The organism is Streptomyces sp. NPDC025793 (assembly GCF_055558375.1).
Genome location: NZ_JBVHMR010000006.1, coordinates 238,258 through 293,062 on the forward strand (window position 1 = coordinate 238,258; position 54,805 = coordinate 293,062).

Sequence of the window (54,805 nt, forward strand, 5' to 3'; positions counted from 1 at the left end):
GCCTGGGGCTGCGGATTCGGCTGTGGCCCGCACACCGACGATCCGTACGGGCACGTGATGGGTGAGCGATGGGTTTCACGCTTGAGGGACCGGTTCTGGACGGCACGCTCGTGCGTCTGGAGCCGCTGGAGCACCGCCACGCGGCGGACCTGGCCGTGGCGGCGGAGGACGACCGCAGCTCCTACCGGTTCACGTGGGTGCCCACGGCCGACGAGGTCGAGGGGTACGTCGACGCCCAACTCGCCCGCGCCGCCGCCGGAAAACTGGCCCCGTACGCACAGGTGGACCGGGCGTCGGGGCGGGCGATCGGGACCACGGCCTACTGGGACCCGCGGTTGCTGCCGACGAGCGGTGAACTGTACGCGATCGAGGTCGGGTTCACCTGGCTCGCGGGGTCGGCCCAGGGGACGGGCGTGAACACCGAGGCGAAGTACCTGTTGTTCCGGCACGCGTTCGAGAACTGGGGAGTGGCGCGGGTCGACCTGAAGACGGATGCGCGCAACGCTCGGTCGAGGGCCGCGATCGAGAGGGTGGGTGCCCAGTTCGAGGGTGTGCTGCGCAACTCGTCCCCGTCCTGGGTGGCGGGTGAGGAGGGTCGGCTCCGTGACTCCGCGATCTTCTCGATCACCGCGGAGGAGTGGCCGGACTGCCGCACGCGGCTCGAACAGCGCATGACGCGAGGCTCCCGGCGCGGGCGACCGGGGGGCGATCTGCCGTCCCCCGCCTGACCCGGCAGACGACCTCGGCGGCCGCGCTCAGAAGCAGGCGGGCACGCGGGGCGCGTACGGAGCCCACGGTCGGGGCGTCGACGACCGGGTTCCTCTGCCTCCGGGTTCCTCAGCATCCGGGTTGCGCTCCGAGCGGCGTGCCGAGCACTCGCCCCGGGTTCGGCGAGGTGTCCGGCGGCAGGCGGGTGCCACGGGACGCTGCCCACCCCCTGGTCGGCGAGCAGTCCGCACCTGGGCGAACTGCCAGGCCCACATGGTCGAGGCGCCCAGGTGCGGGCCTTGCTGGTCAGCCGACCTGCGCATGGGCCATGCTGGCCCTTGCCAGCCCCCCGCTCATGCGCAGGAGTCGCCCCCATGTCCAAGCCCCGCTTCGCCGTCCTCGGTGCCGGCAGCATCGGCTGTCACCTGGGCGGTCACCTCGTCGCCGCCGGGCATGACGTGGCACTCGTCGGCCGGCCCGGCGCCATGGATGTGCTGCGCGAGCGGGGCCTCACCCTGAGCACCTCCGTAAGGCCGCCCGTCCACCTCCCGCCGGACCGGCTGGTGTTGGCCACCGGCCCCGAGGCGACAGCCGACGCCGACTACGTGCTGGTCACGGTGAAGACCGCCGGTACCGAGGCCGCCGCCGAGGACATCGCCCCCCATCTCGCCCCGGGCGCCGTCGTGGTCAGCTTCCAGAACGGGCTGCACAACCCCGCCACCCTGCGCGCCGCGCTCCCCGGTCACACCGTGCTGGCCGGGATGGTGCCGTACAACGTGGTGCGGTCCGAGCCGGGCACCGTGCACCAGGGCATGCCGGGCCGTCTCATGACCGAGCCCGACGACACGCTCTTCGGCGCCTTCCGCGAGGCCGGCCTGGCGATCGAGGCCCGCACCGACATGTCCGAAGTGCAGCACGCCAAGCTGCTGTTGAACCTCAACAACGCGATCAACGCCCTGTCCGGACTGCCGCTGCGCGACCAGCTCGGCCAACGCGCGTACCGCCGCTGCCTCGCCCTGTGCCAGCGCGAGGCCCTTGCCGCGTACCGCGCCGCCGGGGTCGCTCCGGCCCGCCTCGGCCCCACCGGGCCCGCCGTCACCCCGTACGTGCTGGGACTGCCCGACGCCCTCTTCCGCAGGGTCGCGGCGGCGTCCCTCCGGATCGACGCCCATGCCCGTTCCTCGATGTGGGAGGACCTCCAGCGCGGCCGGCGCACGGAGATCGACTCCTTGCAGGGCGAGATCGTCGCCCTCGCCGCCGCCCACGGACTGAGCGCCCCCGCGAACGCGCGGCTGAGGGTCCTGGTGCACGAGGCGGAGTCCGCACCGCGCACCTGGACGGGGCCGCAGCTGTACGCCGAGCTGTGTGCGGCGCGCTGATCCGCCGGGATACCGGCGAGCGCCGTCGGAGGCCAGGAACGCGACCGCGTCGGCGCTGTCCGGGGGCCGGCCGGTCCGGCTCAGGGCGGTCAGGCCGATGGTGCGCTCCATCGGCCGGTCCGGCTCAGGGCGGTCAGGCCGATGGTGCGCTCCAGGTTCGCCGGGTCGGTCGACGGCACGATGGCCTGCAACCGGGCGCTGCGCACCACGGTGGCCACGCACCAGGGGCCCCTCGCCGCGTACGTGGCCCGCCTGGGTCCGTCCGCGTGTTTCCCAGGAACGGCTTCTGGACGGCGGGCCGGGGTGGCAGCCCGGATCAGCGGGTGAACACCGCGGGGCGGGCCACGCTCAACCGGCCTGACCGGTACTGCTGCTGAAGGCCGCGTACGCCTCGCCGGTACGGCGTCCGCCGGGCACGGTCCGCGGGGTCACACGCCGAGGGTGTCCAGGATCGACTCCATGGCCAGGACCCCGCCGAGACCGAGTACCGAGAGCACGGTCGTGTAGGTGGTGCGGGCCTTGATCGCGTCGATCACGGACAGGTTGAAGTACTCCTTGAACATCCAGAAGCCGGGGTCGTTGACGTGCGAGAAGGCGATCGAGCCACAGGAGATGGCGAGCACCATGATCTCGGGGTGGACTCCGCTGCCGGCGAGCAGCGGCAGTGCCACGCCCGAGGCGGTGACGACGGCGACGGTGGCCGAGCCGAGGGCCACGCGGAGGATGGCCGCGATGAGCCAGGCGAGGATGATCGGCGACAGGGACCAGCCGCCGGTGGCGTTCTTGATGGAGTCCGAGATCCCGCCTTCCACGAGAACCTGCTTGAACGCGCCGCCCGCGCCGATCACGAGCAGGATCATCGCCATCGCTTGTGCGGCCGACCGGCACGAAGCGCTGACCTCGTCCAGGCTGCGGCCGATCCGCGGGCCGAACGCCCACATCGCGACCGCCAGGGTGAGCAGCAGGGCGATGGGGGCCGATCCGATGAACGCCACGAAGTGCAGCACCGGCCCCGACCCGGAGTCGGCCAGTCCGGTCACGGCGGCTCCGGCGATGAGTACCACGGGCAGCAGGGCCACCGACAGCGACCAGCCCATGCCCGGCATCTCCTCCTCGGTGAAGACACGGTCACTGACCAGGCCGGCGGGTATGGCGGGGTTCATCCTCCGGACGAACGGCAGGCGCGGCCACACCAGGGCGACCAGCGAACCCCGCGACCTTCGCCTCACCGAGCACCGGCCCGCTCGGCCACGTCGTCGAGGGCCGGGTGCGGATGCTCCTCGCCCAGCCCCGGCACCCGCCGCTTCCGGTCGACGTCGACCGGAAGCGGCTCGAGACCGCCCGCGTCGCCCTGCACGTGGTCACCCTGGACGACGACGGCGCGCGGCTCGACGGGCTCGAAGCGACACATCGGGGCCTGGTGGTCGCCGGTTTCGGCGTCGGTCACGTGCCGGACGTGCTGGCACCACGGCTCGGCGCGCTCGCCGCACACCTGCCGGTCGTCCTGACCTCGCGCACCGGGAGCGGTTCGATGCTGCGGCACACCTACGAGGCTCCCGGCTCGGAGACCGACCTGCGCCGGCGCGGGCTGATCGACGGCGGCTTCCTCGACCCGTACAAGGCCCGGGTGCTGCTCCGGCTGCTGCTGGCGGCCGGGGCCGGGCGCGACGAGATCGCCGAGGCCTTCGACCTGCGGGGCTGAGTCACCGTCCCGTCTCCGGCACACCCGGGCCGCGCAGGCTCTCGGCCGTCTGCACGACGGTGGTCTCGACGGGGCGGGGGCGCCAGCCGAGCTCCTCGCGGGCGCGGTCGTTGTGGATGACCGGCCGTGTCGGCTCGTCGCCCGGTGCCTCCTGCGTGGGTACGCGCGCGGCGAGCGGACCGAGCCGTCGGCGAAGGATCTCGGCGATCTCCAGGAAGCTCAGCGCCGGGCCGTCGGCGACGGCCAGGAACCGCTTGCCCGCGGCCACGGGAGCGGCCATCGCGCGGATGTGCAGGTCGGCCAGGTCGCGGACGTCCACGATGCCGAACCGCTGGCGGGGCGCGACGCTCATCGTGCCGTCGAGCATCGCCTGGACCAACTGCGTCGACGAGCGCGGCTCCGTGGTGAGGGCGGGACCGAGGATGAACGTCGGGTTGACGACGACGAGTTCGGTGTCGCCGCCCTCCCGTTCCATCAGGTCCCACGCGGCCCGCTCGGCGATCGCCTTGGACCGGGGGTACGGCGCGAGCCCGGGGGTGTCGGGATCGGTCCAGTCCGCCTCGGTGAACTCGGCGCCGGCTTTCGGCGTGTAGCCCACCGCGGCGAACGACGAGGTCAGCACGGTGCGCCGGGCGCCCGCGTCGCGTGCGGCGCGCAGCACCCGCAGCGTGCCGTCGCGGGCGGGGACGATCAGCTCGTCCGGATCCTCCGGCTGGACGGCCGGGATGGGGGAAGCGACGTGATGGACCTCCTCGCAGCCGGACACCGCGGTGTGCCAGCCGTCGTCGGACATCAGGTCCGCGGCGACGACCTCCAGACCGCCGTCGTCGGCGCCACCGCGGCGCACCGCCGCGCGCAGCTCGGACTCCCGGGCCGTCGAACGCACCGTGGCCCGCACCGGGCGCCCGGCCCGCAGCAGCGCGGTGATCAGCTGCGTCCCCACGTAGCCGGCTCCGCCGGTGACCAGGGCCCGGCTCATCGCAGCACCCCCAGGCTCTCGACCGCGGCCACGACACGGCGGGTCGACTCGGCCTCCGCGGCGGCGTCGCCGCGGTCGCGGGCGTCCCACATCGCCGCCTTCTCCCGCAGGTAGCGCAGCCGCGCCCGCTGGGCGGCGATCTCCGCCTCGATCCGTTCGGCGTGCCGCAGCAGCAGGTCACGCTGCTCGGCCGCCGCCTCCCGGCCACGCGCCCGGTTGCCCAGGTAGGTGCGCATGTCCTCGATGCTCACGCCGACCGCGCGCAGGCAGGACAGTGCCTCCAGCGTGTCGAGGTCCCGGCTGCTGTACCGGCGGTGCCCACTGCTCTCGTCGCGGTCGATCGGTCCGACGAGCCCGACATCTTCGTAATAGCGCAGTGTGGGCTCAGTGAGCCCGCTACGGGTGGATACCTCATGAATCGTGAAGGTCGTCATGGCGTCAGCAGACCACACCTCAAGCGCTTGAGGTCAAGCGCCCGCGGACGGCAGTCACCGGCGGGCGTGCTCGGCGGTCAGCTCCCGCTGCATGAGGAAGGTGTCGATCCAGCGGCCGTGCTTGTGGCCGACCCGCACCAGGCGACCGGCGTCGGTGAAGCCCAAGCGGCGGTGCAGGGCGCGCGAGGCGTCGTTGCCGGTGTCGGCGATGACGGCGATCATCTGCCGCATCCCCGCCCGGGCGGACTCGGTGACGACCGCGTCGAGCAGGGCCGTGCCCGTCCCCCGGCCGAGGGCGTGGGGTGCGAGGTAGACGGTGTCCTCGACCGTGCTCCGGTACGCCGGTTTAGGGCGCCACGGAGCGGCGAGGGCGAAGCCCGCGACGGTGTCGTCCGACGCGGCGACGAGGAAGGGCAGTTTCCGGCCGGTCAGGTCGTCGAGCCGTTCCTCCCAGTGGGCGACGGTCGGCGGGGTCTCCTCGAAGGTGGCCACGGTGTGGCGGACGTAGTGCGTGTAGATGTCGGCAACGGCCTGGAGGTCGGCGGAGGTCGCCGGACGGACGACCACCTGGGGCGCTGTCATCTCGGGTACTCATCTCTCCGTGGTGGAACGGCGGCGGACGCGGGCCGAGATTAGCGCGAGCATGCTGGCGTCGGTCGAGCGCGGGCAGAAGGCGGCCGCTCTCCATCCAGGGGTGGAGGTCGGCGGACCGTCTCCATCGACCCGTGGGTGGTGGTGATCGACAGCCCGTGCGGAGCACCCTTGAGCCATGGGATCGCTTCACTCGGCGCTCGCGCTGGTCATCGGCATCTGCTTCCTGATCTTCTACGCGGCCTGGATCGTGGGCGCCGTCTACTTCGGCGTGAAGAGCCACTCCGGTGTGCGCGGCTGGTGGCGGGGACAGCGGCGCACGCTGCCCCGCCGGCTCCTCCTCGTAGCGGGTGTCTACGTGTTCTCGGTCCTGGTCGGCCGCACCGGCGGCCTCTGGAGACAACTGCGGTACTGGCAGCCCGGGCTGGCCCTGCTGGGCGCCGCGCTCGCCGTCGCCTCCACAGCCCTGTTGCTGTGGGCCCGCTGGGTGCTGGGCACGATGTGGGCCAGCGTCCCGACGGTGCGGGAGCATCACGAACTCCGTACGGACGGCCCCTACGGGCTGGTCCGTCACCCCATCTACGCCGGCCTGCTCGGCCTCGTCGTCGGCGGGATGCTGGCCTGTGGCTTCGGCGTCTGGGTAGCCTTCCTCATCGTCGCGGTGCCCTGGATGCTGCTGCGGGTCCGGGCCGAGGACCGCCTGATGGCCGGCCGGTTCGGTCCGGCCTACGAGGCCTACCGCGCCCGCGTCCCGGCGCTGATCCCCTGGACACGTCGTGCGCGGACGGATGTCGACCACCGGGACGGCGTGAAGCCGTAGGCATGCGACGGCCGTGGGGCTGCGGGCAGGCGAGGGTCTGGTCGCGTCAGGTCATCAGTGGGCCAAGAGCGGTCTAAATAAAGGACGATTGGTTCGAATTCCGAACGGGATCATGGCGTATCGGCCAGCCGTCGATGAACCGAGCGTGGATGACGAGGGCGGTGGCGGCGACCGTGCGTGACTTCGGGCGCCCACGCCGGGGCTTGGAGTGCGGGGATGGTGACGGCGCCTGCGTGTCCGTGGTGCCGGAGGTCAGGCCGGAATCCCTCCTTGTTGTGACGGGAGAGCCTCGCCATACTCGTCGCGCTTGGCATGGGCACGACCGGCGCTTGGGTTCGGGGCGTGCCCGTGGCCGTCGTTCCTCCGGCCCCGGCCCGTCGATCGGGCGGGGCAACCCCCACTGGAGGCCTCACATGGCGCAACGCCGAAACACCCGCACCGCCCGCGCGCTCACCGCAGCCGGCGTCCTCGTCCTCACGGCCGGCGCGGCCCTGCTCCCCGGCGCCGGCTCGGCCACGGCCGCTCCCGCCGCCGCGGCCACCCCGGCCGCGGTCCGCGCCGCGTCCGCCGCATCCCTCGTCGCACGACTGGGCGACCGTGCGGCGGGTTCCTACTACGACGCCGCGGCCCACCAGTTCGTCGTCGGCATCACCGACCCGTCCGCGGCCGCCCAGGTCCGCGCGACCGGCGCCGTCCCCAGAACCGTCCGCTACTCCACCACCCAACTCCGCGGAGCACAGCGCACGTTGGCCCAGCGCGCCCGGATCGCGGGCACCGCCTGGGCGATCGACCCCCGCAAGGACAAGGTGGTCGTGACCGTGGACCCGACCGTCACCGGTGCCCAGCGTGCCCGGCTGAACTCCGTGGTGGCCTCGCTCGGCGACAAGGTCGTCGTACGCCGGACCGCCTCCGCGTTCAAACCGTTCATCGCGGGCGGCGACGCCATCTGGGGCAGCGGTGTCCGCTGCTCCCTCGGATTCAACGTGACCGTGAACGGCGCGCCCTACTTCCTGACCGCCGGGCACTGCGGCAACGCGTCCCAGACGTGGTCCGACTCCCAGGGCGGCGGAGAGGTCGGCCAGACCGTCGACTCGCAGTTCCCCGGTACCGACTACGCCCTGGTGCAGTACGACGACGCGAGCAGCGACCACGCGAGCGCCGTCGACCTCTACGACGGCAGCAGCCAGCAGATCACCCACGCCGCCGATGCGTACGTGGGTGAATCCGTCACGCGCAGCGGCAGCACCTCGGGAGTCCACAGCGGGTCCGTCACCGGGCTCGACGCGACCGTGAACTACCAGGAGGGCTCGGTCTCCGGGCTCATCGACACCAGCGTGTGTGCCGAGCCCGGCGACAGCGGCGGCGCGCTCTTCGACTCCGACGCGGCCGTCGGACTGACCTCGGGCGGCAGCGGTGACTGCACGTCCGGCGGTGAGACCTTCTTCCAGCCGGTGCCGGCGGCGCTGAACGCGGAGGGAGCCACTCTTCCGTAACCGTCGCCGGTCCGCGACGCCATGAGCGTCGCGCGAACGGAACGCCTCAACCGGCCCTCGTGCGGGGCCGGTTGAGGCGTTTTCCCGGTCAGGGCGCCGTCACCGGCGTGGCCCCTCAGCGCTCGCGCCTCCCCCGGAAGACCCGGCGGACGAGGTGGACCAGCAGCCAGATGACCAGGACGACGAAGAGGATCACGAGGATCACGACGACGAGGAGGAAGATGCCGAGCTTCTTGAGGAAGCTCTTCTTCTTGGTCTTCGTCCTTCGGAGGGTCGCCGCCGTGTGATGTGTGGAAGTGGTGTGCCTTAGGCGGATGGTGGAGACGGTGCCCGCAAGCGCGGTTCCGGTGCGTACAGTGCCCGAGGCCGCCGCAGCTGTCGTAGCCGTTGCGGCCGTCGTGGCCTGCCGAGCGGTGGCCGGAGCGGCGGCGGCCGGTGTCGCCGCCAGGCCGAGGCCGAGCAGCAGCGTCAGAAGTACGGTTGCGACGGGGCCCTTTCGGCCCGGTCGGTGCGTGATGGTCATTCATGCCCTCCCCGTGAGCGGTGCGGATGGAGTTGCTGTCTTGCGCAACGCCGCAACTATTATCGCGGCGGACAGTGATTCTTCCTCTCTCGGGATCTGGACGGGGTACTCATGCGCTACCTGGTAAGCGACCGCATGCTGGCTTTCCACGAGGAGGCCTGGGTCGAGACGGAACACCGGGAGAAGCTCTTCAAGGTCAACCGCAAACTGCTGCGGCTGCGCACCACGTTCGACTTCGTCGACACCGAGGGCGAGCAGGTGGCTCGCATCGTCAAGAAGGCACTCACCTTCCACCACACGATCCTCATCAAGCAGAACGGCGAGACCGTGGGCCGCATCAGCAAGCGGACCCTGCGGATCTTCAGGGACCGCTACAAGGTGACCCTGCGCGGCGGGCGCCGGCTGCGGATCGCGGGCAACCTCTGGGACCGCGAGTTCGACATCGCGGACGACAGCGGGACCCTGGCACACATCTCGCGCCGCTGGTTCACCGTCCGCGACGCCTACGCGGTCGACGTGATGAGCGAACCGGACTGGCTGCTGCTGATCATCCTCGCGGTGTGCGTGGACCACATCATCGAGGACCGCGAGGGGGAGCAGCTCACCAACCTCTGAGACACACACATCATCGACCGCACAGACATCACCGACCGCGCGCACCTCTTTGACGCTCGGACATCGACGCGCCGTTGTCACGGCGCCCGACCGGGGGAGAACAACCTCGCCATGATGGGCCATTCGCACGCCGTGAGCGGCGCCCTGCTGTTCGCCGGCACCGCTCCCTACCTGCCGCCCGTGCTGCTGCACACGCATCTGTCGCCCCAGGAGATCCTCATGGGCACGGTGCTGTGCGCGGGCGCCGCGCTGCTGCCGGACCTGGACCACCACGACGGCACGATCGCGAACTTCCTCGGCCCGGTTTCCAAGATGCTGTGCCGGTTCGTCGCCTTCGTCTCCGGCGGCCATCGGCATGCCACCCACTCCCTGTTCTTCATCGCCTTCATGACCGCGGGCACCTGGGCCGGAATCGCCTTTCTGGGACGGCCGTTCACGCTCGTCATGTGCTTCTTCCTGCTGGCGCTGGCGGTGCGCGCACTCAATCTCTGCCCGCCCGGACACGGCTTCCATGCCTGGGGCACCAACGTGGCCCTGGCCGCGCTGGGCACCGCAGCCATCGACAAGTTCATCCCCTCCGCGCCGCTCTGGCTGCCCTACGCCATCGGCCTCGGCTGCCTGGCCCATCTCCTCGGCGACTCCATCACCAAGCAGGGCGCGCCATGGCTGTGGCCGCTCAGGACGCGCTACGAGATCGTGCTGATCAAGAGCAGCGGCAATAAGCTGGAGACCGAGATACTGACACCGCTGATGGGCGCCGGGACCATCGCCCTCCTCTGGCTCACCGTGCTGTCCCCGCACCCCCTGCACTGAGCCCGGCCGCCGGTGCCGGCCGCAGGTGTCACGGCTCTCACCGGCCGGTTGCCGAGCAGACTGGCTTTGGTTCGGTTCCCCGTCCGAAAGGCGCACGATGTCCGATCGGAGTCTCGACGCGGTGGTGATCGGCGCCGGTGCCATGGGCTGCTCGATCGCCCATGCCCTGGCCGCGGGTGGACGGCGTGTCTGTGTCGTGGAGCGGGGGCCGGCGGCCGGGAGCGGTTCCACCAGCGCCTCCTCGGCCGTCATCCGCTTCAACTACTCCACCTGGACGGGGCGTCGCCGGCGCCTGGGAGTCCCGGCACGCCTGGGCGGACTGGAGCGGACACCTCGGCGGCCACGGCGAGGCGGGCCAGGCCCGGTTCATCAGGACGGGCGGTCTGCTCCTGGACTCGTCCGGCCAGGACCGCGCCAGGGTGTACGAGCGGTTCGACCGGGCCGGGGTGCCGTACGAGGACTGGGACGCGGCGACCATCCGCGAGCGTCTGCCCGTGCTGGACACCGGCCGCCACGTCCCGCCCAGGACATCACCGACGAGGCCTTCTTCGACGAGCCGACCGGTGAGCTGAGCGGCTGCGTCATGGGGTGATGACTGCGGCCGCCTCCACGTGCAGGGCGTGATGGGACGCAGGGTGCTCAGACGAGGTCCACCCACGCTCCCCGCTCGGCCGAGCGCCCGATCGCGTCCAGCGTCACCGCGCTGGCCACGGCGTCGTTCAGGGTGGCGCCCACGGGGGTGCCCTCGGCGATGGAGCGCAGGAAGCGGTGGGCCTCGATCACCTTCAGATCGTCGTAGCCCATGCTGGTGGCCGCCCCCGGCTGGAACGCGCCGTACTCACCGTGGCCGGGTCCGACGTACACGGTGCTCACCGGCTGGTCCTGGTAGCCCGTGCCGCGGCTGACGCCGAGCTCGCCCATGCGGCGGAAGTCCCAGAAGACGGCGCCCTGGGTGCCGTGTACCTCGAAGCCGTAGTTGTTCTGCTCGCCGACGGAGACCCGGCAGGCTTCGAGGACGCCCCGGGCGCCGGAGGCGAAGCGCAGCAGGCAGTTGACGTAGTCCTCGTTCTCGACCGGGCCGAGTTCGCCGCCGGTGGCGAGGCTGTGCCCGGCCGTGGCGCCGGTCGGGCGAGCCCGCTCCGGGACGAAGACCGCGGTGTCGGCGGTGAGCGAGGTGATCTCGCCGAGCAGATGGCGGGCCAGGTCGACGCCGTGCGAGGCGAGGTCGCCGAGCACCCCGCTGCCACCACGCGCGCGCTCGTAGCGCCAGGTCAGAGCGCCCTGAGGGTGGGCGGCGTAGTCGCTGAAGAGACGGATGCGGACATGGGTGACCGTGCCGATCTCTCCGGCGGCGATCAGCTCGCGGGCGGCCTCGACGGCAGGCGCGTTGCGGTAGTTGAAGCCGACCGTGCCCTGCACCCCGGCCTTGGCGGCCGCGTCGGCCACGGCCCGGGCGTCCTCGGCGGTCAGTCCGACCGGCTTCTCGATCCAGATGTGCTTGCCGGCCTCGGCCATCGCGACACCGATCTCGCGATGCAGGAAGTTGGGGGCGGTGATGCTGACCGCCCGGACCCGGGGGTCGGCGGCCACCGCGCGCCAGTCCCGGGTGGCGGAGGCGAAGCCGTGGAGCCGGGCCGCCTCCTGTGCCCGGCCCGGTACCTCGTCGGCGACGGCGACCAGTTCCGGCCGTAGGGACAGCTGGGGGAAGTGGTGGTGCACACGGGCGTACGCCTGCGTGTGCACCCGTCCCATCCAGCCGAATCCGACGACCGCGACGCCGAGCGTGTTCACCATGAGCGCCCTTCTTTGGACCGTTCCAGAACCTGCGCCACACCCTGAATCCTGGTTCTCTCCCGTGTCAAGAGGTCTTTACAGGGCCTGATCGGATATGGAACGGTCCAGAGATGAGCACTCCGACCATCCGTGACGTCGCCGAGCGGGCCGGCGTGTCGAAGTCCCTGGTCTCGATGGTGCTGCGCGGCTCGGCGGGGGTACGGCCGGAGAAGCGCGAGGCCGTCCTGGCCGCCGTCGAAGCGCTCGGGTACCGGCCCAACGCGGCCGCGCGCAGCCTGAGCGAGCGGCGCACCCGCACGGTGGGAGTGCTGCTCAACGACCTGCGCAACCCCTGGTTCGTGGAACTGCTCGACGGCCTGAACGGGCGGCTGTACGACAGCGGGATGCACGTCCTGCTGGCCGACGGCCACCTCAACCGGCGGCTCGGCGAGGATCTCACCCGGACCTTCACCGAACTGCGCGTCGACGGCCTGATCGCCGTCGGCACGCTCCAGGACCCCGAGGCACTGCGCAACGCCGCCGGCCGGATCCCCACGGTCGTCGCCGGCGCCCGGGAACCGGTGCTCCCCTGCGTGGACATCGTCGCCAACGACGACGAACGGGGCGCCCGCCTGGCCACCGAGCACCTCATAGGCCTCGGGCACCGGCACATCGCCCACATCGCCGGTCAGGGCGCGGTCGGCGAACTGCGCCGGCGCAGCTTCGAGGCGACCATGCGCGAGCACGGACTCGCCGACACGGCGGTCGTGGAACAGGGCGACCTCACCGAGGAGGGCGGCTACCGGGCCGCCGTCCGGCTCCTGAGCCGCCCGCAGCGCCCGACCGCCGTCTTCGCGGTCAACGACATGACCTGTGTCGGCGCGCTCTCGGCCGCCGAGGAGAGCGGCCTGCGGGTCCCGCGGGACCTCTCCCTCGTCGGCTACGACAACACCTACCTGTCGCGCCTGCGCCATCTGTGGCTGACCACCGTGGACAACGCCAGCCACGACGTCGGCCGCCGCGCAGCGCAGCGGCTGCTCGACCGGATCGACGAGCCGCACCGCCCGGCCGAGGTCGACCTCGCGCCCCCGTCCCTCGAAGCGAGGGGCACGACCGCCCCACCACGCACCGCCAGGTGACAGCCATCGATGGTGTGGGTGGCCCGTAGGTCCCGCGGGCACCGGCGCCCTCACGTCATGCGGCGGGCCTGGGGCAGGTGACGTCGTCGGCCGGCGGGCGGCCGGTCGCGAGATAGGCGTTCACCGTGGCATCCACGCACGGGCTGCCGAAGACGCCGTACACCGCGTGCTGGTCCGCCCCGCGCAGGGTCACCAGGCGGGAGCTGGGCCAGCCGCGGCGGACCGCTTCGGCACCCTGGTAGACGGTGCGCGGGTCACCGGTGGCGTTCACGAGCAGGGCCCGCAGGTCGCCGCGGATCGTCGTGGGGCGCTCGCGGGGCGGCGCCCAGAACGCGCACGGGTTGATGTCGTTCGCGACGGGAGCGAAGATCCGGTCGCGCGACCCGGCACGCGTCAGATCGCGCCAGTACGTCTCCGGGTCGTGCGGAGCGGCCACGTCGCCGCAGAGGATCGACGTCTGGGCGCTGCCGTACGCGGAGTCGTGCCCGGTCAGCAGGAAGTCCAGCGAATCCGCCAGCCGGGGCGACGGGGTGACGGTCCGGCCGTCGGCGGCCCGCCGCAGGTCCCGCACGGCCCGGGCGAGATCCCCGTAGGCCGTGGGGTTGTCCTGGGAGAGGCCGTTGAAGACGAGGACGGGGACGACGTGCTCGTCCACCCGGTGGGCGCCGAGCCGCAGGGGTGTGCGGGCGGCGGCCGACCGGACCGCGTTCGCGGTCGCCAGCACCGCCCCGCGGGTACGTCCCAGGCCGTAGGCCGCGTCGTGCGCGGCGGCCCAGGCGGCCCAGTCACCCAGGGCGTCGCGGTTGGCCTGCTCCGCGCTCAGCAACAGCCGCGGACCGTAGCGGGCGGGATCTACCACACCGTCCAGGACCACCCGGTCGGTCCGGTCCGGGAACATCGTCGCGTACACCTGGCCGAGGTAACTGCCGTACGAGTAGCCGAGATAGGAGATCCGCCGCTCGCCCAGGGCGGCACGGATCACGTCCATGTCCCGGGCGGTGTTCCGGGTGGTGGCATACGGGATCAGGCCGCCCGCGTGGGTACGGCAACGGCGGGCGAGGTCGGCCGAGAAGGCGACCATCCGGTCGAAGCCGGCGCGGCCGGTGCCCGCCCCGCGGAACATGCTGCCGGTGGGCCAGTGGCAGTCCAGCGGGGTGCTCCGGCCGACGAAGCGCGGGTCCACCCCCACCACGTCGTAGCGCTTGCCGACCTCCTTCATCGCCGCGCGCACCCACGGCGGATCACCGATGGTCCGTCCGCCCGGGCCGCCGCTGTTGAGCAGCAGCGCGCCGATGCGGTGGGCGGTGTCGGTCGCCCGGATCCGGGAGATCGCGACGGTGATCGTACGGCCGTCGGGGCGGGCGTGGTCCAACGGCACGGTGACGTCGGCGCATTGGGCGCCGGCCTGCTCCAGTTCCTTGCCGGTGGTGTCGCCGGGGCCGAGCCGGCAGCTCTTCCAGCCGAGGCGCTGATGGTCGTAGCGGGCGAGGGGATCGCCGGCGGACGCGGCGGTCGCGGACGGGGCGCTGCCCAGGGTGAGCGCGCCCGCGAGGCACAGGGCGGCGGACGCGGCGCACCGCGCGGTGCGGCGGCGTGAGCGGCGACCGGCGCCGCGCGCGGTGGAGGCGGTCATGCGGGTGTCCCTTCGGAGGGGTTCGGCTCGCAGAAGGCCTTGTCAATGACGTCCTGGAAGTCCTGTTCGGCCTGGAGCGTCGCCGGGATCCCGTTCAGGGCCACGGCGACGCTCCGGCCGCCGGGGCCGGCGGCGACCAGGGCACGGTGGCCGCCGGGCACGGTTCCCGCGTGACCCCACCAGGTGCCGCCGCAGGACAGGGGCGAGGAGATCAGCCCGAGCCCGTAGCGGGCGCCGGGCCAGAGCCGGTCGGGATCGGCGGCCATTGTCCGCCGCATGTCGGCGAGTTGGGCCGTGGGCAGCAGGCGCCCGCCGAGCAGGGCGGTGAGGAACCGGATCATGTCGGCGGGGGTGGACACCAGGGCCCCGCCGACCCCGCCGAAGGTCATGTTCCAGCTCGTGCCGTCGGTACGGCGGCCGTCGTCCGCGGTGAAGTAGCTGTGGGAGTGCGGCCCGTGGAGGCGGGGGTCGTCACCGGGCCAGTACGTGTCGTGCAGCCCGAGCGGCGCGATGACGCGGCGGGTGATCTCCGACTCGGGGGAGCGGCCGGTGACCGCGCGCACGATCAGCCCGGCGACGAGGTAGTTGGTGGTCGCGTAGCGCCAGGTCCGCCGTGGCCGGGGTAACCGCAGGGCGTCGGCGATGAGTTCGCGCGGGGCGAAGTGGCGGTGTCGCAGCCGCTCGGGGTGGTCCCAGACGGGCGCGTCGAGGTAGTCGGGCAGCCCGCTGGTGTGCTGGAGGAGTTGGCGGACGGTGATCCGGCGGCCGTCGTACCCGTGTCCCCGGATCAGTCCGGGCAGGTACCGCTCGACAGGCGCGTCCAGGGACAGGCGCCGTTCGGCGGCGAGTCGCAGGACGACCGTCGCGGTGAAGGTCTTGGTGACGCTGCCGATGCGCAGCCGGTCGGTGCTGTTCATCGGGCGGCCGGAGCGCAGATCGGCCACTCCGTCCGTCACGGTCCGGCGGGCGCAGGGTGTGTCCGCGCCCGTGCTCTCGGCGAGGACCGCGGCACCGGCGATCCGGTCGTGCACGACCAGGTGGTGCAGGGACCGGCGCAGGGCGTCGTGCGTGCCGCACGGGCGGGACGCACGGGTCGGCGGTGGCGCTTGGGCGGCTGCCACGGGGGTGGCGACCAGCACGACGGCCGTCGCCGCGGCGGTGGCCGCGAAGCCGGTACGCCTGCGGAGTAATCGGCTCAGGAGGGGGATGGTCATGGGACAGCACGCTAGGCACCGGCCGGGACCCGATCACTCCGGCAGGCACGAGGCTTCGGGGTGGGGACAGCACCAGAGCGTGCCGGGCATCACCCCCACCCCGTCAGGAAGGGCTGGATCCGGTCGCGTGCACCGGATCACCGCAACCCGGGGCCGCGGCTCGTCGTCGTAGGAGGAGAAGGTGCGGGAGAAGCTGGAGCCGGAATGCGGCGGTGCCCGAGCGATCGGGCCGGGCTGGGGGACACACATGAAAAGGGCGTTCGCGGACGGGCGGGGAGCGGGACCGGCGGCGCGGAGCCGGCGCCGGGGGCGGGCCGCCGCTGCCGTGGCAGGCTGTACGGCCGTGCTGGCCGCCGCAGCGCTGCTGGGGGTGCCCGGCACCGCACAGGCGGCGGCCACCACGACGGTGCCGGGGACGGCGTCCCCCGCCGTGCACACCATGTCCCTCGCCGGTGGCGTGCCGTCCGCCCAGGACATGACCGTCCACGTGTGGCTGAAGCCGGATCTGGCCGGTGCCGCCGCGTTCGCCGACGCGGTCGCCACACCGGGCAGCGCCGCGTTCCACCACTATCTCGGCCCTGACGCCTACACCGCCCGCTTCGGGCCGTCCGCCGCGCACGCCCGGGCGGTCGCGGAATGGCTGAGCACCAAGGGCCTGACGCGGGTGCACATCAGCGACGGCCGCGACTACGTCTCGGCGACCGGGCCGGCGTCGACGGTGCAGTCGGCGTTCCAGGTGCGGATCAACCGGTACCGGGCCGAGGACGCGCTCGGCGGGACCACGGTGATCCAGTCCAACGACCGCGACGTGTCGCTGCCGGCCCCGCTCGCGCCCGACGTCCTCGGGGTGACCGGGATGAGCGGTGCCCGGCCGAACACCACCCGGACCGCTGCCGTGAGACGGACGTCGACGCAGAGGCAGACGAGGGCGCAGGTCACGGCGGCGGCGCCCGAGGCACCGACCTGCTCCCGGTACTGGGCGCAGCACACGCACCCCGTCCACCCGGCCTACCAGGGGCTGAGCACGGCATCGCTGCCCGTGTGCGGGTACTCCGCCCGCCAGATCCGCGCCGCCTACGGCGCGACCTGGACGGACACCGGCAAGGGCCAGACCGTGGCCCTGACCGAGGACGAGGCGCCGACCGCGATGTTCCGGACGCTGACGGAGTACGCGCGCACCAATCACCTGCCCACGCCGAAATCCTCCCAGTTCCGGGAAGTCCGGGCCGGAAAGTCCTGCGGCACCTTCGCGCGGGGCGCGGCGCAGGCGACCGCGGTGAACGACGAGGCGGAGATGGACTCCGAGGCCGTCTACGCCATGGCGCCCGGAGCCGCCCAGCTGATGGTGGTCGGCGGCGGCTGCGACGAGGACCAGGCACTGCTCGACGCCGCCCTCTCCGTGCTGACCGGCGACGGCAAGCACCCCAGCGCCTCCATCGTGTCCAACTCGTGGCAGATCCCCCTGGGCATGGTGCCGGAGAAGACCGTGCACGCGATCGACGTGCGGGCCGCCGCCGAGGGGGTCGGCATGTACTTCTCGTCCGGTGACACACCCGGGCTGACGGTGACCGACTCCGACCCGTACGCGGTGGCGGTCGGCGGCACCAGCCTCGGCATCGGGGCGGCGGACGACCGGGTCTTCGAGACCGGGTGGTCCAGCGACTACGGCTCCCTGGAGCACGGCAGGTGGAGCGACCTGGGCATCAGCGGGGGCGGCGGAGGCACCAGCCTCGTCTACGGCCTGCCCGCCTACCAGCAGGGTGTCGTTCCCGCGTCGATGTCGCGTGTCCGCGTCGGCAAGCGGGTCGCCACCGACCGGGCCGTCCCCGACATCGCGGCCGACGCCGATCTCGACACCGGGCTCCTGACCGGGTACACGGAGTCGGGGAGCGACGCGAAGCCGGGGCCGTACCGGACCATGGTGAACGCCGGCACCAGCCTGGCCTGTCCGCTGATCGCCGGCCTGATCGCCGACGCCCAGCAGGGCCGGAAGACGGCGTTCGGCTTCAGCAACCCGCTGATCTACCGCCTCGCCGGCACCCGCGCCTACCACGACGTCCTGCCGGTCGACTCCCGGACGCCGCAGCAGAACAGGGCTGCCTACCTCGCGACGGACGGGTCCGGCGGCGCCCCGGGCGTCGACGTCTTCGGCTCCCAGGAACGCGCCTACACCCAGCAGGTCACCGCCAAGGGCTACGACACGATGACGGGCGTCGGCACACCGAACGGCGCCGCCTTCATCGCCGGGCTGCGCCGCGCCGCCCCCTGACCGGCCCGGACGACCGGTCACCTCGCCGACGTCCCAACTCCCGCGCCAGGGCGCCGACATCGGGCAGCGGCCGGCCGGTTCCCCCGGCCGGGCCGCGCCGTATCCGCCATCGTGTCGCCTTCCGTGATCGCGCGATCACGGATGTGTGACAGTGGTGCTCCACGGCCCGGCAGCGGCGGGCGGCGAGGAGACGAGGAGTCGGAGTGGACACAGGGCACCGTGGCCGGCCGGAGCATCCCGTACCGGCCGATGTGTGGATGCTGGTGCGGGAGCGGCCCATCGCGCTGCGGCGGTCCACGGCCGAACTGGCAGGGGCGTTCACCGCCGCCTTCGGACCCCGCTTCGTCCTCTGGCACACCGACGAGCTGCTCGTCGGCGTCCGGGACGGCAGGCTCGTCCTGCACACCCTGGGCGGCGCGGACCTGCCCGCTCCGGACGTGGTGTGCGTACGCCAGATGCCCGGCTCCATGCGGAGCGACCGGGAGACCACCCTGCTGCGCCACCTGGAGCGCATGGGCAGCACCCTCGTCAATTCGGCCGACGCCCAGCTGACGGCCCGTAACAAGGTGTGGCAGGTACAGGAACTCGCCCTGGCCGGGGTGCCGGTGCCCGACACGCTCTCGTACGCCACCGCCCCCCTGGACGGCGTCGTACACAGCCGGCACCTGCGCACGCCGTGCGTGGTGAAGGCCGTCAGCGGCACCAAGGGCCGGCAGGTCTTCCTCGCCCGCGAGCAGGGCCTGCTGCGTGAGCTGTCCGGCAGCCTGGCGGACCGGACGCCGTTTCTGTTCCAGGAGTACGTGGCCGGCTCGCACGGCCGCGCCCTGCGTGTCGTCGTGGTCGACGGCGAGCCGGTGAGCGCCGTCCTGCACACCTCCCGGCACGGCGCCCTCGCCGCGAACATCGCCAAGGGAGGCTCCGCCACGCTGTGCGCCGGCCGCCATCCGCAGGCGGAGGAGCTGGCGGTGCGCGCGGCCGGGGCCCTGGATCTGGACATCGCCGGGGTGGACCTGTTGTTCGCGGCCGACGGCACCTTCACGGTCTGCGAGGTGAACGCCGTCCCGGGCTGGCGCCCGGAGATGACCACGGTCACCCCGGCGATCGTGGCCTGCATCGCCCGCCGCCTGGCCATCCGTGGCGACGAGGCATCGCCTGCACCTCGTCCGGGCGAGCCCGGTCCGCCCACGAGAACGGCCGAGCCCCGGGAGAAGCCTGCCGCGGTTCGGCCGAGCACGGGGGACTGACGCGGCAGCGCGGTGCCGGCCGGCCACCGGGGAGCGAGACCTGGCTCGCCGCGGATGACTTCCCGCGGCGCGGCCGGGCCTCAGTCGGTCGGCACCAGCGCCTGAGCGACGGCCGTGATCGCTGGCGTGGGACGGCCCGGCAGCCGCGCCAGCAGGATCCGGCGCACTTCACGGGGCGCGCCCTCGACGCGCAGCAGGGTCACCCCGGGCGGCAGCACCTCCGACATGCGGGACGGCACCGTCGTCACCCCGAAGCCGCCGGCGACCAGGTGAAGCTTGGCCAGCCAGTCACGCACGGCATGGCTGACACGCGGTCGGCCCGGCAGGCCCGGCCAGACGCCCAGCAGCGGTTCCGAGTTCGACGACGGGGTGGCGATCCAGGCGACGTCGAGGAGCTCGTCGACGTGCACCGAGGTGCGGCCCGCGAACATCCCCGTCGTCCGGGCGGCCACGAGGAGTTCGGTGTCCTCCACCGTCTCGACGTGCAGGCGCGGCGACTCGCCGTCCGGGGGCCGGTGGGGCGGCCGGGACGTCAGCAGGGCGAGGTCGATCGAGCCGGCGCGCAGCGCGCGGACCAGGCGGGGTGTCGTGCCCTCGCGCGTCGTGACCGTGACCTGCGGATGGCCGGCCGCGAGCCGTGCGAGTGCGGCGGGCAGGAGCGCCGCGCCCGCGCTCAGGAACACGCCGAGCCGTACCCGCTCCCGCTGCGGTGCGGTCCCGGTCAGGTCGCGCTCGGCCGCGTCGAGGGCGTCCAGGACGGTACGGGCGTGCCGCAGCAGGGTCAGCCCCGCGGAGGTGAGCCGTACCCCGTCGGTGCGACGCTCGAACAGGACGGCGCCCGCGCCGCGTTCGAGGGACGCGGCCTGCCGGGAGACCGCCGACTGGGTGTAGCCGAGGCGCGCGGCCGCCGCCGTGAAACTGCCGGACTCCGCGATCTGCCGCAGAACGCGCAGGCCCGAACTGGAGAGGTCCATGCGTCCTACGCATACCACGGATGCCAGATCCTCGCTTCCCGAATGCCCCCTTGCCTTCCTAGCCTCGATGACGTCGCCCGAGGAACGACCGGACAGGCGACGAGACACACCACGAAGAGAGACACGGAGGTCCACCCGTGCGCGCAGCAGTTCTGACGGAGTTCGGCGCCCCGCTCACGGTGCGGGAGCTGCCCGACCCCGAGGTGAGGGGCGGCGAGGTGGTGGTCGAGGTGGTCGCCGCCTGCGTACTGCCGTACGCCGCCGAGGTGTTCAGCGGCGCCCGGAACTACCCCCTCGTCCCGCCCGTCGTACCCGGTACGGGCGGCGTGGGGCGCATCGTCCACGTCGGCCCGGACGCCACCCGGCTCCGCGTCGGCGACCTGGTGTGGTGCGACCCGACGGTACGCTCCCGGGACGACGCGCTGACGCCCGACATCACGCTCCAGGGCTGGAGCTCCCGGGGCGACGGCGGCGCACGCCTGGCGCGCCATCTGCACCACGGGTCGTTCGCCGAGCGCATGCGAGTACCGACCGAGAACGTCTTCCCCCTGCCGGCGTCGGCGGGCGACGACCCCGCCCGCTGGGCCTCGCTCGGCGTGTACGTCATTCCGTACGGCGGGCTGCTGGCGGGCGGGCTCGAAGCCGGCGAGACGCTGCTCGTCAGCGGCGCGACCGGGAACCTCGGCAGCAGCGCGGTGGCGGTCGCGCTCGCGATGGGCGCGGGCCGCGTGATCGCCGCGGGCCGCAACCGGGCCGTCCTCGCCCTCCTCGCCGAGCGGTTCGGCCCGCGCGTGCGCCCGGTGGAGCTGACCGGACCGGAGGACCCGGACCGGGCGGCGATGGCGGCGGCGGCCGACGGCCCGATCGACATGGTGCTCGATCTGCTGCCCCCGAGCGCGCCCGGCACGGCGGTGCGCACGGCGGCCATGAGCGTGCGCGAGTACGGCCGCGTCGTCCTGATGGGCGGCGTCGGCATGCTCGGCGGTGCCGACCTCGCGCTCCCGTACCCGTGGCTCATGCGCAACTCGGTGACCGTGCGCGGCCAGTGGCTGGGCCCGCGCACGGCGAACGTCGGCATCGTCCGGCTCCTCGCCTGCGGCACCCTGGACCTGGCCGGTGAACAGGTCCGGGCCTTCCCGCTCGATGCCGTCAACGACGCGATCGCCCACGCCGCCGCGCACGCGGGCCCGTTCGACCGCACGGTCCTCACCCCGTCCGCCGAGGGACGCGACCGACCACTCGCGCGCTCGTGACCTGACGACGGGTGTGGGCCAACTCGCTGCGAAATTAGCTGAGTTGCCGCCATTCACCGGGCGCCCGCAAGGGAGCGGCAGGCATGGGCCGGAAGCAGAAGACGTTCCGCGCCATCGAGGCCGGGGGGATGAACGACGCCGGGCTCGCGGTGTCGCTCGCCTGCGGAGACGTGTGACACCGTCGGAGAGACGAACGGCAGGCTGCGGTCCGTCCCGATCTCCATCCCGCAGAACGTCACCGTCGTCGCCCCCTAGGGCCTGCCGTCGGATTCCCGCCTGTCGTGCGGCGTCTGGCACGCGCTCCCCCGGAGGGGGCACCCCAGCCGTGTTGTCGTCGGTCGCCGGCTCCCCCGCGCTCGGCTTCGCTCGGGCGGGAGGGGCCCCCGCGCGTCGGCTCCCTCCTCCGCCTTGCAGCCGCACGCACCGGACGCCGCGCGGCCCGCCCTTCGGGCGGACGACGGGAATGTGACGACAGGCCCTGGCTTGCGGCGACGGTGTTCGTCGGGCCGGACATTCCACTGACCGAGGCGCCGGACGCCTGCGTCGGCCCCTACCAGCCCTCCGAGGGCCGGGTGACCAACTACCGGCCCGGCGAGTCCCGGGCACACTCCTGCGCCGGCTTCGCTCCCGGCTCGCGGACCGTGAGGATCGGCCGGGCGGGCTGAGCACCGGGCGCGACCGCGCCTCGTGACACGGGGAGGAGCCGGGCGGCCGGACCGGGGGAGGGAGCGGGGCCCTCAGTAACCGCCCAGCAGGCCCCGTACCTTGCGCAGCGCCTCCGGACCGGCGGAGCTGTGCCAGCGTGCCGGGTCGGCGGGGCGGCGGCCCCACAGCAGCAGTACCCGGGTGGCCGCGTCGCTCTCGATCGTGGCGGGGCCCTCGGGGGCGGCGAGCCGGATGCTGCAGGAGTCCGCGTCGGCGCTCACCACGACGTCGTCCATGCCCGGCGTGCGAAGGCGTCCCTCGACCCGCCCCTCGGGCCCCGGTGCCAGCCCGGTCCGGCCGCGCTCCAGCAGGGGACGGCCGACCGAGGTCACGCTGTGCTCCGTCATCCACGGCTCGTCGAGCGCCCGCACCGCCGTGGGGTCGTCACCGGTCAGGTCCCAGCGGTGCAGGATCAGTTCCTCGCGCATGTGCTCGGCGAAGAAGGGGGCCTTCACGGTCCGCCCGGTCCATCGCACCTCGGTGTCCGGGGACAGCTCCTGCGCGGCGGCCGCCGCGACCTCGGTGAGTCGCTCGCAGCGGTTCAGGAACGTCGCCCAGAGGTCGGAGTCGGACAGCCGTCGATGGGGATCCTCGCGATCAAAGCCCCGGGTCTCCACCGGGGCGCCGTCGAGGAAGGCCTGGAGGACCCGGGCCAGTTCCTCGGCATTCCCCGTCTGGTGGACCAGGACGTCCCGTACGGTCCACGCCTCGCACCACGTGCCGTCGTCGGGCCGCCTGGCCTGGACGGCCCGCACGAAGGGGACCAGTTCCGGCAGGGTCTCCTCGACCCGGGAGGGAATCACGCGCCATGGGTAGCCCGGTCGGGCGCCGCTCAAACCAGCCGCTCAGCGCGTCCGCTCAGCGCGTCCGCTCAGCGCGTCCGCTCAGCGCGTCCGCGAGGTCGGTGTCGCGCGCCCGGTCCGTCGCGGTCTCCAGCACCAGGGGGCTTTCCGCCCCGTCGCGGTCTCTCGTGCCACGGCGGTTCTCCGCTCCCGTCGCGGGCTCCCGCGCCACGGCAGCTTGCCGTTCCCCTCCCGGCCTCCCACGGCACGGCGGTTCCCCGCTCCCGTGCGGCCCTCCTCCGCCCGGCCCATCCGCCCCCGCACCAGCGAATTTCCCCGCACAAGGGGTTGTCCTGACAATCCTGTCGCCCTAGGGTCGCCTCGTACGGGGCAAGCGCTTTCTCCCTGGCGCTCGATGCGGCGCTCGAAGTGGTGCTCGACTCCGTCTGCCGAGCCCTCAGGAGCGTTGCATGTCCCTCGCCGCACCCCGCCGCCGCGCCGCCGTCATCGGCACCGGCGCCATCGTCGCCGGCAGCCACCTTCCCGCACTCAGAGCCCATGCCGAGCGCGTCGAACTCGTCGCCGCCGTCGATGTGGACGAGGGCCGACTGGACGCCTTCCGGAAGGAGGCGGGGGCGCGGGTCGCCGGGTTCACCTCGACGCAGGCCATGCTCGACGCCGTACGCCCGGATCTGGTCCTCATCGGCACGCCGCCCGCGCTGCACCGCGAGCAGACCGTGGCCGCGCTCAAGTCGGGCGCCTGGGTGCTGTGCGAGAAGCCGCTGTGCCTGTCGCTCGCCGAGTACGACGACATCGCCGCCGCCGAAGAGGCCTCCGGCGCGTACGCCTCGGTGGTCTTCCAGCACCGCTACGGCTCCGGCGCCGTGCACGCCAGGGACCTGATCGCGCGGGGCGAGCTGGGCACCCCGTTGGTGGCGCACTGCCAGACCACCTGGCACCGGGACGCCGACTACTACGCCGTTCCGTGGCGCGGCCGGTGGGCGACCGAGGGCGGTGGGCCGACCATGGGGCACGGCATCCACCAGTACGACCTGCTGCTGCACCTGCTGGGGGAGTGGGAGGAGGTGCGGGCCATGGCGGGCCGGCTGGTCCACGACGTCGAGAGCGAGGACGTCTCCACCGCCCTCGTCCGGTTCCGCGGCGGCGCGCTCGCGACCGTGGTCAACAGCGTCCTGTCCCCGGACGAGGTCAGCCGCATCCGTATCGACTGCTCCGACGCCACCGTGCAACTGACCCACCTCTACGGGCACGGCAACACCGACTGGGTCTACACGCCCGCGCCGCACGTCGACCCCGGGCGGGCCGCGACCTGGCGGACGCCCGCGCAGGACGTGCCCAGCTCGCACCTCGCCCAACTCGGCGTGCTCCTCGATGCGTTCGACCGGGGCGAGCGGCCCCCGGGCGGCGGCCCCGACGCCCGCGCCACCCTGGAGTTCGCCGCCGCCCTGTACAAGGCGGCGTTCACCGGACAACCGGTACGGGCGGGCGAGATCGGCCCCGGTGACCCCTACTACGCGGCCATGCACGGCGACCATCCGGACTGGGCCCCCAAGGAGCGCGCATGACCATCCGAGTCAGCCACGTCCACGGCGAACACCTGGCGGTCCAAGCGGCGAACGGCACCGAGATCCTCCGCTACGTCTACCGCCCCGATCCGGACGCCTTCGAGGCCCGCAAGCCCTACGCCCACCCCGTGCGCACCCTCGCCGGGCACACCGTGACCGGCTACCGGCCGAACGACCACCGCTGGCACAAGGGCCTCCAGATGACGGCCAGTCATCTGTCCGGGCAGAACTTCTGGGGCGGCAACTGCTATGTCCACGGCGAGGGTTATCTGCGCCTGCCCGACCGGGTCGGGTCGATGCGCCACGACGGCTTCACCGGCCTCAGCGTCACCGACGAACGCCTCGACGTCACCGAGGAGTTGACCTGGATGGAGAACGGCGGCCGGGAGTGGGCCCGCGAGGTGCGCGGCCTCGCCGTGCACACGGTGGACGAGGAGGCCGGCGCCTGGACCCTGGACTGGTCCATCCGCCTCACCAACACCCGTGACGAGCCTCTGCTGTTCGGCTCGCCCACCACCGCCGGCCGTGAGATGGCCGGCTACACCGGCCTCCAGTGGCGCGGCCCGCGCGACTTCACCGGCGGCGGCGTGTTCACGCCCGACTCCGAACCGGATGTCGGCGCCGAGAAGGTGATGGGCAGTCAGGGACCGTGGCTGGCCTTCAGTACCGAGCACGACGGGTTCGACGCGCATTCCACGCTCGTCTTCGCCCACGCTCCCGAGAACCTGGACGAGTCGTCCGCGATCCATGCCTCGCACTGGTTCGTACGCTCCGAACCGATCCCGACCGTCGCGTTCTCCTGGGCGTTCTTCGAGGAGTTCGCACTCCCGCCGGGGGAGAGCTTCGGCTACCGCTACCGGGTCGTCGTCGCCGACGGCGCCTGGGACCGCGACCGGGTGAGCCGCCACCTGGAAGGCCTGCCATGGTGAACGAAGCAGAGCCGGGGCCGTCCCATCCGCTGCCCGGCGCCGTGGGCCTGTCCCACCTGAGCGCCTACGCGTGGCAGGCCGCCGACGGTGTCTGCGGCGGCAGCCCGCATCTGCACCTGGTGTGCACCGAGGCGTACGTCGTCACCGGGGGCCGGGGCGCGGTGCAGACCCTGAGCCCCGACGGCTACCGGGACATCCCGTTGGCGCCCGGCTCTCTCGCCTGGTTCACCCCCGGCACCGTGCACCGGATGGTGCAGGGCGGCGACCTGCGGATCACCGTGCTCATGCAGAACAGCGGCCTGCCCGAGGCCGGGGACGCCGTGTTCACCTTCCCGCCCGAGGTGCTCGCCGACCCCGAGCGGTACGCGGCCGCCGCCACCCTGCCGCCGGGCACCGGCCCGGAGACCGAGGCGGCCGCCCGGCGCCGCCGGGACCTCGCAGTCGAGGGCTACCTCGGTCTGCGCGAGGCACTGCTCGCCGGGGACAGCGGCCCGTACCGTGCCTTCCAGCAGGCCGCCGCCCGCCTGGTCCGGTCCCGGGTGCCCGCCTGGCGCGAGCTGTGGCGGGCCGGCGCCCTCGCCGCCGCCGAACGCACCGGCGCCCAGCTCGACGCCCTGGAGTCCGGCGAGCCCGCCTACCTCGCAGACGCGACCGTGTACCGGAGCGAGCCGAGCAGGCTGGGCGGCTTCGGGATGTGCGGGCGCCGCGACGAGTACGCGCTGACGGGCACGACACTGCCGTACGACGGCACGCCGACGGCCTAGGTGTGCTGACCGGACAGGTTGGTGACGCGGCTGGCTGGTGCGTGGCCGCCGATGCCGGTGTGGGGTCGGTGGTAGTTGTACCGGTCCAGCCAGTCGGGAAACGCTGTCTGCCGCTCGGTGTCTGAGTCGTAGGGCCGGTGGTAGGCCCATTCCTCCAGCAGGGTGCGGTGGAAGCGTTCGGCCGTTCGTCTGCGGCCGCCATGGACGTGTCCAGCGGGGGCTGATGCCCAGCTGGTGGCAGGTCTGCCGCCAGGTGTTCTTGGAATAGCCCCAGGCGTTGTCGGTCAGGACCCGTTCGACGGTGATGCCCTGGGCGGCGAACCAGGCCGTGGCCCGGGTGAGGAAGCCGGCGCAGGTGGCCGCTGTTCCGTCGGGCAGATCTTCGGTGCAGGCCAGGCGGGAGTGGTCGTCCAGGGCGGTGTGCAGGTAGGCGTAGCCGGTCCCGGTCCGGTTGCGGCGGCCTTCGGCCCGGCCCTGGGTGCGGTGGCCGCCGCCGTCGGGGATACGGCCGGGTTTCTTCACGTCGATGTGGACCAGTTCGCCGGGCCGTGCGCGTTCGTGGCGGCGGACGGGTTCGCCGGTGGCCCGGTCGCACGCGGCCAGAGCGGAAGCTGGTGGCGGCCAGGATCCGATGGGCGGTGGACGCGGCGATGCCGCACCGGGCGGCCGGCCGGACCGGTCCGATCCGGTGTTCGCGGCGCAGACGGACCACCTGCGCTTCGACCGCGGGCGAGGTGCGGCGTGGCTGGCGGTGCGGGCGGCAGGAACGGTCGTGCATGCCCTCGGCGCCCCACTGCCGGTAACGGCCGGCCCAGCGCGCGGCCGTGGTGTGACCGGCCTGGAAGCGTTCCGCGGCCCGCCGCAACGGCCAGCCATCGTCCACGACACACCGGGCCAGACGCAGCCTGCCGGTCGGGGTCAGCGGGGCATCACGGTGGGACACGAGGGCCTCCTGAGTACCGGTCGTAGATGTCGCAATCCACACCGAACCCAGAAGGCCCTCACCTGTTCAAGCACCCAGCACGTGTGTCACCAACGTCCCGGGACAGCACACCTAGAGGCCGGCCGGAACATCGGAGGCAGAGGTGACCTCGGCATGTCCGGACACAGGGCACCGGCGCCGCCTGGGTGCCGCCACCGCTCGCGTTCCCCGCTCCGGGGCCGCCGGTCCTGGCGCTCACCGCCGTGGGCGTACGGCTCGCGGGGCGCCGGGCATGAGCTGACGGGGGCGTCGCCATGTGCCGGTCGCACGCGTGCGGGGTACAGAGATGGATTTGGCCCCCGCTGGTCCGCCTGCCCGGGATCGGCGGACCAGCGCCTTTGCGGGCGCCGTCGCGGGGTAACCGGAACCTACGCTTCCAGCGGGCGTGACGGAAGACCTGTCCGGGTGTGGTCCAGGTCACATTGTCCGGTCGGCATGTCACACACGGGCGGGCCGGCCGGTCTGCCCTGGTGACGACGGAATTCCCGACACCGTTCCCGACACCGGAGGCGATCCCCATGGCACGCATCTCGCTCGACCCGCCGCGCACCCTGCTGTACCGGATCAGCGAGTGGTACTCCAGGCGCACCTACGGCGCGGTCCTCGACCCCGTCCGCGCGATGGCCCACAACCGCAAGGTCATGCTGACCGACGCGCGGATGGAGATGTCGCTCGCCAAGTGGAACGCGCTGGACCCCCGACTGAAGCTGCTGGCCGTGATGGCCAGTTCGCACCTGATCGGCTGCTCCTGGTGCACCGACTTCGGCTACTGGGAGGCCCACAACGAAGGCATGCCGAGCGCGAAGCTGCACGCGGTACCCGTCTGGCGCGAGCACCGTACGGCGTTCACCGAACTGGAGCTGGACGTCCTGGAGTACGCCGAGGCGATGACCGAGACGCAGCCGACCGTCACCGACGAACTGGCGGCCCGACTGATCGAGCGGCTCGGCGAGCCCGCGTTCGTCGAGCTCACCGCGATCGTCGCCGTGGAGAACCTGCGCTCCCGGATGAACAGCGCCTTCGGCCTGACCGGCCAGGGCTTCTCGGATCGCTGCGCGGTACCGTCGCGTGGGTGAGCGCACTTGAACTCTTCGAGGAGAACCGGCCGGAGCTGTTCGGCGTCGCCTACCGCATGCTGGGCAGCGCCGCCGACGCCGAGGACATCGTCCAGGACGCCTGGCTCAGATGGAGCACCGTCGATGCCGACACGATCGACCGTCCTCGCGCGTACCTGTGCCGGATCGTCACCAACCTCTCGATCAACCGGGCGCAGTCGGCCGCCGTCCGGCGCGAGTCGTACGTGGGCCCGTGGCTGCCGGAGCCGCTGGTGACCGCGCCGGACGCCAGCGGCGGCATCGAGCAGGCGGAGGCGATCTCGCTGGCGATGCTGGTGGTCCTGGAGACACTGTCGCCGCTGGAGCGCGCGGTGTTCGTCCTCAAGGAGGTCTTCGGCTTCGGCTATCCCGAGATCGCCGGGATGCTGGAGCGCACCGAGGCGTCCGTACGCCAGGTCGGCAGCCGGGCCCGCAGCCATGTGCAGGCCCGCCGGCCCCGCTACGACGCGCCCGCCGAGGTACGGCGCAAGGCCACCGACGAGTTCCTGGCCGCCTGCCTCGGCGGGGACCTCAACCGGATGATGACCATGCTCGCCCCCGACGTGACCGCCTGGACCGACGGCGGCGGAAAGATCCGCGCCGCGCTGCGCCCGATCCACGGCGCCGACAAGGTCGCCCGCTGGATCCTCGGCGTCCTCGCGAACCACATCCCGGACGTCGCCGTGCACGACGTGCTGGTCAACGGCCGTCCGGGCCGCCTCGTCACCTCCGGCGACCGTCCGGACTCGGTGGCCTGCGTCGACCTCGCCGAGGACGGCACCATCTGCGCCATCCGGCTGATCCGCAACCCCGACAAGCTCACCCGCGTCCGTCCGGCCGACTGACGCACCGGTACCGACGGCACCGCCCACCGGCGGTTCCGCCGTACTACAACAGGCCGATGTTGGTGAGCGGCACGTTCCAGTCTTCGCTCTCGGCCTGGCCATGACCGTCCCGCGCCGCGGCCGGAACCGCGCACAGCATCAGTCCGGCGGCGACAACGGTCAGGACGGCGACGACACGACGCTTCACGGTTCCTCCTCGACGACGACTCCGTCCACCCTGCTCCGAGCCGGCCGCCCCACCCGCCCAGCCACGCCGCCGGGCCGGTGGATTCAGCCGCTCGGATTTATCATTCGTCCTCATGGCAAGCGTGTTGGACCTGAGCATCCTGGGCTTCCTCTACGAAGAGCCCCTGCACGGCTACGAGTTGCGGACCCGGATCGCGCGGCTCACCGGGCACGTGCGGGCGGTCAGCCACGGCACGCTGTACCCGGCGATCAAACGCATGGAGAAGGCGGGCCTGCTGCGGCGTGAGGCACAGCCGGGCGCTGCCGCCGCCCCGCGCCACGTACTGAGCCTGACCGACGACGGCAGGCAGGAACTGTTCCGCTGCCTGAGCAGCCCCGAGCAGCCCTTCATCACCGACGAGAACCGCTGGTTCGCCCTGCTCGGGTTCCTCAGGCACCTGCCCGACCGTCGGCAGCAGGCCGAGATCCTGCGCCGGCGGCAGGCGTTCCTCGGCGAACCCAGCAGCTTCTTCTACCGGGGCGACACACCCCTCTCGGCGGCCGAGGTCGACGACCCCTTCCGCCGGGGCGTCCTGCTCATCGCGCGCGCCACGTCCGAGGCCGAGACGGCGTGGCTGGAGCGGACGATCGCGGAACTGGAGCGCGCCGCCTGACCGGGAGTTCCCGCACATCGCACCGGCCGGGCCACTTCGGCGTCGCCCGCTCGGCGGCCGTGGTTCAGGAGTGGGCCTTGAGGAATTCGAGGAGGGCGGTGTTGACCTCGTTCGGGCGTTCCTGCTGTGTCCAGTGCCCGCAGCCGGGGAGCTTGATCGGGTCACGCCAGAGGTTGGGCATGAGGTGGGGGAGCTTCGCGATGAGTTCGGGCGTGCCGGGGAAGGCCGGGACGAGGTCGCGGTCGCCGTACACGTACAGCGCCGGCGGCGTGACCACGGCGTTCTGCCAGGCGGCGGTGAGCTCCCAGTTGCGGTCCAGGTTGCGGTACCAGTTGAGGGCTCCGGTGAAGCCTCCGGAGAAGCTCTCCGTGAGCGCGTCGAGGTCCTCCTCGGTGAACCACTCCGGCAGGACCTCCGGGTCGGGCAGCTTGTCGAGCCAGCCCTGGCCGTGCTCGATCAGCGGCTGCATGACCCTGCCGTCGGAGCGGGCGGAGCCGGAGGCGGAGTAGAAGAACTTGCGCAGCGTGGTGCGCACGTCCCGGGCGAACTCGGCGTCGGCGACCCCGGGCCGGTTGAAGTAGTTCCAGTAGAAGCGGCCGTCGAACCGCTTCTCCATGGCGGCCAGCGGCGGCTGCGCGCCCCGGAAGGGCGGCGGCACGCTCAGTCCGGCCACGCCCCGGACCATGTCGGGGCGCAGCAGCGCGGTGTGCCAGGCGACGGGGGCGCCCCAGTCGTGCCCGACGACGAACGCCTTGTCCTCGCCCAGGGCCTGGATCAGCGCGACGACGTCGCCGACCAGGTGGAGGATGGTGTAGGCGTCGACCTCGTCGGGGTGGTCGCTGCGTCCGTAACCACGCTGGTCGGGGGCGACCACGCGGTAGCCGGCGTCGGCCAGGGGGCCGAACTGGTGGTGCCAGGAGTGCCATGACTCCGGGAAGCCGTGCAGCAGGACGACCAGGGGGCCACTGCCCTGCTCGGCGATGTGGAGGCGGATGCCGTTCACGTCGATCATGCGGTGCTCAACCATGGCACGAGCCTACGCTCGTCGTGATCTTCGGTCACCGCCGCCGGGCACGGAGGTCACCCGAGTTCTCAGCAGATACGGGGCAGCTGTTCTCCCAGGGGCATGTCCACCACGCGGGTGCCGCCCAGGCCCGTGGCCGAGACGACCATGCCCGGATGGTCGGGCACGCAGCGGCCGATGGCCACCGCCTCCCTGCCCAGCGGATGGGCCCTGAGCGCGGCCAGGCAGGAGTCCGCCCGGTCCGGGGGCACGAAGGCGACCAACTTGCCCTCGTTGGCGACGTACAGGGGGTCGAGGCCGAGCAAAGCGCAGGCGTTGGCGACCGTGTCCGGCACGGGGAGGGCGTCCTCCTCCAGGGCCACTCCGACGCCCGACGCGGCGGCGATCTCGTTGAGAGTCGTGGCGACGCCGCCGCGGGTGGGGTCGCGCAGCGCATGGATGTCCGGGCAGGCGGCGAGCAGGTTCGCGACCAGGTCGCCCAGCGCGGCGGTGTCGCTCTCGATCTCCACGCCGAACTCCAGGCCCTCACGCACGCTCATGACGGCCACCCCGTGCACCCCGATGGCGCCGCTGACCAGGACCACATCGCCCGGCCGGGCCCGGCGCGGGTGGATGTCGACGCCGTCGGGGATACGGCCGATGCCGGCGGTGTTGATGAACACGCCGTCCCCGTGACCGGCTTCGACCACCTTGGTGTCACCGGTGGCCACGGTCACCCCGGCCGCGCGCGCCGCCGCACCGAACGCCTCGGCCACCCGTGCCACCACGGCCATCTCGACGCCCTCCTCCAGGATGAACCCGCAGGACAGGAAGAGCGGCCGGGCCCCGGCCATGGCGAGGTCGTTGACCGTGCCGTTGACCGCCAGGTCACCGATGCTCCCGCCGGGGAAGAACAACGGCCGCACCACGAAGGAGTCGGTGGAGAAGGCGAGCCGTTCGCCGCAGGCGGGCAGCCGCGCGGAGTCGCCCAGTTCGGACAGCACGTCGTTGCCGAAGGCGGGCACGAAGAGGTGCTCGACCAACTCGGCCGACAGGGCGCCGCCGCCACCGTGGCCCATGACGATGCGGTCGTGGTCGCGCAGCGGAGCGGGGCAGGTCCAGGCGGAGAAGTCGGCCGGCGCGTACGTCGGACCGGTCGCGTCGAGTGCGTCAGCCAACGGAACTCGCCTCCTCCGTGGTCGGCACCTGGAGCCTGCGGTAGAGGTAGTAGGCCGCGCAGGCGCCCTCGCTGGAGACCATGGTGGCGCCGAGCGGGTTGCGCGGGGTGCACTGCTTGCCGAAGGCGGCGCACTCGTGCGGCTTGATCAGTCCCTGGAGGACCTCGCCGCTGCGGCAGACCGTGGACTCCCGGGTGTCGATGTCGGCCACCGAGAAGCGGTGTTCGGCGTCGTAGTCCCGGTACCGGGAGGACAGCCGCCAGCCGCTCTGGGGGATCACGCCGATGCCGCGCCAGGGCCGGTCGGTCACCTCGAAGACATCGGCGAGCATGGCCCTCGCGGCCGGGCTGCCCTCGGGCTGTACGGCGCGCGGGTAGGCGTTCTCGACGACGTGCCGGCCCGTCTCCAGCTGCCGTACCGCACGGCGGATCCCCTCCAGGATGTCGAGCGGTTCGAAGCCGGTCACCACGATGGGGACCTTGTGGCGTTCGGCGAGCTCGGGGTATTCGCCGGTGCCCATCACCGTGCAGACGTGACCGGCCGCGAGGAACGCCTGCACCCGGCAGTCGGGGGAGTTCATGATGGCGTCGATCGCGGGCGGCACCCGCACGTGCGAGACGAGCAGGCTGAAGTTGGTGATGCCGAGCTTCTTCGCCTGGTACACGGTCATGGCGTTGGGCGGTGCCGTGGTCTCGAACCCGATCCCGAAGAACACCACTTGGCGGTCCGGGTTGTCCTGGGCGAGGCGCAGCGCGTCAAGCGGGGAGTAGACGACCCGCACGTCGCCGCCCTCGCTCCGCACCTTGAAGAGGTCCCGTCCGCTGCCCGGCACGCGCAGCATGTCACCGAAGGAGCAGAAGATCACCTCGGGGCGGGAGGCGATCTCCAGCGCCTTGTCGATGGTCTCCAGCGGGGTGACGCAGACGGGGCAGCCGGGGCCGTGGATGAGCTGGATCTCGTCCGGCAGCAACTGGTCGATGCCGTGCCGGATGATCGAGTGCGTCTGTCCGCCGCACACCTCCATCATCGACCAGGGCCGCGTGGTGAGCGCCCTGATGTCGTCGAAGAGGTGCCGGGCGAGCACCGGGTCGCTGAATTCGTCGAGGTACTTCATGGCCGGCCCTCCTCGTCGGCATCCTGTGCGGGTCCCGGTGGGGGCGTGGTGCCCGCGGGGCGCTCCGCACCGGCGTCGCGGGCAGCCTTCGCCCAGGCGTCGCCGAACTCCTCCTCCAGGACCCCGAGGTTCTCGAAGAGTTCCAGGGTCTGTTTCGCGGACTCCTCGTCCAGTCGTTGCAGCGCGAACCCCACGTGCACGATCGCGTAGTCGCCGACCTGCATCTCGGGCACGTACTCCAGACACACGTCCTTGATCACGCCGCCGAAGTCGACCTTCGCCATGCGGGTCGCGTCCCGTTCCTCGATCTCCAGCACACGGCCGGGAACGGCCAGGCACATGATGAGCTCCTCACGTTCCGGTCCGGGCGGCGACGATCAACTGCCCCAGGGCCAGGCCGCCGTCGTTGGGGGGCACCTTGTGGTGTGCGAGGACGGCGAACCCGTCCCGTTCCAGTGCGCCGCGGCAGCCCGAGGCGAGCAGGGTGTTGCAGAACACCCCGCCGGACAGGGCCACCGTGCCGACTCCCGTGCGCTGCCGTGCCGCGCGGCACATGTCGAGGACGAGTGCGACGACGGCCTCGTGGAACCGGCGGGCGATCCGCCCCGCCGGGATCCCGGCGAGCACCTGCACGGCCACGGCGGCCAGCACCGGTCCGGCGTCGGCCACCAACGGGGCGCCGGGGGCGTCGGATTCGGGCCGCAGCGCGAACCGATACGCCGGGCCGTCGTCCGCCGCGTCGCCGGGTTCCGCCAGCGCCGCGCACTCCAGCTCCATCGCGGCCTGCGCCTCGTAGGCGACCCGGTGGCAGACACCCGTCAGCGAGGACACCGCGTCGAACAGACGGCCCATGCTGGACGTGGGGACGCAGTTGAAGCCGCGCGCCAACTGCCGCTCCAGCAGGGCTCGTTCACCGGGCGTGGTGACGCGGACGCTCGGCAGCCCCGGGCTCCACGGCAGCCCCGCGGCCCACAGGTGGGACAGGGCCATCCGGTACGGGTTGCGTACGGCCGCGTCGCCACCGGGCAGTGGTACGCGGCGCAGGTGGGCGAGGCGCCGGTACCCGTCGTAGTCGGCGAGCAGCACCTCGCCGCCCCAGACGGTGCCGTCGTCGCCGTAGCCGGTGCCGTCGAAGGCCACCCCGATGACCGGCGCGGAGCCGTCGAGGCCGTGCTCGGCCATGGCCGAGGCGATGTGCGCGTGGTGGTGCTGCACGCGGGCGACCGGCAGCCCGCGCTCGTGGCCCGCGCGCACGGCCCACTGGGCGGACCGGTAGCCGGGGTGCAGGTCGGCCACCAGCAGCCGGGGCGCGACGGAGGTCAGGTCCGCCAGGTGGGCCGTGGCCCGCTCGAACGCGGTCAGGGTGGCCAGGTCGTCCATGTCGCCGACGTGCGCGGACAGCCAGGCGTACCGGTCGTCGCCCACGCAGAAGGTGTTCTTCAGGTCGCCGCCGACGGCGAGCGCCGGTACGACCGGCGCGGGCAGGGCGACGGGGAAGGGGGCGTAGCCGCGGGAGCGGCGCACGGGGAGTTCCGCGCCGTCGCAGACGCGGACCACGGAGTCGTCGCACGGCACGTGGATGGGCCGGTCGTGCAACAGCCAGGCGTCCGCCAGCCCCTCCAGCCGGCGCAGTGCGTCCGCGTCGTCGGTGGCGATCGGCTCGCCGGCCCGGTTGCCGCTGGTCAGCACGAGCACGCGGGGGCCGGGCGGGTCGCCGGGCAGGCCCAGCAGCAGCCGGTGCAGCGGCGAGTACGGCAGCATCACCCCGAGGTCGGGGCTGCCGGGGGCGACGTCCGCCGTCACGTCGCCCGGCGCCGGTGCGCGGCGGCGCAGCAGGACGATCGGCTTGCGCGGGCCGAGCAGCAGGGCGCGTTCGGCGTCGCCGACGTGGGCGACGCGCTCGACCGTCGCCATGCCGTCGGCCAGCACGGCGAAGGGCTTCGCGCCGCGGTTCTTGCGCTTGCGCAGGGTGCGTACGGCCAGTCGGTCCGACGCGTCGCAGGCCAGGTGGTAGCCGCCGATTCCCTTCACGGCGACGACGGCCCCGGCTGCCAGCATCCGGCGGGCCTCGGCGAGCGCCTCGCCGTCCCGGGCGACCCCGGGTGCGTCCGGCGCGCCGGGCAGGGTGTGGGCGGTGCCCGGCGCGTGCAGCAGGGCGAGCCGGGGACCGCAGCGCGGGCAGGCGATCGGCTGGGCGTGGAAACGCCGGTCGGCGGGGTCGCCGTACTCGCGGGCGCAGTCCGGGCAGAGCGGGAAGCCGGCCATGGTCGTGGTGACCCGGTCGTACGGCAGTCCGGTGATGATCGTGAAGCGGGGACCGCAGTGGGTGCACGTGATGAACGGGTGCCGGTGGCGGCGGTCGTCCGGGTCGGCGAGTTCGGACAGGCAGGCGTCGCAGGTCGCGGTGTCCGGGGAGACGAGGGTGCGCCCGGGGCCGCCGCCGGAGGGGCGGATGGTGAAGCCGCTGTCGTGATCGAGGGGGACGGCGTGGTGCTCGACGGACTCGACCACGGCGAGCGGCGGTGCGCGGGTGCCGATCTCCTCGCAGAACGCCTCGACGGCGGCCACCGGCCCTTCGACCTCGGTGTCCACGCCGCCGGCGTCGTTGGCGACCCAGCCGGTGAGCCCGTGCTCGGCCGCGAGCGCGTGGACGAACGGACGGAAGCCGACGCCCTGGACGACACCCCGCACGGTGACGTGCCGACGCGCGCGTGCCGTGGTCATGGCGCCGCTCCCGGTACGGTCGCCGTGCTCGGCCCGTGCCGGTGCGGCAGGCCCTCGTGCTGCCGCGCCAGCACCGGCGTGTGCGGCGCCCGGCCGTCGGCGCAGGCCATGACATGGGCGAGCAGGTCGTCGACACCGGCCCCGGTGCGGGCCGAGGTCTCGAAGACGGGGACGTGCGGGTTGACCTGCCGGAGCCCGGCGAGGAAACCGGCCCGGTCGAAGCCGACGGCGTCGGAGAGGTCGCCCTTGGTGACGACGACGGCCTGCGCCAGCCCGAACGCGGCCGGATACTTCAGCGGCTTGTCCTCGCCCTCGGTGACCGACACCAGCACGATCCGCAGGCTCTCCCCGAGGTCGTAGGAGGCGGGACAGACGAGGTTGCCGACGTTCTCCACGAACAGCAGCCGGGTGCCCTCGGGCAGCCAGGGCTCCAGCCGGGCCTGGAGCATCCCGGCCTCCAGATGGCACAGGCCGTCGGTGAGGATCTGCCGGACGGGGGCTCGGGAGCGGGCCAGCCGCCGGGCGTCGTTCTCGGTGGCGAGGTCGGCGGTGACGGCCGCGACCCGTGTGCCCCGCGCGAGGGCACGGGTGAGCAGGAGCTCCAGCAGCTCGGTCTTGCCGCTGCCGGGACTGGACATCAGGTTGACGGCGATCGTGCCGTGCCGGTCGAGATAGCGGCGGAGCGCGGCGGCGTTCTCGTCGTTCCTCGCGAGCACGGCCCGGTGCAACTCGACCGAGCGGCACATGGGCTACCTCCGGGTGGGGGAGCGCTCCTTGTCCGAGGCGGCAGGGGCGGCGGGGGCCGGTTCGGGGCCGGGGTCCGTGACCAGCCGGACGATCTCCAGCTCACGGCCGGAGAGCAGGACGAGCGGTCGGGCGCACGCCTCGCACCAGAGCACCGGGGGCATCCCGGTGGGCCCCTCACGGCCACAGCCGTCACAGCGGGCTCGTCCTTCAACAGTGTCGATCAGCAGCTCGGCGCCCGCCAGCGCGGTGCCCTCGGCGGCCACCGCGAAGGAGAACTCCAGCGCCTCGGGGACGACCGCGGCCAGCTCACCGATCCGCAGCGCCACCGACCGCACGACGTCCCCGCCCGCCAGCGGGCGCACCTCGTCGACGACGGCCGTGGCGATGGACAGCTCGTGCATGTCCGTTCCCTCCTGACCTCCTGTTTCTCCCGCGCCCTGGCTCTCGGATGGGGCGCGTGAGGCGGATTGGCTAGGCTGAGAGAGCGATGAACCCGTACGAGGCCGAACGCCGCACGCTGCTCACGCCCGTTCTGCTGCTGTTGCTGGCCGAGCGCCGGGGACACGGCTACGAACTGGTGCGCAGACTGGTCGACATGGGCTGGCCGGACGCGGAGTCGGCACACGTCTACCGCGTGCTGCGGGGGCTGGAGACCGGCGGCGCGGTGACCTCGCACTGGGACGCCTCGGACCACGGACCGGCCCGGCGCGTGTACGCGCTGACCCATCAGGGCGCGATGGAACTGGCCCTGTGGTTCGTGCGACTGGGCGAGCTGCACGGCATCCTCCATGTCTTCCTGGAGCGCTACGTCCAGCTGGCGGATGCCACCGCCACCGCCTCCGGTGACGACCGGCCGTCGGCACCCCTGCCCACCGCTCACATGCGTCGCATACGCAAATAGCGGGTGATGTCCGCCAGGTTCCGCACCATCTCGTAGGCGAGCACCAGACCGACCGCGAGGCCCGTCCAGGCCAGACCCGGGTGATCGTTCATGGGTCAACTCCTCGTCGCTGTGAGTGTCGCCCGTCGCGCCAGATCCGCGACGAGATCGGCGGCGCGGTCCACCGCTGCCGCCACCGGCGGGGTGAGCCCGATGCCGTCGCCCGCGTCGCCGGGCTCGCAGCCGACGACGTAGAGGTGGTCCGGCAGGGTGCCGCCCGTGGCGGCGTGCAGGTTCCGCGTCAGCCGCAGTACGGCGGCCGGATCCATCGCGTGGCCGTCCGGCGGGCCGGGACCGCCGCCGGTCTCCGTGCCGTCGTCGTACTCCGCCGGCCGGCCCGCGTCGATCGTGTAGAGCGTGCCGGGAGGGCCGTCCCGGTGCACGGCGTCCACCAGGACGAGCGTGCCCCAGCCGTCCAGCAGCCGGTAGGCCAGGTGCAGCCCGCGGATGCCCACGTCCATCAGCTCCGTTCCCTGCGGCAGCGCGCCGGGGCCGCGGCGGGCCAGGCGCTGGACGGTCTCCACCCCGAACCCGTCGTCCCGCCGGAAGACATTGCCGATGCCGGCCACGAGCACGGGCGGGCGGCCCGGCGCGGGTGCCCCGGTCATGGCTCCTCCTCGGTGGCGGTGAGCGGCCTGACCTCGTCGGGCCGGAAGTACAGGAACCGGCCCTGGGCGCGGCGCAGATCGGTTCCGGGGTCGTCGGCCAGGACCACCGCGAGGTGCGTCTCGCCGTCCAGATCGGTCACCACGGCCTCGACGGTGGCGTGGCGCCCGCGCAGGAAGGCGTCCTGTGCGTCCGTCCGGCGGGCGCCCGGGGCGAGCACGACGAGGCTGCCGGCGCCGACCAGGACGCCGTCGACGACCACCGACGCGAACGCCTCCGCGGCCTCGGGGTCCGCCTGCGGGTCCCACCAGGGGTGCCCGGTCCCGGCGGGCAGCTCCGGCCCGGGCCCGGGGGTGGGTGGCGCCGTGCCGTCGCGCAGCTCACGGAGCGTGCCGTGCAGCCGGTCGCGTACGGCCGGGGGCATGCTGTCGACGAGGTCGATGACCTCGGCGGCGCGCGGATCGGTCCCCCGCGCCTCGCGTTTCTCCCGGTCGGTGAGGGCCGCCGTGCGCAGGGAGAGGATCTCGTCGATCTCCGTGCCGTCGTAGAGCGGCCCCGGGCTCTCCTCGGCGAGCGCGGGATGGTCCTCCAGGATGATCGGCGCCGACAGGACGACGTCGTCCGTGTCGTCGGCGCCCGCCAGGACGGGCCAGGTGTGGTCGTTGTGGCAGGCGGCGACCTCGGCGCGGGCCCACTCCGGCGGGTCGGTCATCGACAGGAAGTGACCGCCCGGCGCGGAGAGCAGCAGATGGGTGCCGATCATGGCGTGCGCGAGGGCGGCGGAGCGTCCGGTCCCGGCCGGGGGAACGGCCGTGGTGTTGCGCACCGCGAGGGTGAGCCGCAGGACCCGGTACGGGCCGGGCAGTTCCTCCAGGACCGGGGCCAGGGTGCCGGTGACGCGCGCGGTCCGGCGCACGAGCCGGCCCACGGTCCGTCCGGCGGCGTCCGTCACCGGTTCCCGGCTCGTGGCGGCGGGCAGGTCGAACGCCACGTCCAGGTCCTCGCCCTCCGGGGGCGGCACGCGGACGGGCAGATGGATGCGGATGCGTTCCTCCTCGCCCTCGTCCCACGGCACGACGATGCGGTCCGGCAGCTCCAGTTCGGACACCTCGACAGCGCTGCCGTCGGCGGCGAGGCGCTGGACGGTGCGCCGCCGGACCCGCAGGAAGCGCAGCTCGACATCCACCTTCGGCGCGCCGCGCGGCTCCAGCAGGCACTCGGTGCGCAGCGCGCAGGTCTCGCCCGGCGCGGTCAGGGCGGGCGGGTACAGGACCCCGAACTGCCAGCGCAGCCGGTTCTTCGCCGCCGAGGCGCGGTACGGGTAGAGCACATAGCCCTCGTAGAGCACCGCGTCGGCGACCGCGCGCGCGTGGGCGAGCGTGTCCTCGGTGTGCCGGGCACCGGTCATGGCGCTCGCCCCCCGTGCGCCTCGGCGGCCGTCAGAAGCTCGGTGAAGACCTGCTCCCAGGACGGCAGGGCATGCCGGGACCGGTAGCGGCGCAGCTCCTCCAGACAGTCGTTGCGTACGCGAATCCAGCCGGTGCCGGGAAAATACGCTTCGATCATGTCCCGCCAGACCTGCACCGGCATCCGGAACGTGGACTCCTTGTGCCAGGGGATGGGCTCGGCGCGGAATCCCCGGCGCCCGGTGAACACGGTGCCGGAATACAGCAGCAGGAGCGGTATCTCACCCTTGGTGAGCGCCCGGAAGTACGACGCGGAGGCCACCTCCGTGTCGTAGGTGCAGGGCACGGGCATGTCGACCTCGGTCACCCCGGTGAAGGCCGGCACGGTGAGGGACACGTGCGCGAACTGGAGGGGTTTGAGCGTGGTGCTCCAGCGTCCCGGTTCACCGAACAGGTCGGCGAGCATGTCGACCTCCTCCGGTTCGTAGGTGCGGTGGGTGGGCTCGATACGGATCTGGCAGCGCAGGGCGACGGCGTGTACCGGCTGATGGTCGCTTTCCTCGATCCGCAGTCCGAACAGCAGCGTGGGACCCGTGCCGTACGCCTCCGGACGTACGCCCGTGCAGCTGAACTCAAGGTCGGTCATGGCGCGTCCCCGGGGCCGAGGGGGCGGGCGGCGGCCCGGACGCGCTCGAAGAACGCCGCGAGGTCGGCGCGTGCCTCGGAGCCGCCGTCGAACCCCTTCCAGTGCAGGCGCATCCGGCCGACCAGTTCGTAGCAGACGTCCACCGGGACCAGCGCGCACAGGCCGGGCCCGGAGCCGTCCGCCCGCTGGACGAGGAGGGCCTCGACGTCGGGTTCGAGCAGTGCGGTCAGCCGGGTGCGGCCGAGGACCTCGTCCCAGGTCCGCGGATCGAGCTCGCTCTCGGTGGCACCCGCCGGGCTGGGGTAGAAGGCGCACAGCCGGTCCAGGGCGGAGTTGCGGAAGAAGAAGGCGAGCCCGACGGGGATCTGGAGCCGGGCGCGGTCCTGTTCGTCCAACTGGAAGGCGGGGTCGACCAGATAGCGGGCCGGTACGGCCCGGAACCGGCCGCCGCCCGACCCGGGCCGGTCCAGCAGCAGATGGCAGGAGGGGCAGACGCACTTGAGGGAGCGCAGCCGGGTGTCGACCAGGTGCCGGTGCTCGGCGGGCAGCGGCTCGCCGCACAGTTCGCACCGTTCGCCCGGCGGCGGGGGCCGGCGGGCGAACTGCCGCAGGAGGTCCGTGGTCATGGCACCGCCTCCGGACGCTCGGGCAGCGCGACGCGCACCGCGCCGTCCTCCTGCAACAGGGGGAGCGGGTCGAGGTGCCCGTCGGCTCCGACGCCCGCGTGCCGTACGTCGTAGTCGGTGCCGCAGCCGGCGCAGCGCAGCAGGTCTCCGGCGAGCACGGCATCACCGAGCCGGGCACCGCACACCGGACAGTGGTCGCGGTAGGCGTACAGCCCGCCCGACAGCCGCACGAGCAGCAGGCGGGCGTCGTCCACCTCCGCCGTGACCAGGGTCTCCTCCCTGCGCGGGAGCCGGTCGGCGACGACGGTGTGCCAGTGCGCGGGGCCCGGCGCCGCACCGTCGGCGGCGCGTGGGCCGGGCGCGTCGTCGGGCGGACGGGGCAGGATCTGCAGCAGCGGCGGTCCGGAGTCGGCGGTGGCGCCGGCGCTCTCGACGTCGATGCGGACGATCTCGGGGGCGAGCCGGGCGACGGCCTCCTCGATCGTCCAGCGCACGGTCTGGGCCGACGACGGACAGCCGTCGCAGCTGCCGCGCAGCCGCAGCCGGAGGACCGGCCCGTCGTCGGCAGCGACGTCGAGCCCGGTGACCTCGACGTCGCCCGCGTGCGAGCCGAGGTAGGGGCGGACCCGGTTCAGGGCCCGCTCGACCCGGGTCAGGGTGTCGTCCGGATGCAGGTCGTGCAGGATCAGCAGATCGGCGACGAGTTCGTCGGCGACGAGGACGGCGACCGGGTCCGCGCCGGGCGGGGCGTTGCGCAGCAGCCGCACCGCGCGGGTGAGCCCTTCGCCGTAGAACTCGACCAGTGTGCGCACCAGTTCATCGGCCCTGGCGCGGACCTCGGGGTCGGCCGTGCGCCCGAGTTCGTCGAGGAGGGCGGCGATCCTCCCGCCCACGTCCGGTCCGGCCATCGACGGGCCCTCCTCTCACGCGGGGTCAGGCCGGATCAGGCGGACAGCCCGCTCAGGCCGGTGGGCAGGTGCGTGTGCTCGACGGTCCGCCCGCCGCCGACGTACATGTGCACACCGCACGGCAGACAGGGGTCGAAGCTGCGCACGGCGCGCATGATGTCGATGCCCTTGAAGGTCTCCGGTGGGTTCTCCTCGAAGATCGGCGTGTTCTGCACCGCGTCCTCGTACGGACCCGGGGTGCCGTAGGTGTCGCGGACACTGGCGTTCCACGGGGTGGGCGGGTACGGGTGGTAGTTCGCGATCTTGCCGTCGCGGATGACCATGTGGTGGCTCAGCACTCCGCGGACGGCCTCGGTGAAGCCGCAGCCGATCGACTCGTCCGGCACGTCGAACTTCTCCCAGGTCTGGGTGTGCCCGGCCCGGACCTCGGCCATCGCCTGCTCGGCGAAGTGCAGTGCCGCGGCGGCCGCGTACGCCTGGAAGTAGGTGCGCGCGCGGTTGCGTTCGATGGCGTTGCTCCACTTCGGGATGTGCCACTCCAGGGTGGTCTCCGGCTTGGTCATGGTGCGCGGCAGACGGATCTGGACGCTGTCCCCGGTGGCCTTCACATATCCGATGTCGACCAGCCCGGACAGGGCCGTGGACCACAGCCGGGCGATGGGGCCGCCGCCGGTGTCCAGGGCGAGGTGGTGCGTGCCGTCGAACCAGCGCGGGGACATCACCCAGCTGTACTTGTCCTCGAAGTCGCGCTTCTGCGGGGCGGGGATGGTGTGCTGGTTCCAGGGGTGGCGTTCGTCGACCTCGTGGCCGAGCGGGTCGTACTCGACGAACTTCTCCATCCCGGCCCAGTCCTCGTAGTACGAGGAGCCCAGCAGGATGCGGATGCCGAGGTTGATGTCGACGAGGTCGTTGGTGATCAGCTTGCCGTCGACGATGATGCCCGGGGTGACGAACATGTGCCGGCCCCAGTCGGACATCCGGGCGTAGCTGAAGTCGCAGTGCTCCGGATCGTTCAGCGCGCCCCAGCAGCCCAGCAGCACCCGCCGCCGGCCGACGTCCTCGTATCCGGGCAGCGCCTCGTAGAAGAAGTCGAAGAGGTCGTCGTGCAGCGGGACGACGCGCTTCATGAACTCCACGTAGCGGGTGAGCCGGGTGAGGTAGTCCGTGAAGAGCTGCACCGTGGCGACGGTGCCGACGCCGCCCGGGTAGAGCGTGGAGGGGTGCACATGGCGGCCCTCCATCAGACAGAACATCTCCCGTGTGTAGCGGCTGACCTGGAGCGCCTCGCGGTAGAACTCGCCCTCCAGCGGGTTCAGCGAGCGCATGATGTCGGCGATGGTGCGGTAGCCGTGCTCGGCGGCGTGCGGGGCCTCGGTGCGCTCGGCCAGTTCCAGCACGCCCGGGTTGGTCTCCCGGACCATCTTCTCGCAGTAGTCGACCCCGACCAGGTTCTCCTGGAAGATGTTGTGGTCGAACATGTACTCCGCGGCCTCGCCGAGGTTGATGATCCACTCGCCCAGGTGCGGGGGTACGACGCCGTACGCCATGTTCTGCGTGTACACCGAGCACGTGGCGTGGTTGTCGCCGCAGATGCCGCAGATGCGGCTGGTGATGAAGTGTGCGTCCCGCGGGTCCTTGCCGCGCATGAAGACGCTGTAGCCGCGGAAGACCGAGGAGGTGCTGTAGCACTCGGCGACCCGCTTGGCCTTGAAGTCGATCTTCGTGTGGATGCCCAGGCTGCCCACGATGCGGGTGATGGGGTCCCAGGACATCTCCACCAGGCTGCCACCGGCCGGCTTGTCCTTCACCGTCGCCATGATGCCGCTCCGATTCCCGTCACCACGGCGCTCGGTAGCCCGTGGTGAGCTTCTTGCCCTTGGTCCGCCACTTCGGTTCCCGGTCCACGGTGTGCTCCGTGAAGTGCCGCAGCCGCCGTACGACCGAGCCGTAGACCGTGCTGGCCGTCGACGAGACCTGCGCCCCGGGCGGCTCGTCCATGAACGGCATGAACTTGTCCGGGAAGCCGGGCATCGTGCAGGCGATGCAGATGCCGCCGACGTTCGGGCAGCCGCCCACACCGTTGATCCAGCCGCGCTTGGGCACGTTGCACTTCACCACCGGGCCCCAGCAGCCCAGCTTCACGAGGCACTGCGGCGAGCCGTACTCCTCGGCGAACTGCCCCTGTTCGTAGTAGCCCGCCCGGTCGCAGCCCTCGTGCACGGTGGCGCCGAACAGCCAGGTCGGCCGTAGCTCCGCGTCCAGCGGGATCATGGGTGCGGCCCCGGCGGCCTGGTACAGCAGGTAGAGCAGTGTCTCGGAGGCGTTGTCCGGATGCACCGGGCAGCCCGGGACGCACACGATCGGGATGCCCGCCTGGGACTTCCAGTCCCAGCCGAGGTAGTCGGGCACCCCCATGGCACCGGTGGGGTTGCCCGCCATCGCGTGGATGCCGCCGTACGTAGCGCAGGTGCCCATGGCCACCACGGCGAGTGCCCTCGGGGTGAGCCGGTCGAGCCACTCGCTGGTGGTGATCGGCTGGCCGGTCTCCGGATCGTCGCCGAAGCCGCACCAGTAACCCTCCGGCTTGACCCGCTCGTTCGGGATGGACCCCTCCACGACCAGCACGAACGGGTCGATCTCGCCCCGCTCGCCCTTGAAGAACCAGTCGACGAAATTGTCCGCCCCCTGTGCCGGACCGCACTCGAAGTCGATCAACGGCCAGTGCACCGCCACCTTCGGCAGCCCGGGCAGTGCTCCGAGCGCGAGTTCTTCGATGCTCGGCTGGCTCGCGGCGGTCAGGGAGACCGAGTCCCCGTCGCAGCTCAGACCGGCGTTGATCCAGAGTATGTGTACGGTCGGTTCGTCCCGCTGATCAACAGAGGCGGCCGGATCGGCCACGGTGTCGGTCGAGGCATTCATGAACCCTCCTCGAATCTGCGCAGGGCGACGGGGTGGTCCGAGACAACCCCCTTTCGGTGTAGCACCGTCGGCAGCGCGCGGGTAAGTGCGATCCGGCCCTACCGGTACGGCCGCCCGATCCGGAGGGTCAGGGGACGAGGACGCGTGCGAGGAAGTCGCGGATGTGTCCGGTGATGGACTCCAGGTGGCTCTCCAGGGCGAAGTGCCCGGAGTCGAGCAGATGGATCTCGGCATCGGGCAGGTCCTGGCGGAACGCCTCCGCGCCCGCGGGGCCGAAGATCTCGTCGCCTGCTCCCCAGACTGCCAGCAGCGGGACCCCGGAGTCGCGGAAGTACTGGTGGACCTGCGGGTAGAGGTCCACGTTGGTGGGATAGTCGCGGAACAGCCCGAGCTGGATCTCGTCGTTGCCGGGGCGGTCCAGCAGGGCCTGGTCGTGGACCCAGTTGTCGGGGCTGACGAGGCTGGGGTCGGGGACGCCGTTGACGTACTGCCAGCGTGTGACCTCGGGTGTCAGGGCGCCGCGCATGGGGCCTTCGGTGTCCGGTCCCGGGTTCTTGGCGTAGGCGAACACGCCCTCCCAGAAGGGCTGGACGAAGCCCTCTTCGTAGGCGTTGCCGTTCTGGGTGATGATCGCCGTGACGCGGTCCGGTGCCTGGAGGGCGAGACGCCAGCCGATGGGGGCGCCGTAGTCCTGCACGTACATCGCGAACCGGTCGACGTTCAGGTGCTGGAGCAGGCCGGAGGTGATCTCCGTGAGCGCGTCGAAGGTGTACGGGAAGTCCTTCGGGGCGGGCATCGCGGACTGGCCGAACCCGATGTGGTCGGGGGCGATCACACGGTAGCGGTCGGCGAGCGCGGGGATCAGCCCGCGGAACATGTGTGAGCTGGTCGGGAAGCCGTGGAGGAGCACGACCACGGGTGCCTGGGGGCCGCCGGCCTCCCGGTAGAAGACGTCGAGACCGTTGACGGTGGCGGTGCGGTGGTGAACTGCGGGGGCCATGACTCTAACCTCTCTTTCTGGTGTCAGGGGTTACATGGTCGAGTCGAGCACGGTGTGATGTAACCTGTCAAGGTCTTTTTAAGGGTTAGAGTGACCGGTGGGGGGCGGCAGGGCTCAGGGCCGGCCGGGTGTCCGGTCGCGTCGCCAGTCGTACGCGGCGAGGGCCAGGGAGGCCGCCATGCCGACGAGAGCGGCGCCGATCGCGGTGAAGAGGGCGGTGGGGTAGTGGCCGCTCCTGCCGAGCGTGACGTAGAAGAGGCCGGGCAGGGCGGCGGTGCCGACCGCGGCGCCGAGTCGCTGTCCGGTCTGCAGGGCGCCGCCGGCGGCACCGGCCATGTGCACGGGGACGTCCCGCAGGGTCATGGTGATGTTGGGGGAGACCACGAAACCGCTGCCGACGCCGCCGAGGAACAGCAGGGGAGCGGCGGCCCAGGGCGCGGTGCCGAGGGGCGCGTAGCGCAGCAGGAGCGCGGTGCCGCCCAGGCCGACGAGCACGCCCGTGAGGCCGCAGACGGTGAGCGTGCGGCCGAACCGCTCCACGAGCCGGCCGGCGATCACGGCGGCGCTCGCCGACCCGACGGCGAAGGGGGTGACGGCAAGGCCGGAGCGGAGCGGGGAGTAGCCCAGGCCGTGCTGGTAGAAGAGCGCGAAGACCAGCCAGACACCGCTGAATCCGATGAAGTACAGCGTGCCGACGCAGGCACCGATGGCGTAGCCGCGCACGGTGCTGAACAGGCGCGGGTCGAGCAGCGGCTGCGCGCCCCGGGCGATGAGCCGGCGCTGCCACCGCGTGAAGACCGCGAGGAGGAGGACGCCGACGGGGAAGAGCCACCACAGTCGGCCGAGACCGCCCGAGTCGGCCTGGACCAGGGGATACATGAGCGCCAGGACGCCGAGGCCGAGGAGCACGACCCCGGGCAGGTCCACACGGCCCGGCTGCCGGCCGGCCCGTCGGCCCGAGCGGAGGGCGCGGGGCAGCAGACGGCGGCCCAGGAGGACGGCGACGACGCCGATGGGGACATTGACGTAGAAGATCCAGCGCCAGCCCTGCGCACCGGAGGCCAGGGCGAGGATGGCGCCGCCGGTCAGCGGGCCGACGGCGGAGGAGATGCCGACGGTCGCGCCGAAGAAGCCGAAGGCGCGGCCGCGTTCGGCGCCGCGGAACAGCTGCTGGATCAGCGCGGAGTTCTGCGGCGCCATGAATCCGGCCGCCAGCCCCTGCGCGAGCCGGGCCACGACCAGCAGCGTGATGTCGGGGGCCGCTCCACAGGCCGCGCTGAAGACCACGAAGCCGCTGAGGGCCAGCAGGAAGATACGGCGGCGGTCCAGTGCGTCGCCGAGCCGCCCGGCGGTGACGAGTGCGAGGGCGAAGCTGAGGGCGTAGCCGGAGACGACCCACTGCACCTGGGCGGCGGAGGCGTGCAGGTCACGCTGGATGGTGGGCAGCGCGACCGCCACGATGGTCACGTCCAGCAGGCTCATGAAGCCGGCGACCAGGGTGACCCACAGGGCCCGCCACCGCTGCGGGTCCGGCTGGTATCCGGGCTCCTGAGGTCCCGCCCGTCGGCCGCCCGCCGCCGGCATCGACGCAGTCACAGGGGCTCCTCTCCCCCGGTGCGCACCCGGACGGAGCACGTTCCCCACCAGCGCACAGGCACACACCACAGCCTGCAACCGGAACCCTCCCCGGAGCAGGTCCACAGGGCATGGAGGGGCCTTACCGGGTGCCTCGCCGGAGAGCCGTCACGCCAGGGTCACACCAGGTCGCCGACCGGGCGCGGTGCGAAGAGGAACGTTTGAGCACGCCCGTGGCGCCCATCACCTCCCACGCGACACCACATCTCTGGTCTGCCCGGCCGACGTTCTGCTGAGATGTGGGGCATGAGCTTCTCCGCTGACGGCGGTACGCCGGTCACGCCCGGCCCTGCGGGCCCGGTCCGGCAGAACCCGCACCAACTGCCGCACCGCCCCGGTCACTGGTACGAGCTGCATGAGGTGGACCAGGGCGTCGTACGGATCACCGAACCGCATGCCGACAAGCTGCTGAGGGCCAACCTGTGGTGGCTGCGCGGAACCGACCGTGACATCGTCGTGGACGCCGGTCTCGGCGTGGCCGCACTGCGCCGGGAGATTCCGGGGCTGTTCGAGCGGGACCCGCTGGTGATCCTCACCCACGCCCACCTGGACCACGTCGGCGGAGCCCGCGAGTTCCGGGAGCGGGCCGCGCATGTCGCCGCCGCCGAGGTGCTGGCGAAAGGCGTCCCGGCGAGCCTGTACGGGGCCGAACTCTACGAGAAACTCGGCCTCGACACGGACGGCCAAGCCGTACCGGACCTCCTGATCGACGCGCTGCCGCACGCCGCGTACGACCCGAGGAGCTACGACCCCGGTCCGATGACGGTCACCCACCTGCTCCGGGGCGGAGACACCGTCGACGCGGGCGGCCGGACGCTGACCGTCCTCCACCTGCCCGGTCACACGCCCGGATGCATCGCCCTTCTCGAAGAACGCACCGGCGCGCTGTACTCCGGCGACGTGATCTACAACGGCGACCTCATCGACGACCTCCCCGAGTCGGACCGCTCGTGCTACCGGCGCAGCCTGCAACACCTCACCGACCTCGACGTCTCCGTCGTCCACCCGGGCCACGGCCGCAGCTTCGGGCCCGACCGGCTGCGCGAGCTGACGTACGGATACCTGCGCGGAACGGAGTCGATCGGATGACCGACCGCTGTACGCCGCCCCGCGCGATGACGACGGTGCGGCCGTCCTGGCGCGCGCCCTGACCTCCGCCGACGTGGGGAATACGGCCGCAGGCCGGCTGGTTGCACCCCGGCATGCGACGCGATCACGAACCGCCCGCCCGCATCCATCCTCTGCTGGCCGGACGGTTCAGCCCCTACCGGTTCGACCCGTCGGCCGCCGTGGACGACGACTGCCTGGGTCTGCTGCTGGAGGCCGCGCGGTGGGCGCCGTCCGCCGGCAACTCCCAGCCCTGGGGCTTCTTCACGAGCCGGCCCGGTGAGCCGGAGCACGAGCGGGTGGCGCGTCACCTCGCGCCCAGCTCGGCCCGGTGGGCGACGGACGCGGGCCTGCTCGTCGTCACGCTGACGCACCGCCACGTCGACGAGACACAGCTGCTCTACTCCGAGTTCGCGGACTACGACCTCGGCCAGGCCATCGCCCACATGACCGTCCAGGCCCAGGCGATGGGGCTGGCGGCCCATCAGTTCCGCGCGTTCGACCTGGAAGGCCTCACCAAAGAACTGAGTCCGAACCCGGGATGGGCGATCGTCTCCATGATCGCGCTGGGGAAGGCGGCCGAAGCGCCGCCGGAGCGCCGCGTCCGGCGCAGCGTCGCCGATCTGCTGTCCGCTCCCTGGACTCTGTCGGAGTAGGCCCTGGCTGAACAGCCCTGCTTGAGCAGCCGTGCCGGAGCAGTGCGGAGGAGCGCCGTCGCGCGCCACACCCGTAACAGTTCCGGGATGTTGGGAAAGCGGTTACCGAGGCGTAGCCAATGGACGTCCGGCACCCCTAGGCTCTGCGCGACCACCACCGAGCACCGCCAGAGGGGATTGGCATGCGCATGATTGGCCGAAGAGTGCGGGCCCTGTTGTTGGCCGTCTCGGCTCTGCTGCTCGCCGCGACGACGATGCCGGCCGCGCACGCCGCCGACCTTGGCGGGGCGACGCTGGCCGAGGTGTCCGGCACCGGCATCCACAACACGTACAACGACAAGTCGGCGTACACCTACCTCGCCGACGCCCTGGACACCGGCACCTCCCTCGTGGAACTGGACACCTGGGCCAACGTGTTCACCGGCAAGTGGAACGTGAGCCACAGCAACCCGCTGGGCAGCGACAACAACTGCGTCAAGGCGAATACGGCGGCCGACCTCCACACGGGCGACCGCAACCAGAACCTGGACAGCTGCCTCGACGACATCCGGATCTGGCTGCGGGCCCACCCCGCAGGCCACCCGCTCATGGTCAAGATCGAGATGAAGAACGGGTTCGACAACACCCTCGGCATGAACCCGACCTCGTTCGACGCCTACGTCAAGGCACACCTCGGCAGCACCCTCTACACCCCCGCCGACCTGCTGACCAAGAGCGACGGCAGCCGCTACCCCGACCTCGACACCGCCGCCCGCGCGAACAACTGGGCCGCGAACACCGCCCTGAGCGGCAAGGCGGTCGTCGAGATCATCCCGGGCACCTTCGAGCAGGCCGTCGACCCCGCCTCCACCTGGGTGGACGTCGTCTACGCCCAGCACCTCAAGGACCTGGCCGCCGCCGGGACCATCGACCGGGCCGCCGTCTTCCCCAGCGTGCTCGGCGCACAGGCGGTGGACCCGCGCACCCGCTACAGCGACAGCACCCTGCGCCCCTGGTTCGTGGTCTTCGACGCGGACGCGGCCGCCTGGGTCGGCGACGGCGACACCCAGTGGTACGACGCCAACCACTACCTGACGGTCGTCACCGACGCCTACGGCGTGTCGCCCGCCCTCAGCTCGTCCGACCCCTCGCTGGCCGACGCCCAGGCCCGGGTGGCCGAACTCGCTGCCGACGGTGCCTCGTACATCTCCACCGACTGGATCACCGCTCCGGCGAACGGCGTGCTCGGCGAGGTGCTCACCCGTGGCTGACGCCCCGAACTCCCGCACGCTGCTGCGGGTCCTGGCGGCCGGTGCGACGGCACTCGCCTTCGCCCTGCCCGGCCAGCTCACCCCGTCGGCAGGGGCCGCGACGGCCGTCTCCGATCCGGTGCCGCTGGTCAATCCCTACATCGGCACCGGCTCCAACAGCGACTTCAGCGCCGGGAACACCTTTCCCGGCGCCGACGTCCCGCACGGCATGGTCCAGTGGTCCCCGGACACCACCTCGCGGCCCAAGGGCGGCGGTTACAACTACGCCGATTCCGCCGTCTCCGGCTTCAGCCTCACCCATGTCTCCGGCGTCGGCTGCGACGCGGCCGGGGATCTGCCCATCCTGCCCGTGGTCGGCTCGATCGGCTCCGACCCCGGCTCCACGACGGAGTCGTTCTCCCACGCGAACGAGACGGCGTTACCCGGCTCCTACTCCGTCTCCCTCGGCAACGGCACCGGCGTGGCCCTCACCACGACCACGCACGCGGGGATCGGCCGGTTCACCTTCCCCGCCTCCACCCAGGCCGACCTGCTCCTCAAACTGAACGGCACGCAGACCCCGTACGCCTCCTCGACGCTGAACGTGACGGGTGACGACACGGTGACCGGCTCGGTGACCAGCACCGGCTTCTGCGAGGCCACCAACCCCTTCACGGTCTACTTCGCCCTCACCTTCGACCACCCCTTCACCGCCGGCGGCTACAGCGGCGGCGAGTACCTCACCTTCGACACCACGAGCAGCCGGACGGTCGAGGCCCGGGTCGGCATCTCCTACACGTCGACGGCCGAGGCGGCCGCCAACCGGGACGCGGAGGTCACCGGCAAGAGCTTCGCCGACGTGAAGTCCGCCGCGACGACGGCATGGCGCGACGAACTGTCGAAGATCACGGTGAGCGGCGGCACCAGCGACCAGCAGCACGTCTTCTACACCGCCCTCTACCACGCCTGCCTCTTCCCCAGCGTGGTCAGCGACGCCGACGGCTCCTACCGCGGCTACGACGGCGCCGTGCACACCGTGACCAGCGGCCACGGCGCCCAGTACACCGACTTCTCCAACTGGGACACCTACCGCTCCGGGGCCCAGCTCACCGCGTTGTTCGACCCCCAGGCCGCCTCCGACATGGCGCAGTCGATCGTCAACGACTACCAGCAGGGCGGCACGCTCACCAAGTGGGGCATGAACACCGGCGAGACCCACATCATGGTCGGCGATCCGGCCGTGCCCGTGCTGGCCGACTACTACGCCTTCGGCGCACGCGACTTCGACACCGCCACGGCCCTGTCCGCCATGATCAAGGAACAGACCACCGACAGCGACGTCACCCCCGGTGTGACGTACCTGGACTCGTTCGGCTATCTGCCCACCAACTCGCTGTACGGCTGCTGCCACGAGTACGCCACCACCTCCACCCAACTGGAGTACGACACGGACGACTTCGCCCTGTCGGCGTTCGCGGGCGCACTCGGCGACAGCGCGAACCGGAAGAAGTTCCAGGACCGGGCGCAGGACTGGCAGAACATCTTCAACACGTCGTCCGGCTACATCCAGCCACAGCACTCCAACGGCCGCTGGATGGACGGGTTCAACGCCAAGCTGATCACCGGCACGTCGAGCAACGACTTCGCCGAGGGCGACGCCTTCACCTATACCCCGATGATCCCCTTCAACATCGCCAAGCTGGCGTCCCTGGAGGGCGGCACCTCGTCCCTGGCGTCGTACCTGGACAGCGTGCTCAGCGGCTACCAGGGCCTGGGCAGTGTGATCGGCACCCAGTCCAACATGGGCAACGAGCCCAGCATCGGGCTGCCGTGGGAGTACGACTGGGTCGGCGAGCCGTACAAGGCGCAGTCCGCCGTGCGCGCCGTCCAGGACCAGCTGTGGACCGACGCCGCCGGCGGTGAGCCCGGCAACGACGACCTCGGCGAGATGAGCGCCTGGTACGTCTGGTCAGCGCTCGGTCTCTACCCGGAGACTCCGGGCACCGCCGACCTGGCCCTCGGCAGCCCCCTGTTCACCTCGGCCGTGGTCACGGCGGGCGGGCACACGCTGACCGTCAACGCCCCGGCGGCGTCGGACGGTTCGCCGTACGTCCAGGCCCTGACGCTGAACGGCAGTGTGTGGAACAAGGCCTATGTGCCCGCCTCCTTGCTCGGCTCGTCCGCCGAGCTGGACTTCACCCTCTCCTCGACCGCCGACACCGGGTGGGCGTCGGACGCCTCGGCCGCACCCCCCTCCTACGACGGCACCCCGGGCACCGGCGTGGCCCAGCCCGCCGGCCCGCTCACCGAGACGGCCACCGGCAAGTGCGTCGACGACGCCGGGGCCGGGACGTCGAACGGCACGGCCGTCCAGATCTACACCTGCAACGGCAGCGACGCCCAGACCTGGAAGGTCGTCCCCGACGGCACCCTCCAGGTGCTGAACGACTGCATGGACGTCACCGACGGCGCGACGACCTCCGGCACGAAGATCCAACTCCACACCTGCAACGGCACCGAGGCCCAGCGTTGGCAGTCCGACAGCACGGGCGAACTCGTCAACCCGGTCTCGGGGCTCTGTCTCACCGATGCGAGCAACGGCGCCACGAACAAGACCCGGTTGGCCCTCGCCGCATGCGCGGGGAGTACCGGCCAGCGCTGGACCCTGCCGTCCTCGTGAGGCGGGATCGTCAGCGGTGTGCGGCGGACGTGGTGGTGTACGGCGACGTGGCGTGCTGGGCGGCGTACAGGAGCGCCGGTTCCATCTTCGGCCAGAAGTAGCTGTCCTGGCAGGAGAAGGGCGGTGTGAAGCCGTCGCAGCCGACGCCGTTGCTGTCGCCGATCTCGATGGTGAAGCTGGCGAGGCCGAGCTTGTCGTACGTCCAGTCGTCGGTCCCGCCCGAGGCGTTGTAGAGGATCTCGCCCGCCTGGCCGTACTGGTAGCCGGTCAGCGAGGCCATGTGCGCGGCCAGCGCGCGCAGGGCGGTGTCGTTGCCGGTGTGCACGGTGGAGTCGTACTCCCAGGGGAAGAGCACCATGCTCGCGTCGCTGTGCAGGGTGATCATCATGCCCTTGGCGTCCGACGGCGCCGGGGCGGTGTCGGACGTGCCGGTGCGCACGGCGGGGAACAGCGCGCGGAAGAGGTTCTCCAGAGCGCCGTTCTCCACCTCGGAGTCGGCCGAGGGGCCGTCGTAGGTCTGGTCGCAGGGGGCGCTGGAGGTGCCGGAGGTGTTCCAGTGAGTGCCGGCGTTGCGGTTGAGGTCGACGCCGATCTGGCTGTAGGCGCTCACGCCGCACCGGGAGCCGTGCGCGTCGTCGGCGTTCTTGCGCTGGAGGACGGGGTTGTCGCCGCCCGCCGCGACCATGTCGACGCCGTCGGGGTTGGCGTCGGGCACCACCCACATCTCGGTGGTGTCCATCAACGTGGTGATCGCCGAGTCCTTGCCGTAGCCGCTGGTCAGTGCGTCGATCCAGCGCCACGACATCTCACCGGTCGTCAGTTCGCGGGCGTGGATCTGGCTCATCAGGAAGAACCGCGGCTTGGCCGAGTTCGGGCTGAGCGCACAGTCGCCCGCCTGGAGTTTGGTGATGCATATCGCCTTGAGATCGCGGCCGCCGCGTCCGTGCTGTTTGAGCCATGACTGACCGTACGTCACCACCTTGGCGAGGTCGGGGTGTTGGGACGCGGTGGCGTCCAGGTGGGAGTACTGCGCGGTGACCGTGTGGTAGCCGCCGTCGAAGGTGTCGCCCGCGGCGGCGCGCGTCATCGCGGTGCGGGAGGGGATCGCCTCGGTCAGCGTCGTGGCGATCGCGGGGGTGAAGCCGAGCCGCCGCAGTCCGGCCGCGGTGGAGGTGTCGCCGGAGACGAACAGGGTGCTGCCCTGCCGCTTCTCCAGAAGGTCGTATCCGGAGTCGACGAGCCGCTCGGCGTCGGCGAGCGGATGGCGCGTGGGCACACGGTAGATGACGACCGTACGGTGCCCGCCGTGGGCGCGCCCGGTGCTGGTGGCGCGGCCCGCTGTGGCGTGCGCGCCGGTGCCGGCCTGTGCCACCTGCGGCAGCAGGGCCGCGGCGACGATGACGGCACCGGCGGTCAGGCCCGCCAGGCGTTTGTATGCCATGGAGGTGACCTTTCGTGGGGGATGGTCATCCTCAATATGGCATGTCCATGGTGAGAGTGGTACGGGGTGCGCGGCACGGCCCCGGGTTGGCCTGATCGCCCCCCCCCGAACCGAGCGGCGGCGCCGACAGCCTCCCGGCAGGCTTCGACTGGAGCGGC

General features: G+C 72.3%; 52 protein-coding genes and 2 pseudogenes. 23 read left to right on the forward strand and 31 right to left on the reverse strand.

What is annotated here, in order from left to right; genetic code table 11:
* Positions 1-68 precede the first annotated feature (68 nt).
* Both ACZ4MF_RS15400 and ACZ4MF_RS15405 read left to right on the forward strand, forming a co-directional pair.
* Complete coding sequence (locus tag ACZ4MF_RS15400) at positions 69-728, forward strand: GNAT family N-acetyltransferase (RefSeq protein WP_467492494.1); 660 nt, start codon at positions 69-71, stop codon at positions 726-728.
* A 354-nt stretch (positions 729-1,082) separates the two neighbouring features.
* Positions 1,083-2,087, forward strand: a complete 1,005-nt coding sequence (locus ACZ4MF_RS15405) for a 2-dehydropantoate 2-reductase (protein ID WP_467492495.1) — start codon at positions 1,083-1,085, stop codon at positions 2,085-2,087.
* An 89-nt stretch (positions 2,088-2,176) separates the two neighbouring features.
* Here ACZ4MF_RS15405 and ACZ4MF_RS15410 read toward each other — a convergent pair whose 3' ends face one another.
* Positions 2,177-2,305: a hypothetical protein gene (locus tag ACZ4MF_RS15410; RefSeq protein ID WP_467492582.1), complete on the reverse strand. Its 129-nt coding sequence runs from the start codon at positions 2,303-2,305 to the stop codon at positions 2,177-2,179.
* A gap of 210 nt (positions 2,306-2,515) precedes the next feature.
* Positions 2,516-3,298: pseudogene (locus ACZ4MF_RS15415) on the reverse strand (GntT/GntP/DsdX family permease); the annotation flags it as partial.
* 62 nt (positions 3,299-3,360) lie between these two features.
* Here ACZ4MF_RS15415 and ACZ4MF_RS15420 point away from each other — a divergent pair.
* Entirely contained in the window at positions 3,361-3,789 is a 429-nt protein-coding gene (locus ACZ4MF_RS15420; RefSeq protein WP_467492496.1) for a hypothetical protein, read from the forward strand.
* Position 3,790: 1 nt separating this feature from the next.
* Here the strand turns inward: ACZ4MF_RS15420 and ACZ4MF_RS15425 are convergent, their stop codons facing one another.
* Genes ACZ4MF_RS15425 through ACZ4MF_RS15435 form a run of 3 tightly spaced genes read right to left on the reverse strand, consistent with a single transcriptional unit; the run spans position 3,791 to position 5,784 of the window.
* Entirely contained in the window at positions 3,791-4,768 is a 978-nt protein-coding gene (locus tag ACZ4MF_RS15425; protein ID WP_467492497.1) for an NAD-dependent epimerase/dehydratase family protein, read from the reverse strand.
* Entirely contained in the window at positions 4,765-5,202 is a 438-nt protein-coding gene (locus tag ACZ4MF_RS15430) for a MerR family transcriptional regulator (protein WP_467492498.1), read from the reverse strand. The genes ACZ4MF_RS15425 and ACZ4MF_RS15430 overlap by 4 nt, the downstream gene beginning before the upstream one ends.
* A 54-nt stretch (positions 5,203-5,256) precedes the next feature.
* Positions 5,257-5,784, reverse strand: a complete 528-nt coding sequence (locus tag ACZ4MF_RS15435) for a GNAT family N-acetyltransferase (protein WP_467492499.1) — start codon at positions 5,782-5,784, stop codon at positions 5,257-5,259.
* 187 nt (positions 5,785-5,971) lie between these two features.
* On the opposite strand from ACZ4MF_RS15435, the gene ACZ4MF_RS15440 reads away from it, so the two are divergent.
* Together ACZ4MF_RS15440 and ACZ4MF_RS15445 are read left to right on the forward strand one after the other, a co-directional pair.
* On the forward strand, positions 5,972-6,613 hold the full coding sequence (locus ACZ4MF_RS15440; protein ID WP_467492500.1) for a methyltransferase family protein: 642 nt from the start codon (positions 5,972-5,974) through the stop codon (positions 6,611-6,613).
* 413 nt (positions 6,614-7,026) lie between these two features.
* Positions 7,027-8,106 (forward strand): S1 family peptidase, encoded by a 1,080-nt coding sequence (locus ACZ4MF_RS15445; RefSeq protein WP_467492501.1) that lies wholly within the window; start codon positions 7,027-7,029, stop codon positions 8,104-8,106.
* 115 nt (positions 8,107-8,221) lie between these two features.
* Here ACZ4MF_RS15445 and ACZ4MF_RS15450 read toward each other — a convergent pair whose 3' ends face one another.
* Complete coding sequence (locus ACZ4MF_RS15450; RefSeq protein ID WP_467492502.1) at positions 8,222-8,629, reverse strand: hypothetical protein; 408 nt, start codon at positions 8,627-8,629, stop codon at positions 8,222-8,224.
* A 111-nt stretch (positions 8,630-8,740) separates the two neighbouring features.
* Between ACZ4MF_RS15450 and ACZ4MF_RS15455 the strand changes: the two genes are divergently transcribed.
* The 3 genes from ACZ4MF_RS15455 (at position 8,741) to ACZ4MF_RS15465 (ending at position 10,649) form a co-directional block, all read left to right on the forward strand.
* Entirely contained in the window at positions 8,741-9,244 is a 504-nt protein-coding gene (locus ACZ4MF_RS15455; RefSeq protein ID WP_467492503.1) for an LURP-one-related/scramblase family protein, read from the forward strand.
* A 111-nt stretch (positions 9,245-9,355) separates the two neighbouring features.
* The gene (locus ACZ4MF_RS15460; protein ID WP_467492504.1) at positions 9,356-10,057 is read left to right on the forward strand and encodes a metal-dependent hydrolase; all 702 of its coding nucleotides are present in this window, start codon (positions 9,356-9,358) and stop codon (positions 10,055-10,057) included.
* 142 nt (positions 10,058-10,199) lie between these two features.
* Positions 10,200-10,649 carry an FAD-dependent oxidoreductase gene (locus ACZ4MF_RS15465; protein WP_467492577.1) on the forward strand — a complete coding sequence of 150 codons (450 nt, stop codon included), beginning with the start codon at positions 10,200-10,202 and terminating at the stop codon, positions 10,647-10,649.
* A 47-nt stretch (positions 10,650-10,696) separates the two neighbouring features.
* On the opposite strand, the gene ACZ4MF_RS15470 is transcribed toward ACZ4MF_RS15465, so the two are convergent.
* Complete coding sequence (locus tag ACZ4MF_RS15470; protein WP_467492505.1) at positions 10,697-11,851, reverse strand: Gfo/Idh/MocA family protein; 1,155 nt, start codon at positions 11,849-11,851, stop codon at positions 10,697-10,699.
* A gap of 110 nt (positions 11,852-11,961) precedes the next feature.
* Between ACZ4MF_RS15470 and ACZ4MF_RS15475 the strand changes: the two genes are divergently transcribed.
* The gene (locus ACZ4MF_RS15475) at positions 11,962-12,969 is read left to right on the forward strand and encodes a LacI family DNA-binding transcriptional regulator (RefSeq protein WP_467492506.1); all 1,008 of its coding nucleotides are present in this window, start codon (positions 11,962-11,964) and stop codon (positions 12,967-12,969) included.
* Positions 12,970-13,024: 55 nt separating this feature from the next.
* Here ACZ4MF_RS15475 and ACZ4MF_RS15480 read toward each other — a convergent pair whose 3' ends face one another.
* Both ACZ4MF_RS15480 and ACZ4MF_RS15485 read right to left on the reverse strand, forming a co-directional pair.
* A complete protein-coding gene (locus ACZ4MF_RS15480; RefSeq protein ID WP_467492507.1) occupies positions 13,025-14,602 on the reverse strand; it encodes an alpha/beta hydrolase in 1,578 nt (525 codons plus the stop codon).
* The gene (locus ACZ4MF_RS15485) at positions 14,599-15,816 is read right to left on the reverse strand and encodes a serine hydrolase domain-containing protein (protein ID WP_467492508.1); all 1,218 of its coding nucleotides are present in this window, start codon (positions 15,814-15,816) and stop codon (positions 14,599-14,601) included. The genes ACZ4MF_RS15480 and ACZ4MF_RS15485 overlap by 4 nt, the downstream gene beginning before the upstream one ends.
* A gap of 343 nt (positions 15,817-16,159) precedes the next feature.
* Between ACZ4MF_RS15485 and ACZ4MF_RS15490 the strand changes: the two genes are divergently transcribed.
* Positions 16,160-18,085, forward strand: coding sequence for a S53 family peptidase (locus ACZ4MF_RS15490; RefSeq protein ID WP_467492509.1), 1,926 nt, complete (start codon positions 16,160-16,162; stop codon positions 18,083-18,085).
* Between the two features lie 203 nt (positions 18,086-18,288).
* A complete protein-coding gene (locus ACZ4MF_RS15495; RefSeq protein WP_467492510.1) occupies positions 18,289-19,329 on the forward strand; it encodes an ATP-grasp domain-containing protein in 1,041 nt (346 codons plus the stop codon).
* Positions 19,330-19,409: 80 nt separating this feature from the next.
* Here the strand turns inward: ACZ4MF_RS15495 and ACZ4MF_RS15500 are convergent, their stop codons facing one another.
* Positions 19,410-20,303 (reverse strand): LysR family transcriptional regulator, encoded by an 894-nt coding sequence (locus ACZ4MF_RS15500; RefSeq protein WP_467492511.1) that lies wholly within the window; start codon positions 20,301-20,303, stop codon positions 19,410-19,412.
* 137 nt (positions 20,304-20,440) lie between these two features.
* Between ACZ4MF_RS15500 and ACZ4MF_RS15505 the strand changes: the two genes are divergently transcribed.
* Positions 20,441-21,556: an alcohol dehydrogenase catalytic domain-containing protein gene (locus ACZ4MF_RS15505; protein ID WP_467492512.1), complete on the forward strand. Its 1,116-nt coding sequence runs from the start codon at positions 20,441-20,443 to the stop codon at positions 21,554-21,556.
* Between the two features lie 737 nt (positions 21,557-22,293).
* Here the strand turns inward: ACZ4MF_RS15505 and ACZ4MF_RS15510 are convergent.
* On the reverse strand, positions 22,294-23,064 hold the full coding sequence (locus ACZ4MF_RS15510; RefSeq protein ID WP_467492513.1) for a maleylpyruvate isomerase N-terminal domain-containing protein: 771 nt from the start codon (positions 23,062-23,064) through the stop codon (positions 22,294-22,296).
* Positions 23,065-23,513: 449 nt separating this feature from the next.
* Here ACZ4MF_RS15510 and ACZ4MF_RS15515 point away from each other — a divergent pair, with 449 nt between their 5' ends.
* From ACZ4MF_RS15515 to ACZ4MF_RS15525, 3 genes are read left to right on the forward strand one after another with little or no spacing between them, the layout of a single operon-like run.
* Complete coding sequence (locus tag ACZ4MF_RS15515; RefSeq protein ID WP_467492514.1) at positions 23,514-24,629, forward strand: Gfo/Idh/MocA family protein; 1,116 nt, start codon at positions 23,514-23,516, stop codon at positions 24,627-24,629.
* Positions 24,626-25,558, forward strand: coding sequence for a DUF6807 domain-containing protein (locus ACZ4MF_RS15520; RefSeq protein WP_467492515.1), 933 nt, complete (start codon positions 24,626-24,628; stop codon positions 25,556-25,558). The genes ACZ4MF_RS15515 and ACZ4MF_RS15520 overlap by 4 nt, the downstream gene beginning before the upstream one ends.
* Entirely contained in the window at positions 25,552-26,322 is a 771-nt protein-coding gene (locus ACZ4MF_RS15525; RefSeq protein WP_467492517.1) for a cupin domain-containing protein, read from the forward strand. The genes ACZ4MF_RS15520 and ACZ4MF_RS15525 overlap by 7 nt, the downstream gene beginning before the upstream one ends.
* On the opposite strand, the pseudogene ACZ4MF_RS15530 reads toward ACZ4MF_RS15525, so the two are convergent.
* Positions 26,319-27,265 (reverse strand): annotated as a pseudogene (locus ACZ4MF_RS15530) (IS481 family transposase). The gene ACZ4MF_RS15525 and the pseudogene ACZ4MF_RS15530 overlap by 4 nt on opposite strands.
* A gap of 557 nt (positions 27,266-27,822) precedes the next feature.
* Between ACZ4MF_RS15530 and ACZ4MF_RS15535 the strand changes: the two are divergent.
* The gene (locus ACZ4MF_RS15535) at positions 27,823-28,380 is read left to right on the forward strand and encodes a carboxymuconolactone decarboxylase family protein (protein ID WP_467492518.1); all 558 of its coding nucleotides are present in this window, start codon (positions 27,823-27,825) and stop codon (positions 28,378-28,380) included.
* Complete coding sequence (locus tag ACZ4MF_RS15540; protein ID WP_467492519.1) at positions 28,377-29,243, forward strand: RNA polymerase sigma-70 factor; 867 nt, start codon at positions 28,377-28,379, stop codon at positions 29,241-29,243. The genes ACZ4MF_RS15535 and ACZ4MF_RS15540 overlap by 4 nt, the downstream gene beginning before the upstream one ends.
* Before the next feature lie 43 nt (positions 29,244-29,286).
* Here the strand turns inward: ACZ4MF_RS15540 and ACZ4MF_RS15545 are convergent, their stop codons facing one another.
* A complete protein-coding gene (locus tag ACZ4MF_RS15545; RefSeq protein WP_467492520.1) occupies positions 29,287-29,430 on the reverse strand; it encodes a hypothetical protein in 144 nt (47 codons plus the stop codon).
* Positions 29,431-29,542: 112 nt separating this feature from the next.
* Between ACZ4MF_RS15545 and ACZ4MF_RS15550 the strand changes: the two genes are divergently transcribed.
* On the forward strand, positions 29,543-30,082 hold the full coding sequence (locus ACZ4MF_RS15550; protein WP_467492521.1) for a PadR family transcriptional regulator: 540 nt from the start codon (positions 29,543-29,545) through the stop codon (positions 30,080-30,082).
* 64 nt (positions 30,083-30,146) lie between these two features.
* Here the strand turns inward: ACZ4MF_RS15550 and ACZ4MF_RS15555 are convergent, their stop codons facing one another.
* From ACZ4MF_RS15555 to ACZ4MF_RS15585, 7 genes are all read right to left on the reverse strand, one after another.
* Positions 30,147-31,109: an alpha/beta fold hydrolase gene (locus ACZ4MF_RS15555; RefSeq protein ID WP_467492522.1), complete on the reverse strand. Its 963-nt coding sequence runs from the start codon at positions 31,107-31,109 to the stop codon at positions 30,147-30,149.
* Positions 31,110-31,174: 65 nt separating this feature from the next.
* Positions 31,175-32,164: a hydrogenase expression/formation protein HypE gene (hypE, locus tag ACZ4MF_RS15560; RefSeq protein WP_467492578.1), complete on the reverse strand. Its 990-nt coding sequence runs from the start codon at positions 32,162-32,164 to the stop codon at positions 31,175-31,177.
* Positions 32,165-32,255: 91 nt separating this feature from the next.
* A complete protein-coding gene (hypD, locus tag ACZ4MF_RS15565; RefSeq protein WP_467492523.1) occupies positions 32,256-33,377 on the reverse strand; it encodes a hydrogenase formation protein HypD in 1,122 nt (373 codons plus the stop codon).
* A complete protein-coding gene (locus ACZ4MF_RS15570; protein WP_356033151.1) occupies positions 33,374-33,718 on the reverse strand; it encodes a HypC/HybG/HupF family hydrogenase formation chaperone in 345 nt (114 codons plus the stop codon). The genes hypD and ACZ4MF_RS15570 overlap by 4 nt, the downstream gene beginning before the upstream one ends.
* A gap of 10 nt (positions 33,719-33,728) precedes the next feature.
* Positions 33,729-36,101: a carbamoyltransferase HypF gene (hypF, locus tag ACZ4MF_RS15575; protein ID WP_467492524.1), complete on the reverse strand. Its 2,373-nt coding sequence runs from the start codon at positions 36,099-36,101 to the stop codon at positions 33,729-33,731.
* Positions 36,098-36,847, reverse strand: coding sequence for a hydrogenase nickel incorporation protein HypB (gene hypB / locus ACZ4MF_RS15580; protein ID WP_467492525.1), 750 nt, complete (start codon positions 36,845-36,847; stop codon positions 36,098-36,100). Before hypB ends, hypF begins: the two co-directional genes overlap by 4 nt.
* A gap of 3 nt (positions 36,848-36,850) precedes the next feature.
* Complete coding sequence (locus ACZ4MF_RS15585) at positions 36,851-37,249, reverse strand: hydrogenase maturation nickel metallochaperone HypA/HybF (RefSeq protein ID WP_467492526.1); 399 nt, start codon at positions 37,247-37,249, stop codon at positions 36,851-36,853.
* 86 nt (positions 37,250-37,335) lie between these two features.
* Here ACZ4MF_RS15585 and ACZ4MF_RS15590 point away from each other — a divergent pair, with 86 nt between their 5' ends.
* Entirely contained in the window at positions 37,336-37,749 is a 414-nt protein-coding gene (locus ACZ4MF_RS15590; protein WP_356033141.1) for a helix-turn-helix transcriptional regulator, read from the forward strand.
* Here ACZ4MF_RS15590 and ACZ4MF_RS15595 read toward each other — a convergent pair.
* The 10 genes from ACZ4MF_RS15595 to ACZ4MF_RS15640 all read right to left on the reverse strand — a co-directional run bounded on the left by ACZ4MF_RS15595 (position 37,725) and on the right by ACZ4MF_RS15640 (position 47,483).
* Positions 37,725-37,841: a DUF6893 family small protein gene (locus ACZ4MF_RS15595; protein WP_467492527.1), complete on the reverse strand. Its 117-nt coding sequence runs from the start codon at positions 37,839-37,841 to the stop codon at positions 37,725-37,727. The genes ACZ4MF_RS15590 and ACZ4MF_RS15595 overlap by 25 nt on opposite strands.
* Before the next feature lie 3 nt (positions 37,842-37,844).
* Positions 37,845-38,396, reverse strand: a complete 552-nt coding sequence (locus ACZ4MF_RS15600) for a hydrogenase maturation protease (protein ID WP_467492528.1) — start codon at positions 38,394-38,396, stop codon at positions 37,845-37,847.
* The gene (locus tag ACZ4MF_RS15605; protein ID WP_467492529.1) at positions 38,393-39,802 is read right to left on the reverse strand and encodes a hypothetical protein; all 1,410 of its coding nucleotides are present in this window, start codon (positions 39,800-39,802) and stop codon (positions 38,393-38,395) included. The genes ACZ4MF_RS15600 and ACZ4MF_RS15605 overlap by 4 nt, the downstream gene beginning before the upstream one ends.
* Positions 39,799-40,446: a DUF6084 family protein gene (locus tag ACZ4MF_RS15610; protein WP_467492530.1), complete on the reverse strand. Its 648-nt coding sequence runs from the start codon at positions 40,444-40,446 to the stop codon at positions 39,799-39,801. The genes ACZ4MF_RS15605 and ACZ4MF_RS15610 overlap by 4 nt, the downstream gene beginning before the upstream one ends.
* Entirely contained in the window at positions 40,443-41,072 is a 630-nt protein-coding gene (locus tag ACZ4MF_RS15615) for a DUF5947 family protein (RefSeq protein ID WP_467492531.1), read from the reverse strand. The genes ACZ4MF_RS15610 and ACZ4MF_RS15615 overlap by 4 nt, the downstream gene beginning before the upstream one ends.
* Positions 41,069-41,980, reverse strand: coding sequence for a NifU family protein (locus tag ACZ4MF_RS15620; RefSeq protein ID WP_467492532.1), 912 nt, complete (start codon positions 41,978-41,980; stop codon positions 41,069-41,071). The genes ACZ4MF_RS15615 and ACZ4MF_RS15620 overlap by 4 nt, the downstream gene beginning before the upstream one ends.
* A 35-nt stretch (positions 41,981-42,015) precedes the next feature.
* On the reverse strand, positions 42,016-43,797 hold the full coding sequence (locus ACZ4MF_RS15625) for a nickel-dependent hydrogenase large subunit (RefSeq protein WP_467492533.1): 1,782 nt from the start codon (positions 43,795-43,797) through the stop codon (positions 42,016-42,018).
* Positions 43,798-43,816: 19 nt separating this feature from the next.
* Complete coding sequence (locus ACZ4MF_RS15630; protein WP_467492534.1) at positions 43,817-44,899, reverse strand: NADH-quinone oxidoreductase subunit B family protein; 1,083 nt, start codon at positions 44,897-44,899, stop codon at positions 43,817-43,819.
* 127 nt (positions 44,900-45,026) lie between these two features.
* Positions 45,027-45,899 carry an alpha/beta fold hydrolase gene (locus ACZ4MF_RS15635; RefSeq protein WP_467492535.1) on the reverse strand — a complete coding sequence of 291 codons (873 nt, stop codon included), beginning with the start codon at positions 45,897-45,899 and terminating at the stop codon, positions 45,027-45,029.
* Between the two features lie 114 nt (positions 45,900-46,013).
* A complete protein-coding gene (locus tag ACZ4MF_RS15640; RefSeq protein ID WP_467492579.1) occupies positions 46,014-47,483 on the reverse strand; it encodes an MFS transporter in 1,470 nt (489 codons plus the stop codon).
* 297 nt (positions 47,484-47,780) lie between these two features.
* On the opposite strand from ACZ4MF_RS15640, the gene ACZ4MF_RS15645 reads away from it, so the two are divergent.
* From ACZ4MF_RS15645 to ACZ4MF_RS15660, 4 genes are all read left to right on the forward strand, one after another.
* On the forward strand, positions 47,781-48,623 hold the full coding sequence (locus ACZ4MF_RS15645; protein ID WP_467492536.1) for an MBL fold metallo-hydrolase: 843 nt from the start codon (positions 47,781-47,783) through the stop codon (positions 48,621-48,623).
* A gap of 113 nt (positions 48,624-48,736) precedes the next feature.
* Positions 48,737-49,297, forward strand: coding sequence for a nitroreductase family protein (locus ACZ4MF_RS15650; RefSeq protein ID WP_467492537.1), 561 nt, complete (start codon positions 48,737-48,739; stop codon positions 49,295-49,297).
* Between the two features lie 188 nt (positions 49,298-49,485).
* A complete protein-coding gene (locus tag ACZ4MF_RS15655; protein ID WP_467492538.1) occupies positions 49,486-50,547 on the forward strand; it encodes a PI-PLC domain-containing protein in 1,062 nt (353 codons plus the stop codon).
* The gene (locus ACZ4MF_RS15660; RefSeq protein WP_467492539.1) at positions 50,540-53,206 is read left to right on the forward strand and encodes a lectin; all 2,667 of its coding nucleotides are present in this window, start codon (positions 50,540-50,542) and stop codon (positions 53,204-53,206) included. The genes ACZ4MF_RS15655 and ACZ4MF_RS15660 overlap by 8 nt, the downstream gene beginning before the upstream one ends.
* A gap of 10 nt (positions 53,207-53,216) precedes the next feature.
* Here ACZ4MF_RS15660 and ACZ4MF_RS15665 read toward each other — a convergent pair whose 3' ends face one another.
* Positions 53,217-54,647: a M14 family zinc carboxypeptidase gene (locus tag ACZ4MF_RS15665; RefSeq protein ID WP_467492540.1), complete on the reverse strand. Its 1,431-nt coding sequence runs from the start codon at positions 54,645-54,647 to the stop codon at positions 53,217-53,219.
* Positions 54,648-54,805: the final 158 nt, after the last annotated feature.

Bases quoted from the DNA above. Each gene is read 5' to 3' on its own strand.
- ACZ4MF_RS15400 (WP_467492494.1), top strand. From the start codon at position 69: ATGGGTTTCACGCTTGAGGGACCGGTTCTGGACGGCACGCTCGTGCGT.
- ACZ4MF_RS15405 (WP_467492495.1), top strand. From the start codon at position 1,083: ATGTCCAAGCCCCGCTTCGCCGTCCTCGGTGCCGGCAGCATCGGCTGT.
- ACZ4MF_RS15420 (WP_467492496.1), top strand. From the start codon at position 3,361: ATGCTCCTCGCCCAGCCCCGGCACCCGCCGCTTCCGGTCGACGTCGAC.
- ACZ4MF_RS15425 (WP_467492497.1), bottom strand. From the start codon at position 4,768: ATGAGCCGGGCCCTGGTCACCGGCGGAGCCGGCTACGTGGGGACGCAG.
- ACZ4MF_RS15430 (WP_467492498.1), bottom strand. From the start codon at position 5,202: ATGACGACCTTCACGATTCATGAGGTATCCACCCGTAGCGGGCTCACT.
- ACZ4MF_RS15435 (WP_467492499.1), bottom strand. From the start codon at position 5,784: ATGACAGCGCCCCAGGTGGTCGTCCGTCCGGCGACCTCCGCCGACCTC.
- ACZ4MF_RS15440 (WP_467492500.1), top strand. From the start codon at position 5,972: ATGGGATCGCTTCACTCGGCGCTCGCGCTGGTCATCGGCATCTGCTTC.
- ACZ4MF_RS15445 (WP_467492501.1), top strand. From the start codon at position 7,027: ATGGCGCAACGCCGAAACACCCGCACCGCCCGCGCGCTCACCGCAGCC.
- ACZ4MF_RS15450 (WP_467492502.1), bottom strand. From the start codon at position 8,629: ATGACCATCACGCACCGACCGGGCCGAAAGGGCCCCGTCGCAACCGTA.
- ACZ4MF_RS15455 (WP_467492503.1), top strand. From the start codon at position 8,741: ATGCGCTACCTGGTAAGCGACCGCATGCTGGCTTTCCACGAGGAGGCC.
- ACZ4MF_RS15460 (WP_467492504.1), top strand. From the start codon at position 9,356: ATGATGGGCCATTCGCACGCCGTGAGCGGCGCCCTGCTGTTCGCCGGC.
- ACZ4MF_RS15465 (WP_467492577.1), top strand. From the start codon at position 10,200: ATGGGCTGCTCGATCGCCCATGCCCTGGCCGCGGGTGGACGGCGTGTC.
- ACZ4MF_RS15470 (WP_467492505.1), bottom strand. From the start codon at position 11,851: ATGGTGAACACGCTCGGCGTCGCGGTCGTCGGATTCGGCTGGATGGGA.
- ACZ4MF_RS15475 (WP_467492506.1), top strand. From the start codon at position 11,962: ATGAGCACTCCGACCATCCGTGACGTCGCCGAGCGGGCCGGCGTGTCG.
- ACZ4MF_RS15480 (WP_467492507.1), bottom strand. From the start codon at position 14,602: ATGACCGCCTCCACCGCGCGCGGCGCCGGTCGCCGCTCACGCCGCCGC.
- ACZ4MF_RS15485 (WP_467492508.1), bottom strand. From the start codon at position 15,816: ATGACCATCCCCCTCCTGAGCCGATTACTCCGCAGGCGTACCGGCTTC.
- ACZ4MF_RS15500 (WP_467492511.1), bottom strand. From the start codon at position 20,303: ATGGACCTCTCCAGTTCGGGCCTGCGCGTTCTGCGGCAGATCGCGGAG.
- ACZ4MF_RS15515 (WP_467492514.1), top strand. From the start codon at position 23,514: ATGTCCCTCGCCGCACCCCGCCGCCGCGCCGCCGTCATCGGCACCGGC.
- ACZ4MF_RS15520 (WP_467492515.1), top strand. From the start codon at position 24,626: ATGACCATCCGAGTCAGCCACGTCCACGGCGAACACCTGGCGGTCCAA.
- ACZ4MF_RS15525 (WP_467492517.1), top strand. From the start codon at position 25,552: ATGGTGAACGAAGCAGAGCCGGGGCCGTCCCATCCGCTGCCCGGCGCC.
- ACZ4MF_RS15535 (WP_467492518.1), top strand. From the start codon at position 27,823: ATGGCACGCATCTCGCTCGACCCGCCGCGCACCCTGCTGTACCGGATC.
- ACZ4MF_RS15550 (WP_467492521.1), top strand. From the start codon at position 29,543: ATGGCAAGCGTGTTGGACCTGAGCATCCTGGGCTTCCTCTACGAAGAG.
- ACZ4MF_RS15555 (WP_467492522.1), bottom strand. From the start codon at position 31,109: ATGGTTGAGCACCGCATGATCGACGTGAACGGCATCCGCCTCCACATC.
- hypE (WP_467492578.1), bottom strand. From the start codon at position 32,164: ATGGGCCACGGTGGCGGCGGCGCCCTGTCGGCCGAGTTGGTCGAGCAC.
- hypD (WP_467492523.1), bottom strand. From the start codon at position 33,377: ATGAAGTACCTCGACGAATTCAGCGACCCGGTGCTCGCCCGGCACCTC.
- ACZ4MF_RS15570 (WP_356033151.1), bottom strand. From the start codon at position 33,718: ATGTGCCTGGCCGTTCCCGGCCGTGTGCTGGAGATCGAGGAACGGGAC.
- hypF (WP_467492524.1), bottom strand. From the start codon at position 36,101: ATGACCACGGCACGCGCGCGTCGGCACGTCACCGTGCGGGGTGTCGTC.
- hypB (WP_467492525.1), bottom strand. From the start codon at position 36,847: ATGTGCCGCTCGGTCGAGTTGCACCGGGCCGTGCTCGCGAGGAACGAC.
- ACZ4MF_RS15585 (WP_467492526.1), bottom strand. From the start codon at position 37,249: ATGCACGAGCTGTCCATCGCCACGGCCGTCGTCGACGAGGTGCGCCCG.
- ACZ4MF_RS15590 (WP_356033141.1), top strand. From the start codon at position 37,336: ATGAACCCGTACGAGGCCGAACGCCGCACGCTGCTCACGCCCGTTCTG.
- ACZ4MF_RS15595 (WP_467492527.1), bottom strand. From the start codon at position 37,841: ATGAACGATCACCCGGGTCTGGCCTGGACGGGCCTCGCGGTCGGTCTG.
- ACZ4MF_RS15600 (WP_467492528.1), bottom strand. From the start codon at position 38,396: ATGACCGGGGCACCCGCGCCGGGCCGCCCGCCCGTGCTCGTGGCCGGC.
- ACZ4MF_RS15605 (WP_467492529.1), bottom strand. From the start codon at position 39,802: ATGACCGGTGCCCGGCACACCGAGGACACGCTCGCCCACGCGCGCGCG.
- ACZ4MF_RS15610 (WP_467492530.1), bottom strand. From the start codon at position 40,446: ATGACCGACCTTGAGTTCAGCTGCACGGGCGTACGTCCGGAGGCGTAC.
- ACZ4MF_RS15615 (WP_467492531.1), bottom strand. From the start codon at position 41,072: ATGACCACGGACCTCCTGCGGCAGTTCGCCCGCCGGCCCCCGCCGCCG.
- ACZ4MF_RS15620 (WP_467492532.1), bottom strand. From the start codon at position 41,980: ATGGCCGGACCGGACGTGGGCGGGAGGATCGCCGCCCTCCTCGACGAA.
- ACZ4MF_RS15625 (WP_467492533.1), bottom strand. From the start codon at position 43,797: ATGGCGACGGTGAAGGACAAGCCGGCCGGTGGCAGCCTGGTGGAGATG.
- ACZ4MF_RS15630 (WP_467492534.1), bottom strand. From the start codon at position 44,899: ATGAATGCCTCGACCGACACCGTGGCCGATCCGGCCGCCTCTGTTGAT.
- ACZ4MF_RS15635 (WP_467492535.1), bottom strand. From the start codon at position 45,899: ATGGCCCCCGCAGTTCACCACCGCACCGCCACCGTCAACGGTCTCGAC.
- ACZ4MF_RS15640 (WP_467492579.1), bottom strand. From the start codon at position 47,483: ATGCCGGCGGCGGGCGGCCGACGGGCGGGACCTCAGGAGCCCGGATAC.
- ACZ4MF_RS15645 (WP_467492536.1), top strand. From the start codon at position 47,781: ATGAGCTTCTCCGCTGACGGCGGTACGCCGGTCACGCCCGGCCCTGCG.
- ACZ4MF_RS15650 (WP_467492537.1), top strand. From the start codon at position 48,737: ATGCGACGCGATCACGAACCGCCCGCCCGCATCCATCCTCTGCTGGCC.
- ACZ4MF_RS15655 (WP_467492538.1), top strand. From the start codon at position 49,486: ATGATTGGCCGAAGAGTGCGGGCCCTGTTGTTGGCCGTCTCGGCTCTG.
- ACZ4MF_RS15665 (WP_467492540.1), bottom strand. From the start codon at position 54,647: ATGGCATACAAACGCCTGGCGGGCCTGACCGCCGGTGCCGTCATCGTC.